The sequence below is a fragment of the Deinococcus misasensis DSM 22328 genome (genome assembly GCF_000745915.1).
In the GTDB taxonomy this organism is placed as follows: domain Bacteria; phylum Deinococcota; class Deinococci; order Deinococcales; family Deinococcaceae; genus Deinococcus_C; species Deinococcus_C misasensis.
In genome coordinates this window covers 1-56,317 of the sequence record NZ_JQKG01000013.1, presented here as the reverse complement: position 1 = coordinate 56,317, position 56,317 = coordinate 1, and the positions used below count along the sequence as shown (strand labels likewise).

Genomic DNA, 56,317 nt, shown 5'->3' with positions numbered 1-56,317 from the left:
CAGTTGTGCAAAGACGCAGTCCATGTGGCTGGCCTGAAAAAAGCCGAGCTGCAAGGCGATCCCCACCGGGTTCGCAAAGTGCTGCTGTATCAGGGCAACTTTCCCATCGAAGCCGACGTGCTCTTTGACATCAGTGGGGTGCAAGACCTCTGGGAGCAGGCCATCATGGCCCACACCAGCCAATTCACCGGACCCCAGATCTCCGAAACGGTTTCCCCAGAGGTGATTGACCGCAGGCGTGCCCGCAACATGTACTGGGGCACCTTTGCTGGCGTCAAGTACGCCGAAGCCTTCACCAGTGAAGTGCCTTTGTTGCTGGACCCTCTGGATTTTTAAGACCCCTTTTCCTGCCTGCAAAGGCAGGTTTTTTGTTTGGGTACAATTTGAATTCAGAATGAATCTTGCTGTTTTGTACAATGGATGGGATCTGAGCGTCCAAATGTTCTCAGGACCTCGGCCTCTCTGGAAAACCCGATTTGCAAAGAATGACGAGGAGACCCATGCTGCTTGAATCCCCAATACCACTCCCCTTGAACACTGTTCTGCATGTTTACATTCTGGAAACCCCTTCCAAAAATCAGGAGGTGGCCCAGAGCATCAACATTGATTTCCCGGATGGAACAGGTTTTTCCATTTCATTGAGGAACACCAGCAAATGGCAGAAAATCGCCCTTCCTGTCCAGTGCCAAAAACCAGATGACAAGGTGACCATCACATTCATTCCCAGTGGAAACCACTCCACCTTTGGATATGGCATTTTTTGCAAAGACCTCAAGCCCAGAACACATGCCGTTCGTGTGATGCAAAAACCCAAAAACACCATCTCTTTTGGGGAAACCTTTGTGCTTTCCAGAGAGATGAAAAATGCGATTGATCTTCTGAAATGACCCCATCTTCACCATCCAGAGGATCTGTGGTCCTCTGGATTACACTGAATCATGTTCCTCTGGTTGCGGTTCTCTCTGCTTGGCTTGTTGCTGCTGGGCAGCACCCCAGTTGCCATCCCGAGCCCTCAGGAAGATCCCATTGCTGCGGCAAATGCCCTTCCCTACCCTGAGCAATATCAGCAAACCATGACCCTGTATGCGGTGGTGGACCGTCCAGACGGCATGGTCCGCAAGCTGTACGTCAGTCAGAGTGCTTTGCAGGCCGTCAAAAGCCAGACCCCATACCCAACCTCTGGGGATGCCCTGTACGTGATTGAGAATTACCGTGCACAGAGCTTCAATCAGAAATACTTGCTGGATGCCCAGAAGCACCTGATTCCCAGAGCCATCCCGGAAACCATCCATGTGATGCAACGTCGGGCCAATGTGAAAGGGGCCATGGACAACTGGAATGTCCAGAGTTTCAGAGGTTCGGACGGGCAAGTGGACACCTCAGCCAACCTGTTTGAATGCTGGTCCTGCCATGTGTCTGCTGAAAAGCGGGAGTTTGTGTTTTCCAGACCTGTGCTGCAAAAGTTTCTGGTCACCTCACAGGTGCAGCGCTGGGATTGCCCCAAACCCAACCGCCAGTTGTGCAACCAGCATCTGGATTTCCCCTGACCTGCGCATCCATCTGGAAACCCGTCACCCCCTGAGGCCAGAGTTCCCTATAAAATGGTGGGGTGAAACACAAAATCATCCTCACCTCACTTTTGCTTGCCAGCGGTCTTTCTCTGGCTGCCCCACTGAACCGTTATGTGCCTGAAACTGCGTTGGCCGAATTCCAGCTCAATGGTCTCAGCAACATCAAACCCCAGATCACCACCCTGATCGATCTGGAAAGCACCCTGCTGGACGCTGGCCTGAAGTACGACGATGCCAAAATCGCCCAGAACCTGCTCTGGGGTGGGCTGGGCACCGAGTCCAGCCTGTCTGTGCACATGGTCAAAAACGACGTGGAGGTGCTGGCAGTCACCCGTGTGGGCAAATCCAGCAACAAACAGGTCCAGAGCCTGATGGCCGACCTCGCCAAAGGCAAGAAAAAGCCCACCAAATTGAAAGAAGGCCGTTTTGTGTTTTTTGCACAGGACGGGATGTATTACGGGTTTCAGGATGGTCTGGCTTATGTTGGTTCCCATCCGCAACTCCTGAGGGAGTTCCTGAAGCGCTTGCAGAACAGCAAACTGGCTGGTCTTTCCAGCCAGCAGAGCTTCCAGAGCACCATGCTGAACGATGGAGGCAACTTCAAAGCCTTCGTCAACCTGAAATCCCTGATGAATCTGGTGCTGAAGGAAATCCCCCAGTCGGACCAGAAAGAATTCCCACAGGCGATTCAGGCTTTGCGCAGTTTGCAGGGGCTGAGCCTGTCTGCGAGCTTCACCAAAACCGGTCTGGATGGCACTTCGGTCATGAGCTTCCAGAACCTGTCCCCAGAGCTGCAACGCCTGCTCAGTTACTCCAAAACCCAGTTCAATGCAGAAGTGCTCCTGAGACCCGACGTGCAGGGTTACGGGGTCAATGCCGTGGATCTGCAAGGCTGGATGGATTACTTTGTCGGTCTGGTCCCAGAGCTGAAAGACAACCTGCCTGAAGCATATGATCGCTTCAAAGGGGTCCTCGGGACGGAAATGGTCGGGATTTATCCGGCGGCCACCTCGGGCAAAGCCCTTTCCAGTCTGGCAGGCACCAACGCCCTGTTCGGTCTGGAAATCACTGACCCAGAGCAGGCCCAGACCTTGCTGGATGAACTGGTGCAGGAACTCGAAGCCATGGGACAGAAAGACCCCATGACCCCAGAGATCGATGAAGACCTGACGGAAGACGGCATGACTGAAATGGATCATGGCATGGACCACAGCATGGATGACCCCATGATGGATGAAGGCATGGAAGACCTCTTTGAGGATTTTGAGGGTGTGTCTCAACCCGAGGTTCCTCAGGTGACGGTGGAGAAGCTGGATGGAGACATCACCTGCCTGAACTTTGCCGATGCAGGCAGCACCGCCAGCATGGGTGAACTGGCCGCCCTGAGCAGTGTGCTGGGCGACGCCATGAAAGTGTGCTTCAAAATCCACCAGAAATTCCTGATGGTCGGTCTGGGTGCAGATCTGCTGAACAACCTGCCCAACACCCCATCAGAAACCCTCACCCCATCCAAGCAACAAACCCTGTTTGGCAATCGTGCGCTGACTGGATTCCAGTGGATCGGGGCAGATTACTTCAAAAATTACGCCAGCCAACTGCGTTTGAGCAACGTGATGCTGAACACCCTTGCACAGGACAGCACCGAAAAAGAAGCGGTGGGCTTCGCCTCGACTTTGCTCTCTGGACTGGCCAATCTGGCAGACCGCACGCAGGAAAACGTCACGGTGTCTTATTTCGAGAACAACCGGGTGATCACCAAGAGCAACACCACCATCGACTGGTAAACCCATTCAACCCCAAAACAAAAAACACCCCCGGTGCCTGAGGAGGAGGGAAAAGGGCACCGGGGGATGTCTCATTCAGTGTACGGGCAGCCCATAAGAGTCCGGTGATGCCTCCATGAAAAGTTCTGCCAGAAGCTGAGCCGTGACCGGGGCCAGCAAAACCCCATTGCGGTGGTGTCCTGTGGCGACCAGCACGCCTTTGAGACTGGGATGGTGACCCACAAAAGGCTCAGGCAGGTAAGGGCGAACCCCTACCCTCTGTTCCAGCACTTGCGGTTCAGGGATGTGGGGATGGTGGTTCCGCACATGGTTCAGCAAGGTGTTCTTTGCCCCCTGTGTGGGCGTGACATCCAGAGTTTCAATTTCGGTGGCCCCCACAAACGTCCAGTCTCCTCTGGGCACCAGATACCCTTTGCCTTTGTAGGTGGCATGTTCGATGTGTTTTCCGTCAATCAAGAGCACCTGCCCTTGTTTTGGCAAAACAGGAATCCCAAACTTTGCAGACCAAACTCCACAAGCCAGAATCACAGCATCTGCCCTGATTTCACCCAGAGAGGTGCGGACCACAAGCCCTTGCTGATCCTCAATGGCATGGACTTCTGCGTGGGTCACTGGGCAAAGCATGTGCAAGGCAGAGAGGACTTTCTCGGGTTCAAGGCTGCCTTCCTGTGGGAAATAAGCCATGCCATGTGGATGCAAAGGATGGTCCTCCAGCCAGACTCCAGACCTTTTTAAGTTGAGGGCTTCTTCTGGAGAACAGGCCGCATGGCCCAAACCAGACCGATACCCCACATCCACCCCCATCTCCTCAAACCGCTTCAACCAGTCCTGCCAGAGATGCAGGGACTGCAAGGCTTTTTCACGCCAGTTTTCGGGAATGGAGAGGGCTTCACTGGTGGGGGCCAGCATGCCTCCACTGGCTCGGGTGGCCTGACCTGCAAAACCAGCGTCCAGCAAAGTCACCTGTGCTCCAAGGTCTGAGAGCTTCACCGCAACCATGCTACCGATGATTCCCGCACCCACGACCACCACATGGGATTTCACTCCGGAACCTCGGGATCTGTCAGGCGCACCACCCCTTGAACTGGACTGCTGGGACTGGCATGTTCACGCACGGGCATGCGACCTGCAAGGTATGCCTGACGGCCTGCATTCACTCCGTCACGGAAGGCTTCTGCCATGCGAACGGGATCTCTGGCTTCTGCAATGGCGGTGTTGACCAGCACGCTGCTGGCTCCCATTTCCATGGCTTGAGAGGCTTCAGAAGGCACCCCAAGTCCTGCATCCACCACCACCGGAGCCGTGACGCTGTTCAGGATCACCTCGATGCTGGCCCGATTCTGAATGCCCTGCCCCGAGCCAATGGGCGAACCCAGAGGCATCACTGTGGCGCACCCCACCTCCTGCAACTTGTGGGCCAGCACTGGATCAGCAGGCATGTAAGGCAACACCACAAAACCTTCTTCACAGAGCCGTTTGGCAGCCTCAAACGTCCCAAGGGGATCGGGCATCAGGTAACGGGCATCGGGAATAACCTCCAGTTTGATCCAGTTGGTGCCGGTGAGCGCTCGGGCAAGGCGGGCCACCCGAACAGCCTCCTCTGCGGTTTTGCACCCCGCTGTGTTGGGCAGAAGCTGGTATCTGGACAGGTCAATGGCGTCCAGAATACCCACATGCCCTGCTGCTCCAATTTCCACCCTGCGGATGGACACGGTCACGATCTGGGTTCCAGACGCCTCCAGAGCGTCTTTCATCACTTCAAAGTCACGGTATTTTCCGGTTCCCAACATCAAGCGGGAAGTGAATTGTTGTCCTGCAATGTTCAGTAAGTCCATGGTTTGACCTCGTTTCTGTTTTTTGGGGTTGCTCCACAAGTGAAGGTGGCTGCAGAAGGCTGAAGGACGAAGGCAGAAGGCTGCCATCCAAAAGGCTCCGGCTGATGCTTTTGAATTCGGCTTGAGCGATGGCACAGGGTTCTTGCTTTCTGCCTTCTGCTTTCTGCTCAACGAATCAAGTGGTACAACAGCCCATCGCAGAGCTACCCCCCCTGCATCGCCCGCACAATCTCGATCACATCCTCTGGTTTCAGAAGCACATCCTCAATGTGTCCAGAGGGAAAAACCTGTTCGCCAACCATTACAGCCACCCGGTCTCTGGGGATGTTCAGTTGGTCCAGCAAAGCCAGCAAGGTCAACCCCTCTGTGTGGAGAAATGCTTTGCCGTTAACCTGCATGGACCAGCTCCAATGCTTTTTTGAATCCACGGGCAGCTTGCTCTGGATCTGGGGCATTCAGGATGGCCCGCACCACCGCGACCCTCTGGACTCCGGCCATCACCAGATCGGTGATGTTGTCGAGGTTGACGTTTCCAATGGCATAAAACGGGATGGGAAACTTCTTTTGCACAGCCCAGCGAGCATATTCCAGACCCACCGCAGCCCTTCCAGCCTTGGTGGGGGTTTCCCAGATGGGGCCCACCGCAAAATAATCGGCCTGCTCTGGCACAACTTGCAAAGCCTGATCGGGCCTATGGGTGGAACGTCCCAGCAACAGGTGAGGGGCCAGTTGTCTTGCAAAAGCAGGAGGCAAATCCTGCTGCCCGAGGTGCACCCCATCCGCCTGCACTGCAAGGGCCACATCCACCCGGTCGTTCACAAAAAACACCGCCTGATGCTTGCGGGTGAGGTCTCGCAGGGCCTCTCCCAGACGGATCTGGGTTTTCACTTCGGATTGCTTGGCACGCAGTTGCAAGACCCCCACTCCGCCTTTCAGGGCAGCCTCGCAGCGCTTGAGGTATTCCTGCTCGGGCATTTCGGGGGTGAAATTGGCGACGAGGTAGAGATGGGATGAGGGAGAGTTCAACATGGGAGGCCCCTTTTGAGCCGAGGGCCGAGAGCCGAGAGCCGAGAGCAAAAAACATGTTCAGCTTTGGCTTTTGCCTGCTGCCTTCTGCTTTCTTCTTGACCCCAAGATGCGCCTCCGAAGCGGTTCGGTCGGCGCGGGGTCGCTGCCTTCTGCACCCCCTTCAAACCCCCACCTCCCGGTCCAGATAGATGTTCATGCCCTGTTCCTGAAACTCCAGAGACTTGTCCTGCATGCCCCTGCGGATGTCTTCGGTGAGTTTCATGGAGCAGAAATGGGGGCCGCACATCGAGCAGAAGTGGGCGGTTTTGGCGGCCTCGGCAGGAAGGGTGGCATCGTGGAAGGCCCGGGCACGCTCGGGGTCCAGAGCGAGGTTGAACTGGTCTTCCCAGCGGAATTCAAAACGGGCTTTGGAGAGGGCGTTGTCGCGGATCTGGGCACCCGGAAACCCTTTGGCCAGATCGGCGGCATGGGCAGCGATCTTGTAGGTGATGACCCCTTCTCGGACATCGTTTTTGTCGGGAAGCCCGAGGTGTTCTTTGGGGGTCACGTAGCAAAGCATGGCGGTGCCGTACCAGCCAATCTGTGCTGCACCAATCGCCGAGGTGATGTGGTCATAGCCGGGCGCAATGTCCGTGGTCAGTGGCCCGAGGGTGTAAAAAGGAGCTTCAAAGCAGTGTTTGAGCTGTTCATCCATGTTCTCTTGAATGAGTTGCATCGGCACGTGACCGGGACCCTCGATCATGGTCTGAACGTCATGTTCCCATGCGATGCGGGTCAGTTCTCCAAGGGTGTGCAGTTCTGCAAACTGGGCTGCGTCGTTGGCGTCTTCCAGAGATCCGGGACGCAAACCATCCCCGAGGCTGAAACTGACATCGTAGGCCTGCATGATCTCGCAGATTTCACGGAAATGGGTGTACAGGAAACTCTCCTGATGGTGCGCCAGACACCATTTGGCCATGATGGATCCGCCTCTGGAAACAATGCCCGTGCGCCTTCTGGCGGTCAGGGGAATGTACCTGAGCAGCACTCCAGCATGGATGGTGAAGTAATCCACCCCTTGCTCGGCCTGCTCGATGAGGGTGTCGCGGTAGACCTCCCAGGTCAACTCCTCGGCCTTGCCTCCGACTTTTTCCAGCGCCTGATAAATCGGCACGGTGCCCACGGGAACAGGGCTGTTTCGGATGATCCACTCTCGGGTCTGGTGAATGTTTTTTCCCGTCGAGAGGTCCATGATGGTGTCGGCTCCCCATCTGGTGGCCCACACCATTTTCTCGATTTCCTCTTCAATGGAACTGGACACTGCACTGTTGCCGATGTTGGCGTTGATCTTCACCCGGAAATTCCGCCCGATCACCATCGGTTCAAGCTCGGGGTGGTTGATGTTGGCCGGAATGATCGCCCTCCCTTTTGCCACTTCCGAGCGCACAAATTCGGGGGTGATTTCTCTGGGGATGCTGGCCCCAAAAGGTTGTCCGGCATGTTGTTGCAAAAGTTCTTGCATCCCTTCAAGCCGTTCTTGCTCGCGGATGGCCACAAATTCCATTTCCGGCGTGACGATGCCCCGTCTGGCGTAATGCATCTGGGTGACGTTGCTTCCGCTTCTTGCTTTCCGAGGCAAGGGAATCTGAGGGAAGGTTTGCCTGTCCTCCAGCAAATTTCTGGTGAACTCCGAGGAAAAACCAGAGAGCTTTTCAGTGTCCTGACGCGCTTCTATCCAGCCCTGACGGACTCTGGAAATCCCCTGATGCACGTTGATTTCCTGCGCAGGATCGGTGTACGGACCACTGGTGTCATAAACCCACACCTCTGGATTGGGGGTGTTGCGGCTCACGCCATTCCAGAGTTCCAGCGTGGGGTGCTGGGAAATCGCTCGAAAAGGAACTTGAAGGTCAGGATGAAGTTTTCCCTGCACGAATTTTTTCTGGCTGGCAGGAAAGGGCTGGGTGGTGATCTGTTGCATGGGTCCTCCAAAAGCAATGGCAAGCCTTCCCGAGCGGTTTTGCCTCGGGCAGGGCTGGGTTTGACTGGGAAAAGATCAACGTCTGGTGACTTCAAAAACAGGCATCAAACCAGAATGATCCCCTCCCGATGGGACCATGCGAACACATTGGATTGTTTGGGGTAAAGGTGTGTGCTGGTCACGTTTCCTCCGCTGGTACAAACCAGATCAGGTTCCACGGGTTGGGCGTTTTTCCCTCTCAGCCTCTGTGACATTAGGCACCCCGAGTGACAATTACAGGTTTATCAGGAAGGGTGAGGGCCTGTCAATGGAGGAACACTTAGGGGAGGCCGAACGTGTAGGGGCAAGGCATGCCTTGCCCCACAGGAGAAAGTGGGTTCTCCCCCATCAGGGATTTCTCTGGAGGGAACCTGAGCCCCAAAACCCTTACCCTGAGGCATGACCCTTGAAATGGAACTTTTGAAACGGTTTGCCCAATTTGATTCCAGAACCCACCGGATGTTTCCAGAGGCTTTGCCTCCTCATTTTGAACTGGATGTGGCCCACATTGGACAGCGGTTGGTTGGAAGCATCGAAGAACAGTTTGAAGGGGGCCACCACCAGGTCCGGATTTTCTGGGATGACTTGCGACCCCAGCACCTGCTTCAACCTGAGTTTGAACGGGTTTTGTATCACACAGGGCATGCAAAACATGTTCCTCTGGATGATGTCGTGCAGAGTGGGTTTTTGCCTTCGGAGTCCTCTCTTCCAGCATTTCCTTTTCCTGATCCCACCCATTACCGCACAGACCACGCTCAGGTGCATCTGGTGTTTCTGGAAGGTCAGGTGGAAATGGTCTGGACCCACTCCCTCAGGCCAATGCAAGCTGTCACCACCCCCATGCAGGCATGGATTCCCAGACTTGAACCACCAGAGCACATGATGGTGCTTCCAGAAGGTTCCTCTGGGGATGGTGCAAGGATGTTTTTTCAGGCACGCCTGCTGGGAGACCTGCCTCTGGAAGATGTCTTGATCCATTACAGCAAGGCGATGCAAGATGCTGGATGGACGCCCAGACACCGAATGCTCCATCCTGACGAGGCTTTTGAAGGGTACGCCCTGCACACTGAGATGCATCAATTCGCAGGTTACATCCGAGTGTTGCAGGTGCAAGATGCCCTGCATGCTGTTCTGCACTTGGAACACCTGAACCGACCCCGAGGAGGCTGGAGCTTTTTCACCCTTCAGACAGAAGGATAAAATGAACAACCATGCATGTTGCCCTTTCCATTGCTGGCTCTGACCCCTCTGGAGGGGCAGGCATTCAAGCCGACCTGAAAACCTTTCATGCCCACAAAGTCTACGGATTGACCGTTCCCACCCTGATCACGGTGCAAAACACCCTTGGGGTGAAACGGGTGCATCTCCTGCCTGCAGAACTGGTGTTTCAGCAGATTCAGGCCCTGAGAGCTGACTTTCCCATCCATGCCGTCAAAATTGGGGCTCTGGGCAACCAGAGCATCATTCAGGCTGTGCATGCGGCTTTGAAAGGTCTGGAAATCCCCATCGTCCTTGATCCTGTGCTGGTGTCCAGCAGTGGAAAAGCTTTGCTCGCCCCAGAGGACACAGAAGCCCTGAAAACCTTGCTTTTTCCTATTGCCACCTTGATCACCCCCAATTTGCCAGAGCTTGAAGTGCTGTATCAGGGAAAAGTCCCTCTGAAGGGGAACTTTCTGGTCAAAGGAGGACATGGCACTTCTGATGTGCTCACCGATGTTTTGTGGATGGATGGTGTTCAGATGGGCACCTTTCAAGCTCCCAGACAACACACCCGGCACTTGCACGGCACAGGATGCACCCTTTCCAGCAGCATCGCTGCCCATCTTGCTCTGGGATTTGAATTGCCAGAGGGCACCCAAAAAGCCCATGATTACTTGCAAGGGGCCATTCGAAATGCACCTGATCTGGGGCATGGCTCTGGTGGATTGCAGCATTTCTGGGCTGAAAACGGGCACGAAAACGTTTAAGTTTTGAACAGGTGCAATTCAGTGGGAGCTCATGGAATTTGATGCTTTCAATTCCAAACAACCGAAATTTTTTGTTCTGGTTTCCACAATCTGGGTGTCACAGAGAAGAAAATCAATCCATGCATCAAAATGCCTCAGAATCGACTGTTGAGCGAATTCCACATGTTTTTCTTAACCTGACCTTTAGGCTTGCCTACGGGAAATCCCGAATGCCAAAAATGTGATGTTTCCCTGACCGCAGACAGGGTAAGCTGTTCTTGGGGCGCAAAGAGGACATGCATAACCCATCCCGATCTATTTCTGTTTGATCACCCCAAACATCCTCCGGGGAATCCCACATCCTGAACAAATTGAACCTCCACCATCAAGCGCGAGATTATCGCGCCCCTTTTTTTGGTATCCATGAACCCTCCACAACATGACTTTCGGAGCAAAGGGACCATCCTCCACTCAACGAAGGTTGCAATCCCTTGAATCTGAAAAACCTGAGTGAGATTTGCTGTATTGTCTCCATATGCTCGAAAGCAAATGCCTCTGGATGGGCTTTGCGCTGACTGCTGAAGGCGGATCGCTGACACATTTTTCCATTGATCGCCCAAGATCAGACTTTGCACCACCCCCCACATCACCTACAAATAATTATTCAAAAACCACAAAAATTATGTATAATCATTAACCTATGACGAAGTTCCCCCCGATCCTCACTGGCAGAGATTTCCTGAGCAATCTGGACGTGACGCCTGCAGAATACCGCACCCTCATGGACACCGCCCACTCCATGAAACGCGGCGAATTTAAAGGTCTCAAGCCTCTGGAAGGCCAGACCCTTGCCCTGATTTTCGAAAAAGCCTCCTTGCGCACCCGCACCACCTTCGATGTGGCCACCTACCAGTTGGGCGGTCATGCCATCACCCTCACCAACAACGAGATTGGTCTGGGCGTGCGTGAACGGGTCAGCGATGTTGCCAAGAACCTGGAACGCTGGGTGGATGGCATCATGGCCCGCGTGTACCTCCAGAGCACCCTCATGGAGCTTGCCGAGCATGCCAGTGTTCCAGTGATCAACGGTCTGTCCGACTTCCTGCATCCTGTGCAACTGCTCGCAGACTACCAGACCATCGAGGAGAACTTCGGCGCAGGAAACCTCTCTGGCCTGAAAGTGACCTACCTCGGAGACGGCAACAACCTCGCGAACAGCCACATCCACATGGGCATCTTGACCGGAGCACACGTCACCGTCTGCACCCCTGTGGGCTACGAGCCCAACGGTGGTGTGCTGCTCGAAGCCATCAAGGCTGGAGCCAACATCACCCTGACCCACAACATCGAAGAGGCTCTGGAAGGCACCGATGTGCTTTACACCGACGTCTGGATCTCGATGGGTCAGGAAGCCGAAGCCGACCGCAAACGCAAAGCTTTCGCAGGTTTCTGTGTGGACGCCCCCATGCTGGAAAAAATCAAGCCAGAGGGCATCTTCCTGCACTGCCTCCCTGCCCACTACGGCGAAGAAGTGGTCCCCGAAGCCACCGAACACCGCAAATCCCGCGTGTTTGATCAGGCCGAAAACCGCCTGCATGCCCAGAAAGCCCTGATTTACCATGTGATGGGTGGACAGAACGTTCGCTGGTAAAGAAGCAGAAGGCAGAAAGCTGAAGGCAGAAAGCTGAAGGCAGAAAGCTGAAGGCAGAAGGCACCAAGGTGTTTCTCATGACCAGAACGGTTCAACCTGATGTGCTTTTGGGAAATCTGAGGTTGCCCACAGATGTGCCGCTGCTCTACAGCAATGCCATCTTGGGCATTCCTCGTGATCCTCAACTGATCCTTCTTGGCCAGATCAACCATCAAGACATCCATGTTCTGGCCTCGCTGGATCTTTTTGACCTTCCTGTATTGCAAGGAGGTCAGGAAGGAAAGGTGACCCTCACACCTTTTCCATCGGCAAAATCTTATTGGCTGAGGGTCACGAAGCATCAGGTGGTGCGCTGGAAATGCATGAACAGGTTCATAGACATCCAGATTCAAGAAACTCTGGATTCCCGTTACATTGAAAGCATCTCTGGCACGCTGGACGATGCCCAGAGGGAGCAGTTGAAACGGCTCGTTTTGCTGCCCAAACCCTGAAAGCAGGAGAACACACATGGGTAAACCCCGAGTATTCATTGATGGCGAGGCCGGAACCACAGGCCTGCAAATCCGGGCGCGTCTGCAAGACCGCACCGATCTGGAACTCATCAGCATTGATCCGGCTTTGCGGAAAGACCAGAACGAGCGCAAACGCTTGCTGAACCTTGCCGATGTGGTGGTGTTGTGCCTTCCCGACGAGGCCTCCAAAGAAGCCGTGGAAATGCTGGACAACCACACCACCCGTGTGCTGGACGCCAGCACCGCTTTTCGCGTGGCTGAAGGCTGGACTTATGGTTTCCCTGAGATGACAGAGGGCCAGAAGGACCGCATTCGCAATGCCCGGTTTGTTTCCAATCCCGGTTGTTACTCCACAGGCATGATTGCCCTGATCCGTCCCCTCACCGATGCAGGGCTGCTCTCTGAGGAGGCCCTTCTGAGTGTGCAGGGTTTCAGTGGTTACTCTGGCGGAGGCCGTCAACTGGTGGATGCCATGGAAGGGAAAGGCACCCATCCGATGGCCGGACAGTTCAAAGCTTATGCTCTGGGCCTGTCCCACAAGCACCTTCCAGAGATGAAAACCTATGGGGGTTTGCAGCACGCGCCCCTGTTCACGCCAGCCGTTGGGGCATGGCGTCAGGGAATGCTGGTTCAGGTTCCCCTGCACCTGAGCATGTTCCCTGAGGGCACCACCCCAGAGCACATCCATGCTGCACTGGAGAAACATTATCAGGGTCAACGCTTCATTGAAGTGATGCCTTATGAGCATGGCAAACCAGAGAATGCCATTCTTGACCCGCAAGCCCTGAACGACACCAACAAACTGCAAATTTTTGTGTTTGCCAACCCTGAACTCGGTCAAATGTTGCTGGTCTCCAGATTGGACAACCTTGGGAAAGGCGCTTCTGGAGCGGCTGCACAGAATCTGGATGTCATGCTGGGCCTCGAAGGGGATCAGGATTACAGCGTTCCCTCTGGGCAGTTATGAATTTGGCAAGAGTGAATCCCTAGAATAAAAGAAGACCATGGGTTACCGAATCGACCACTTCTTTCATTTCAACGCTGCGGGACACCGTTCTCAGGCCGGTCTTGAAGTTCATCCAGACCATGCACTGCTGACCGTTCCAGAGGTCAGCACCTTCAGTGATTTGATCGAAGTGTACCGGGTGCTCGGGCAGGATGGGTACTTTGGGAACAGTCTGGGCTCTTTTCAGGACTGCCTGAACGACTGCAAGGGCTACTGGGGCATTCAGCCTCCAAAGCTGGAGATCCAGCACCTTGCCCTGCCCGGTCTGCCTCAACCCCATCTGGAAGCCTACATCGAAATGCTGCTGGAAGCCGTTGTGCGGTATTCCACCCATGCGGAGCACAACCAGAAGCTCGATCCCGAGCACATCCGCGAAGAGTTGCATCGGGTGTTTCCCAGCATGTCAGAAGCCCAGATTGCGTTTTACATCGCTCCCATTCCCACCACCACCCTGAGGGTGCTTTTTCCAGAGTCCTGCAAGGATGTGCTGCAAGCGGTTCTGGATGGGCACCAACACCAAATTGAACATGAGGTTCGCTTCTGGAACAGCAAAGGGTTTCACCTCCCCGAGCAGTTCACCCGCGAATCCTTTGCATAAGGAGTTTTGATGACCCTTCCCTTTCAGCCCAGAGGCTTTCAAGTGTGTGCCAAAAACATTGGCATCAAACAGGGTTTGCTGGATTTCACCGTGATCGCCTCTGAAGTGCCCGCCTCGGGCGCAGCGGTGTTCACCAAGAGTGCTTTTTGTGGAAGCCCGATCATTGTGGGCCGTGAGCACGTTCAGAACGGCATTTTGCAGGCTTTTGTGATCAACTCGGGCAACAGCAACGTGGCCACCGGAGAGCAAGGCATCCAGAATGCCCGTGAAATTGTGCGTCTGGTCGCCGAAGAACTCTCCATTCAGCCAGAGGACATCCTCCCCTCCTCCACTGGGGTCATTGGTCGCCAGTTGCCCATGGACATCATCCGCAAAGGCATTGTGGGTGTGGGCAAAGAACTCCAAGCAGGCCATCTGGAAGATGCTGCAGTTGCCATCATGACCACCGACACCCGTCCCAAAGTGCGGGCAGCGAAAATTGGCGATGCGGTTCTGGTGGGCATGGCCAAAGGAAGTGGCATGATCGAGCCGAACATGGCCACCATGCTGTCCTACTTTGCTACCGATGCCAAAATCGATCCAGAGACCCTGCAAAACCTGTTGCGCGAAGTGGTCAACCTGTCTTTCAACATGGTCAGTGTGGACACCGACACCTCCACGTCAGACACCGTGGCGATGATGGCCAACGGACTGGCCGGAGAAGTGGATCTGGAGGCTTTCAAACAGGTTTTTCTGAGCATGGCCATTGAACTGGCACAGGAAATCGCCAGAGATGGTGAAGGGGCCACCAAGTTGATCGAGGTGCGCGTCAAAGGGGCCAATTCTTTTCAGGACGCCAAAGCCCTTGCCAAAAGCATTGTGAACAGCCCTCTGGTGAAAACCGCCATTTTCGGCACGGATCCGAACTGGGGACGCATCGCCATGGCTCTGGGCAAGGTGGAGACCTTCAACACCCAGATTGATCCTTACTTGGTGCAGATTTCTTTTGGAGACCTGATGGTCTACGACAAAGGCAACTCCGACACCGGTCAACTCGATGCCCTGACCGCTTACCTGAAAGGCAAGGACATCCTGATTGATGTGCACCTGAATCTGGGCGATCAGGAAGCCACCGTCTGGGGCTGCGACCTGACCTACGAGTACGTCAAAATCAATGGTGAATACACCACCTGAAACATCAAGCTGTCAAAAATCAGAAGACCAGAGGACATCCCTCTGGTCTTTTTTGTCTTTGTTGTTTGGGATGGGCTTCTTCAATGAACGCCCTCTCAGTGCACATTCTCAATGCACGGTGTCTTCGGCATGGTCGCGTTCAGAACTGGGCAAAGCCAGCACAGGTTTGACCCTGCTCTGGTCCATCAGCTTCTTGCTCAAAAGCACCAGACCCAGTCCGACGACAGCAGAAATCAGCAATTTCATCGGAGTCTCCTTTCCAGGGGGTTTATTTTTGCTGCGTCAACGGCGACGCATGAACAGCAAAGCAAGCAGGGCCAGCACAGCACCCAGAATGATCAGGTTGCGGGTGCGGTTCTCTTCCATGTCTTTCCAGACCGCAGTGTCCTGGGCTTTGCTGGCAAACTCTTTCACATCGGTGGCCAGAGCATCTGCTTTGACTTTGGCATCTTCAACCACCCGGATCACGGGTTCTTTGATGTGGTCAAAATCGGCTTCGTGGAATTCTTTTTTGGCTTTGTCGCTGAGTTCTTCGACTTTTTCACGGACGGTCTGGGCGGCGTGGGCCACTTTTTCCGTGATGCCATCCTTGTTGTCTTTGTTGTGTGCAGTCATGGAATGCCTCCTGTTTTCAGTTCACTTCAAATCAAAGAACAGTGCTGTATCGGATCCCGTATTTGAGTGATGGGGCAATACGCACAAAGATGGATTTGAATGCAAAGCTGCAATGCAAATGGGATGTGAAGTCACGGCAAAAAGCACCCCTCATTTCTGGGGGTGCTTTGCAAGTTCAGGCCATTCTGCGGCGACGGGCCACCAGCAGGGCGCCGATGCCCAGAGCGCCCAGAATCATCAGGTTGCGCTTGGATGCCATCTTGCCCATGGGCTCCATCATTTTCTTCATGCGGTCATCGGCTTTGGTTTCGTGGATTTTGGCTTTCAAATCATCCACACGGCCTTTGACCATTTCACTGGTCTTCTCGATGAAATTGGGGGCGGTTTCGGATTTGACATCGTGGATTCCTGAACGGACTTTGTCCGCAGTTTGTTGGATGCGTTCACGGGTCATTTCAACTGCATTTGCAAAACGGTCTTTCAATGTTTGGTCCTGGCTCATATCAGCCTCCTTGAACATATTCAATCATAGGGGGGGTTATGAAGTCTGATAGGCCACTTAAATGCGCTTTAGACAAACTTCAGGGCAAGTACAGCATGACAGCCCCCAATTGGTCTGTGCGCCACACTCTGGCGTGCACATCTTGCAGCCTGCCCAGCACATCAGGGTGTGGATGACCATAATGGTTTTTGCCTGAACTGATGATTGCATGCTCAGGTTGAAGTTGCCTCACAAAGGCCTGAGAGGTGGAGTGCCTGCTGCCATGGTGGGCCACTTTCAGGACCGTCACCGGACCCGGAGCAAGCACATCTTCAACACTGGAAGGCAAATCTCCCAGAAAAAGTGCACTGAACTTGCCTTTTTGCAGTTTCAGGGCCACGCTGTTGGCGTTGTCTTCTGGGCTGACATGACCCGGTTGAGGGTAAAGCACCTGCAGGACACTCTGGCCCACCTGCAGGGTGTTCCCTCTGTGCACCTGACGGATGGGAATGTGTTTCTCATGGGCGACTTGCAGCACCTCTTGCATGACTGGATCCGTGGTTTTGAGGTGCCCCACCCAGAGTTCTCCCACCGGAATCTGCTGGATGACACTGGTCAGTCCTTCGATGTGATCGGTGTCGGCATGGGTGGCCACCACCACATCCAGCCGGAACACCCCGAGTTTTTGCAGGGCGGGCACCACAGTCTTTGCGCCCACATCGAAATCGCTGCCCGGACTGCCTCCACCGTCAATGAGCACGTTGAAATGCCCGAGTTGCAGCAAGGTGCTGTCTCCCTGCCCAACATCCAGATAAACAATGCGCTGCTCTGGAAAAAGCAAAGGGGACAAACCTGTGATCCCCATTCCTGCAAGGGTGAGGGCCAGCAGGTGGGCAGGTTTCAGGCGGTTGAGCAACCACAGGCCCACCCCCACCAACCAGACCAGGTACACCAGCAGGCCAGCCACCCCAATGTTTCCCCAAGGCAACGGTGGCACCTGTGCAAACAGGGAAATCAACCAGAGGAACACCGTCAGGACAATCCCGATCACCCCATTGACCAGAACCCCCAGAGGTCCCAGCAAACCGGCCAGCATGCCTGCTGGAACCAGAATCACCATGAATGGTCCGAGCATCAGATTGCTCAAAGGACTGATCCACGGCAACACATTGAACTGGCTGGCCACCACAGGCAACGTGGTGAGTTCTGCACAGAACGTTGCTGCCAGCGGGTAAACCAACCAGCGTGGGACCTGCTCTGGAATTTTGCTGGCCAGATCGGGGGTGAACAGGAGGCCCAGCACCGCCAGATAAGACAGCTGAAAACCCACATCGAACAGCCATTTGGGATAAAACGTCAGGCTGACCAGAGCGGTCAGGGCAAGGGTACCCAGCATGTCCAGCTTTCCCCTTCCCAGAGCCAGTGCAAGCAAAACCACCATGCCTTGCAGCACTGCACGCAAGATGCTGGGTTCGGTGCCCACCAGAGCCAGATAAGCCATGAGAAAGACCATCAAGAAGACATGCCTCGCCCGGCCAAACCTTCTGAGGAGGACCTCCAGCACAGCCACCAGAATGGCCACATGCTGACCGCTCAGGGCCAGAAAGTGGGCCACCCCTGCCCGAGTGAAAGCCTCCTGGAGCGTCAGGTCTCCGATGCCCTGTCAGGTCCTGCTTGTCTCCGAGTTCCAGAGCCACCATCAAAGCAGCATGTTGCTCAGAAAGTCCTGTGGTCAGTCCCCTCTGAAAGTGCGTTTTGAAGCCCTGATCCGGTCTGGACTGGACCACTTTGCCCCCATACAGTACCCCTTGCACACCGCGCAATTCCAACCATGCTGCGTAATCAAAAGCATCAAAATTGCGCCTTCCCTCTGGACGGTCCAGTGTGCCACGCACCACCAGTTGTCCCGCAGGCACCTCTGGAGCAGGGGCCAGAGCCAGCCTGACTTTGGGCTCTGGCACATTCAAAAACCTGCCATCCCAGTGGCCTTCGATTTCCCACTTCTGGCCGTAATAGGGGACCAGTGGATGGACCACCTTTTGCAACTGCACAGAGTGACCCCATCCCCAACCCAGAGAACATGCTGCCAGCAACCAGAGGGACCATGACCGGACCCAAAGGAGCAAAACCAGCAACAGCACACCCCAGAAAAGGCCATAACCCAACAAGATGCCAGCCACCATGGCAGCCAGCAAGTACACCGGAGGGGTGAGAACACGCATCAAAACACCACAAGCGGTGCCAGCACAGACAGCATTTTTTCCCCGATGCCCTTGACCTGATCCAGATCTTTCAGGCTCTGGTAAGGCCGATGTTCCATGATGCGCTGGGCCAGTTTGGGGCCCACTTTGGGCAGTTCCACCAGTTGTTCAAGTGTTGCCGTGTTGATGTTGATGGGTCCAGAGACCACCGGACGGATGTGTGACGTTCCCACAGGGGCAACAGAAACGGGAGGCACACCCACACTCTGGTTGATGGTGGGCATGTCACGCACGGTTTCAAAACGGAGTCTGGGGGTTCTCAGGTGGTCCAGCACCAACCACAAACCCAACACCACGAAAGCCAGAGAAAGCAAATAAACAGGTTTCATACCTGTTCAAGTTAAGGGCATCAAGTGCAAAAAGAGGTGACCAGAGCAGCAAAAACAGGATTTCCCTGAGGCGTGATGGTCAGTGTCCTGATGTGCTTTACAGGGATTTCGCGGCCTTCACCTGAGGGTACTGCCCACTTTTGGGGATGTCTTGCAGTTGGGGCATGGTCTTGTTGCGACCTGCCCCTTTGGCCTGATACAGCGCCTGATCGGCCCGCTGAATCAGGGTCTGGATGGAATCCAGAGAAGCCAATTCAGAAACCCCCACACTGATGGTGACACTGCCGACCTTCTTGAATTTGATGGTGCGCATCACCACATGGATGAATTCCGCCACCTGCCATGCCCGGTGCATGTCCATGTCGGGCAGGATCACCATGAACTCTTCTCCACCCCATCGGCCAGCAATCGCATTTTTGGGAAGGTGCAGGTGCAACACTTCTGCGAAGCCTTTCAGGATGATGTCTCCAGTGGCATGTCCAAACAGGTCGTTGATTTGTTTGAAGTGGTCGAGGTCCAGCAGCAAGACCGACACGGTTTTGTCGTATCGAACAGCAAAAGTCACCACTTCGTTGAGCTGGTCCTCCAGATAACGGCGGTTGTACAGTCCGGTCAGGGCATCGCTGTTGGCCTCACGGTAAGCCAGAACGTACTTGTCCTTGATGAGGATCACGTACCTCGACATCATGATGGTGACCACCGAAGCCACATAAAAGTGAATCAGCCATGCCAGTTGGGTCGGGTCGATTTTGGCCAGATCCCCGAGGTGCACCACCAGACTGCACAGACTGACCACCAGAAGCCCGAGAGCCAGACGGTGTGCAAGGTGGCTCGGATAAAGGACATAAATCACCATGTACTGAACTGGAAACCACAGGCTGAACGCCAGAAACAGCGGTTGTGCAGTGCTCTGTTCAAAAAACCCGTTCAGGCAAAGCAACAAATAGAGTGCTGTGGTGCCCAGGTAAAAATGCTTGACCACTGGATAGGTGCGCGGGGCCTGCCAGACCACCAAGGAGAGCACCAGCCATGCCGTCAACAGAAAAGGCAAGGTGACGTGGTACAGCCACGAATACTGCGAAATGGAAACCCAGTACGCAGCGGTGCTTCCCAGAGCAGCAATGCCCAAGGTCGCCCGCATCAATTGCAGTTCCAGTTGCTCGAATTGTTTGTCTAAATCCACATGGAGGTGGCGCATAAGGGTGTGACCTTTTCATTTTACATGTTTTTTGAACAGGTGTTTCAGAAATTTTGTTGCACTTTTCAGACATCTGGATGTCAAGCGGTCCAGCATGAAGCAACAATTGCCTTTCACACGTGATTTGTCTTTGAAACTATCTCCAAGAGCTGCGCCAGCAACCGAAAATTCAACCCTCGGGAAAAACCCTTGTTTCCTGAACAAGCCTGAGGCTCTGGCCTTGTGCCTTTCAAAAGGCCAGAGCCTCGCCGTACCCGACAGCTTGGAAGTATACTGACACAATGCAGATTTATGGAAGAAACCCGGTTTTCGAAGCCCTCCGCAACGGTGAGGTGCTCGAAGTGCTGGTGGCAAAAGGCATTGAGCCACGCATTGTGCGTGAGTTGGAAGAACACAACATCCCCCTGAAGTTCATTCCACGCATCGAAATGGACCAGATGGTGGGCTCCACCCAGCATCAGGGCCTCATCGCTGAAATTGCTGACCTGCACTTCAGTGATGTGGAAGACATCTTCGACCTTGCCGAAGAGCGCGGAGAGCAAGTCCTGATGGTGTTGCTGGACGGCATCACCGACCCGAGGAATTTTGGAGCCATCATCCGCAGTGCCGAAGTGCTCGGGGCGCACGGCGTGGTCGTGGAAGAACGTCGCAGCGCACCCCTTTCTGCGGTGGTCGCCAAAACGGCTGCCGGTGCCACTGCATATTTGCCCATTGCACAGGTCAAAAACATGGCCCGTTTCATCGACCAGCTCAAAGACCATGGGGTGTGGGTGTATGGAGCAGCCGGAGAAGCCCGCATGGGCGTGGCACAGGTGGATTATGACCGTCCTCTGGCCCTGGTGATTGGTTCGGAAGGGGATGGAATGCGCCGTCTGGTCCGTGAAAAATGTGACGAGCTGGTCTCCATTCCAATTGTGGGCAAAATCCAGAGCCTGAATGCCAGTGTGGCTGCCAGCATCCTGATCTATCAGGCCATGCAATCCAGAGCCAAATGAACCTTCACAAAGTCCCGGATTCTGCAGAGTCCGGGACTTTCTCATGGCAAGGAGCCTCCAATGACCAATGGAATGGGCACACCCCCACAGACCACGCCTGAAGATCTGGGCATCGGATCGGTGCAAGCAGAACGCAGTGGCCGTTTCTTGACTGCAGATGGAAGGTTCAACACGCGCCGTCTGGGTCTCAGGGGATGGGGCAGCCTGAGTCCTTTTCACCTGATGCTTTCCCTGAACTGGTGGATGTTTTTCGCTCTGGTGCTGGCCCTCTTTGTCCTGACCAATCTGGTTTTTGCCGTGCTTTATGTGTTGTGTGGAGCAGATGCCCTGCAAATGACCACCGAACATCCCATTGACAACACCTTCTGGAAAGCCTTCTTTTTCAGCATCGAAACCCTGTCCACCATTGGGTATGGGCACATTGCCCCCACCACCATGGCTGCCCATCTGGTCTCCAGTGTGGAAGCATTCACAGGCTTGCTGGGCGTTGCCCTGATCACAGGTGTGCTGTTTGCAAGGTTTTCCCGGCCCAACACACACATTTTGTGGAGCAAGAACGTCATCTTTGCTCCCTATCAGGGGGGTGAAGCCCTGATGGTCCGCCTCACCAACGGCGCATACAACGAACTCATTGAGCTGGACGTGCAAATCGTGCTGGTGTTCTACGAGTGGGTGCAAGGACAAAAAGTCCGTCGGTTTTACCCTTTGAAACTGGAGCGCCATGAAGTGGAGTTCTTTTCTCTGGCCTGGACCCTTGTGCATCCCCTGACCCCAAGCAGTCCCCTCTGGGGCCTCACCCCACAACACATGCATGAGCGGGAAATCGAGCTGATGGTGATTCTGCATGCCACAGACGATGTGCTGTCACAAAGGGTACACGCACGGGTGTCTTACACCGCAGAGGATTTTTTGTGGAATGTGAAATTTGCCAGCATGTATGTGTCCAACAGCCATGGTGCGGTCACCATCGATGTGCGCAAACTCAGCGATGTGGAACCCGTGCTCAAATGAGCTGGCTGGGCATCCCTTACGTGCAAATCAATATGCGCCATACCTGAGGAATTCACGCATCTTGAACGCACAGGTGTCATCTGAGGTCACCCTTGAACTGCCAGTGATGGTTCGCAGTTTGCCGTTCTCAGAGAGGTACACCTGCGTCACGTGATAACCACGCCCTTCACTGATCATGGTGTATGTGGCCATCACGGCCCACTGGTTCAGACGCGAGTTGGACTCGGTGTTGACTTCTTTCATTTTCTGTTGTTCCAGAGCAGCTTTCAGTTTCTTGCCAAATGCGTCGGCTTCCACTCTGGAGGCCAGAGGCACAAAAGGTTTGGTGTGCTGGGTTTCCCGCAGCACACAGGCCGATCCTGCACTGGTCCAAAGGGTTGGGGTGATGGAGGTCCATCCTTCCAGCGGAATGTTGATGGCCGAAGCCGTTGAAAGCAAAATTCCGGTCAAGCCAGTCCAGAGCAAAGGTCGCATCTTTTTCAAGCTACCACAAGCGCATTAGGCTTGCTTGAGGGCCATCTGGATGTGACCCAGATGGTGGCGCACATGCCATTCGTGCTTGCTGATCAGTTTCCAGATGGGTTGTCTGCCCTCATCGGGATGGATGAATTCCCGTTCCATCTCGGGAATGGCAAGGTGCTTCAGGAGGTGAAGCCAGCGTTCATTGACCGCTGTGAACTGGTTGACGGCAACTTCCACAGGCAGGTTGTAGTCCTGCAATTCAGCCCAGAGATCTTGCGGAAACGGCATGATGGTGGGTGTTTGCAAGGTCATGCCAAAACGAAAACGGTTGAAGCCCTGCTCGTGACCGTCTGCGATGTGAAAAGCCAGTTGCCGCACTGTGAAACTGCCTTCCCGATACTGTTTGTGCAGTTCCAGTTCGGTGAGGGGGCACACCAGATCGTGAAGTTGCTTGGGGAAATCACGCAAAATCTGCAAATACTGTTCCAGACGTTCATGGGAGAGGGTCTCGGGGATGGATAACTTGCCAACCGGGTATTGAATGTCCATGGGTCATGGTACCAAGCGGAAAAGGTTTTGGGCAGGTGGATGGGTTACGGTTGCAGTTGCAAATCGGTCACCACAGGCAAATGGTCCGAGCCTTTGCTCTCCTCCACCCATGTTTTGAGCGTCTGAACGTCAGGCGAGAACCAGAGGTGATCAATCCTGTACAACTTCAAAGAAGCATTCCAAGTGAACCCAAACCCCAGTCCTGAATGGGCGAAGGCGTTGTCCAAACGGTCTTCCAACTGGCGGTACAACGGACCCAGAGGGGGCATGTTGAAATCTCCGCAAGCCAGAAAAGCCTGTTTTTGCTGCTGTGCCTGCCCTTGAGACTTCAGCACCACATCCACCCCATCCTGACGGATGCCACTGACCCTGTGGGTGCGTTCCTCAAGGGTGCGCCCCATCCTCTGGTCCCAGGCGGTGGGTCCCAGACGGTGCCTGTCCAGATGCACCGTCACCACAGAGAGGGCCTGCTCGGGCAACTGCAGCGTGGCTTCAAGCGCCGTGTGAAATGAGTTGGGAAATTCCAGCCAGCGTTTTTGAACCACTGGAAAGCGGCTCAAAATGACCAGTTCTCCCACTTGGGCCATCTGCCAGCGTTGATCCTGCTTCTGCAAGACCGTCCAGATCTGAGGCCCTGTGATGCGTGCCTCCTGCAAACAGAGAACCTCTGGTTGAATGTGCTGGATGGTGCTCAAAAGCGGTTCCAATCCTGCCAGTCCTCCATGCACATTCCACGTCATGACCCTGACCTTGTTGGATGTTTCTGGACGCGGTGGGTGCAATTGCAGTCCCATCAGCAAAAAAAGCCAGAGCAGCAAGGGCAGCCCTTGCCAGAGCAAAGCCTTCCAGCGTTTTTTGAAGAGGCCCACCAGAATGACCAGAGCCGTTGGAAGAACAAAAACATGGGGTGGCACAGAGGCCAGCAAAGTGAACACCCAATGGGTTTCTGCTCGGGTTTCCAGCAAGAACCAGAGCAGAATCAGAAAGGAAGATTGAAAAAAGACACCCCTCAAGCCATGCATTGTTGAGCAACATACACATGATGTGTATGAAGAGGGTGAGTAAATTTCAGATGACGCTCAGTACAGTCTTGTGACGGGACTCTGATCATGAAAACCGACAAAAATTCTCAAATTCAATTGATCCAATCTCTTCTGATGGATGAAAAGGTGCTGGGCAAAAATGGAGACCGTATACGCAACAAGTCCGATGGTTCGAGCAGCATCCTTGGGTGTCGTGGCAAAGTCAGAATAATACTTTCCAATTTCTGACCAGCGGCCCAAAGAAAGACCTCCTTGATGGTCACAGAAACCGTCCTGATCCTCTGTAGGGTCTTGATGGTAATAGGAAAAATGTGAACTCCAATCGTTGTCAAGATCATATTCAAAACAAAGGGCTTTGAATCCTCGCACCTCACAGGAGACCAGAGCAACATCAATCCAGACCTTCATGTCTTCGGAAAAGGTCATGAAATCCTCTGGATTGATCCGTTCAAACGACTCCAAGGCTCCTATTCTTTCTGCACTTGCCCGAGCCAGATTGATGATTTGACAAGGATCATTGGGCGTGAAAATTCGCTCCATTTGCAACACAAAATCATAGATTTCCTTCAAGCCATCCCATTTCATATTATGATTCTAGCATAATTGAGTCATGCTTTTAGATACAGATTAAAATGCTTTCTGCACTGTACCTCAAAAAGAAAAACCCCTTCCGAAGAAGGGGCAAAGCATCCAGAGGATGTTTAGAAGTCCATGCCACCCATGTCAGGTGCGCCAGCGGGAGCAGGAGCGCCTTTGGGCTCGGGCTTGTCGGCGATGATGGCTTCGGTGGTCAGCACCAGGCTGCCGATGGAGGCAGCGTTTTGCAGGGCGGTGCGGGTCACTTTGGCGGGGTCCACGATGCCAGCGGCAATCATGTCTTCCACGAACTCACCGGTGGCAGCGTTGAAGCCGTAACGGGGTTCAGCGTTGTTCAGCACGGTGTTCACAATCACGCTGCCTTCGTAGCCAGCGTTGAAAGCGATTTGACGGGCGGGCTCTTCCAGAGCGCGCAGCAGGATGCGTGCACCGGTGGCTTCGTCCCCTTGCAGGGTGTCAGCGAGGTTGCGCACAGCAGGAATCACGCGGAGCAAGGTGGTGCCCCCACCGGACACGATGCCTTCTTCCACAGCACTGCGTGCGGTGGACAGGGCGTCTTCGTAGCGGTGCTTCTTCTCTTTGAGTTCGGTTTCGGTGGCAGCACCCACGCGAATCACGGCCACACCGCCAGCCAGTTTGGCCAGACGCTCTTGCAGTTTTTCACGGGCGTAGTCGCTGTCGGTGCTCTCAAGTTCGGCTTTGATGGCGTTCACTCGGGCATCGATTTCGGCTTGCTTGCCGTAACCGTCAATGATGGTGGTGTTGTCTTTGCTGATGCGGATGCGCTTGGAGCGGCCCAGCATGTCGAGGGTGGTGTTTTCCAGCTTGTAGCCCAGCTCTTCGGAGATCACCACACCACCGGTGACGGCAGCGATGTCTTTGAGCATTTCTTTGCGGCGGTCACCAAAGCCGGGGGCTTTGACGGCAGCAATGTTCAGGGTGCCACGCAGTTTGTTGAGCACCAGGGTGGCCAGCGCTTCACCTTCGAGGTCTTCAGCGATGATCACGAGGGGGCGGCCGGTCTGGGCAACGCGCTCCAGAACAGGCAGCAGGTCTTTCAGGGCAGCGATTTTCTTCTCGTTGATCAGGATGAAGGCTTCTTCCAGCACAGCTTCCATGCTGTCAGGGCTGGTGACGAAGTAGGGGGAGATGTAGCCCTTGTCGAACTGCATGCCTTCCACAACGTCCACTTCGGTGGCCAGACCACGGGATTCTTCCACGGTGATCACGCCTTCTTTGCCCACGCGGTCCATGGCGTCGGCGATTTCCTTGCCGATTTCGGCGTCGTTGGCGGAAATACCAGCCACTTCCTGGATGGCTTTGCTGTCTTCGACAGGCACAGCCAGACGCTGGATTTCTTCAACGGCAGCAGCAACAGCTTTTTCAATGCCGCGTTTCAGAGCAAGGGGGTTGGCTCCGGCCACAACGTTGCGCAGACCTTCTTTGATGATGGCCTGACCCAGCACAGTGGCGGTGGTGGTACCGTCACCGGTGATGTCGTTGGTTTTGGAGGCCACTTCTTTGAGCAGCTGAGCGCCGATGTTCTCGAGTTTGTCCTCGAGTTCAACTTCTTTGGCCACGGTCACACCGTCTTTGGTGATGGTGGGGCTGCCAAATTTTTTCTCGATGACCACGTTGCGACCACGGGGGCCAAGGGTCACTTTCACAGCGTTGGCTACAGCGTTCACGCCGCGTTCCAGGGAACGACGGGCCTGTTCGTCAAAAATCAGTTGTTTGGGCATGGGAAACTCCTTTGCTGAAGGGAAGGTTCAGGGTCAAAAACCCGGATTCAAGAAGGTTGACTGATGTTCTACGATCACTCGACGACAGCGAGGATGTCGCGCTCGTTGAGGATGGTGTATTCGGTGCCTTCGAGTTCGATGGTGGTTCCACCGTACTTGGCGAACACCACGATGTCGCCTTCTTTGACATCCACAGGAACGCGGGTGCCGTTGTCGAGCACTTTGCCTGCGCCCACAGCCACAACTTTGCCACGAACAGGTTTTTCTTTGGCGCTGTCAGGCAGGACGATTCCACCGCGGGTGGTGGGGGCTTCTTGCACCAGTTCGATCACGACACGATCTCCGATGGGTTTCAGCATGGATGAACCTCCAGAAAAAATTTAGGTGAGTACGCTGGTCGACTTTTTGCCGTTTGAGACCATCCCGAGGATTTCTCAGGTGGGATTCAGGCTTGAGTGTCAACCAACTCCAGTAGCTATTATAACCTCACTCATTCATGTGTCAATAGCTTGAACACAAGATGTGAGTGTATTCAGCTCAAGTTTGGTGATTAAGAGCGGGAAGGCAGCTGTCCGTTCAGGGTTTCCACCGCATCGCGGATCGCTTTTTCAAGTTGCTTGCCATAAGGCACCACATTGGACAGGATCAACAGGCTCATGGAGCGCGGTTTCAGGCTCATCTGGTAATTCAGTTCGGTCTGACCGCCCTGATACTCAAATTTGAAGGTCGCCCGACCATGCAAATCCCCTTCAACAAGGAGTTGCATTTCGCGACCCGGACGCACATCCACCACGGTCAGCATCAGGCGGATGTTGCCCCGGACCAGCATCACCTCTGCCCCAACATTGCCGCCTTTGATCAGGGTGAATTCCCATTTGGCAGGCCACCACCCTTTGTAATTCTCAAAATCCATGAAAGCCTCGTAGACCTTCTGGGGATTGCCGTTCACTTTGATGCGTTCTGCAGCTTCGACGTTGGCCATTTCATCCACATGGTAGCCGATTTTTCAGCAAGATGGCTTTTCCATCAAGCGATTTTTCAGCAAGCATTGTGGTGTGCTCATGGCAATTGGTACACCGTGGAGGCATTGCGAACGGTGATGTCTTCAAATTCCTGTTCCGAGAGACCCAGAAATTCTGCCAGAAACTGCAAGGTGTACCGGGTGTACCCCGGACGGTTGGGTTTGCCCCGATTGGGCATGGGAGCCAGAAAAGGGGCATCGGTTTCCACCAGAATGCGGTCCAGAGGCACCTGTTTCGCAGCCTCCCTGAGGTCATGGGCATTCTTATAGGTCACATTGCCAGCAAAAGACACATGAAAACCCAATTCCAGACCCGCTTCAATCAGGCCCATGTGGCCGTTGCAACAGTGCAAGATGCCTTTGTGCCAACCAGCGTTTTTCAGGACCTCGGCACAATCCAGACTGGCTTGCTCGCGATTCTGTTTGTCTCTGGTGTGGATGACCACCGGACGGTCCGTGCGTCTGGCCCAGTCCAACTGCCATTCAAAAGTTGCCATTTGCACCTCTCTGGGAGCAGCATCCCAGTAATAATCCAGCCCGGTCTCCCCCACCCCAACCACACGGGGATGCTTGCCCAGAGCTTCCAGATCTGCACGCACCTCTGGGGAATCCTGCAAAGCATCGGTGGGATGGAGACCCACCACCGTGTAAATTCGGCTGTCCTGTTCGCTGAGCTGGATCACATTGCGGGCATGAACCGGATCGGCACCAATGGCCACCACTCTGGAAAGGCCCAGTTCGTCCAGAGCCTGCAAGGGATCATCGAGGTAATCGAGGTGACAGTGGGTGTCAATCATCAGGGTATTTTACCTGAGCAAAAGAACACCTGCCTTGCAGCAGATCTCACAAGCAGGGTAAGCACAAAGTCTGACTTTTGGCATGTCACTTGAAAAAGCGTTCAGCGATCAGCCATCAGCGTTCAGCAAAAAGCTCACCAAAAGGCTTTTGCAAACAGCAAAACAAAAAGCCACTCAGACTTTCCGTTCAACAGGCAGCCAGAAAACTGTCCTTTATTGCTGACTGCTGATCGCTGACGGCTGATGGCTCTTGGTGTTGGTATTGCCCTACTAGTGACTTTGCGCTTACCCTGATCTCACAAGCCCTTCTGCCTTCTGCTTTTCATCCGGTATTTCCCTGATGGAATGAGCCCCTTTTGAAAACCCTGCGCTCCAACATTAAGGAACCATTGTGCTGAGCATTACGGTGATAAACCCTTAGGCGCACTTCACGCTTTTCATGTCACGATCAAGGACACTACGTATCGGAGGTTAAAACATCTTGCTACGCTATGCTTCCTGGGCACTCCTGATGCTGCTGGTTCTGGGTCTGGTTCTGGCTTTGCTGCCATCTCCGGCAGTCCAAGCAGCGCAAGGGGTCACCCTGACGGGAGTCAGCATGAAACTGTACCCCCAGCAGGACCCAAACGCCGTGTGGGAGTTCCAGAGTGACCGCATCCAGTACGATCCCATCGAGGGAAAATCCACCCTCTCGGGCGTGCAGACCGGGAAGCGCATGGTGAAAGGCGAGCTGGACATGACCATCACTGCACCTGGGATTGAAATTGATCGGACAGATGACTTGCACATGAAACAGGCTGTCCTGTATATCCCTAAACAGTGCACCACACTCACAATCCAGAAAAACGTTCGCATTGAGCAGCAAAGTGGCATCAAAGGCGAAGGGCTGGTCTGGCGTTCCGCAAACACCAACATGGTCGGAAAAGCCATCGACGCTCCTTTTGACCTCGGACCTGACACTTTGGTGAACAAACCCGAGTTCGTCAGTGACCTTGATGCCCCCGAGCAGTGCGTGAACGGTGAGATTGTTGAAAAACCGGAGGATTGAACATGAAAAAGGCATGGTTGGCAGTAGCCCTTCTGGGCGTGAGCGCTCTGGCCGCAGACGGCAAAGAGCAGAGACTTCTGAAATTCGCTTCTGACACCTTCAAAGGTGATGTGAGAAATGGGCCTTACACCTTCACGGGCAGCGCCAGCGAACCCATCAAAGCCCAGGTCAGCAACCTGCAAATCACCAGTCTGAACGCTGTGTTCTCTGCCCCAGCAGGGAAAGCCATGACCGAAGCAGCAGGTCTGCGCACCGCAGAATTCACCAACAGCGTGAAAGTGCTGCGTGGACGCCTCTCTGCTGAAGGCCCCAGCCTGACCTACTCCGAAGAGACCGGTCAGGGCGTCCTGAAAGGCCCAGCCACCAGCGTTTTCGCTCCTGAAAAAGAAGGCGACGATGCTGTAAACGTTAAAGCGAACCAGATGTCCTTCGATGTGGACACCAACATCTCCACCTCCACAGGCAAAGTCAGTCTGGTCACCGGACGCCAGACCGGAAACAGCGACAAACTGGTCTTTGACGAGAAAAAAGAGTTGGGCATCCTGACCGGCAACGTGCAACTCACCAAGAACCCCAAAGACGCCAAAGACAACAAACTGGTGATCACCGGCACCGAAGCCCGAGTGCTGACCAACGACAAACAAAAACTGCTGCTGGTCAAAGGCAACGTGAAACTCGTGGACGGTGACATCACCACCACCGGAACCACCGTTTATTACGACGACAAAGCCAACCGCGCAATTGTGCTGGGTGCTCCCGCCAAGAGCTACAATGCCAAAACCAAAGCCACCATCTCTGGGGGCACCCTTGAACAGAACACCGACAAGAACACCGTGCGTCTGTTCAAAGGCAAAGTCGAATTCTCCGAAGCCCAGTTCAAGTAAGGCATCTCGCTTTCTTGAAGTTTGAAAATGCCGAGCATGGAAGGTGAATGTCAATGAAACCCATCCAGCGCATCACCTCCCTGCTTCTGTTTGCCGTCGGTGCCATGGTCCTCGCTCAGGAAGAGGACACAGCACCGACGTTTTCTCTGGAGCGCAACGACAAACTGATTGTGATGAGCAAACGAGGCCCCGACGACTCGGGCCTTGCCCTGTTCTGCAATCCCGATGAGACCACCCGAGGCATCTTCTTTGACCCTTCTGAAGCGTCGGTGCTCACCACCATTGACGACAACCAGATCAAAGCCCCTCTGGCCGTCATGGACAAAAAAGAAGGCGGAGACGGACACCTCGAAATGTCCGGTGGTGCAGCCTCCCTCGAAGAAGAAGACGACTTTGGGTGCCCCAAGCTCACGCCCAAAGCGGAAGCTGGAGCCATCAAAGTCACCAAAGGCAAAACCCTCCTCTCGGGCAGCAAACTGGTCTACGACGAGAAAGACGGACAGGCCAAAGTCGAAGGCCCCATCACATTCGAGCGGGAACAGAAAGACGGCAAACTGACCGGAAGCAGCCAGACTCTGGTGGTGGATGTGGACAAGAACACCACCGTCATGAAGGGCAGCGTGAAGCTGAACAGCGGAGACCGGGTCAGTTCTGCGGAAGAGGTGGAGTACAGCGAGAAGGACAATGTGGCGATCTTGCGTGGGACGGCACAGAATCCTGCGAAATCCACCAAAGGCAAAGAGGAATTGACCGCCGAGGTGATCCGCTACAACCTTGAAACCAACGATGTGGTGGCGACCACAGCCAACAACTCCATCAAAGGCAAATTCGAGGACGAAGACAAGTAAGACTGCCTGTGCTTTCATCAAATTTGAGCGATGGATGGCGTCACATCAAAGAAACCCTCTGGTTGATCCAGAGGGTTTCTTGATACAGGTGGCCCATTCAGCAGCGAACACTCCAGAAACCTTTGTTTTCGATGGTGGGTCGTTTCACATTCCAGGATTTGCCAGGAATGTTGAACCTGCCAATGAACACCCCTCCATACGTTCCAATCAAGCCTTCCTCGTAGAAGTCTGCAGAATAATCTCCTCTTGTGTTGTCATAATTCATCACCACCCGGTACTCTGCACAGGTGTAGGGGTTCAAATTGATGCTTGCACCAACCTGGGTGTTCCAGGTATAAGAACCTTGCAAAGTCACTCCTGCACTGGCCACAGGTGCTGTGTACTCGGCATTGACCGTGACTGTGATTGTCCCTCCAGTGGAACGGGTCACAGAGAAGTTGCAAGGCACAGCCGTGCGACAACTGAATTTTTCGCGGTAAACCACTTCTGATGAAGCATTGACCCCCAATTTGCGTGCAGAAATGCTGTTGTTGCGGAAATCATCGCATTGGCCATTTCCATTCATGTCATAACAAGCTTGTGGTTTGATGGATTCGGTGGGGGTGACGTTCACAGAGTCTGTTCCAGTCAGCTTGATGGTGTGGGTCTGCACTTGCAAAGGTGTACCTTCTGTCACAGATGCATCCTGGCTTTCAAGGACAGGAGTTTGAGCACAGGAAGCCAACAAAAGAAGCAGGGCAAAAACTGGGGTTTTGTTCATGTTTTTTCCTTTCAAAGGGCCAGAGCAATTCCAACATCTGGCCCTGACTGCAATGTAAGGTTTGTCTACTTTCTGATTGTGATTGATTGGAAAGTTCAGATTGTCGAACACACCTTCCATCAAAACATCAACTCAGGTGCAATTTCAGAAAAGGTTTTTCCAGATCTTCACTCCTGCTCAAAAAGTGCATCGCTGCATGATGGCTGTCAAAGCAAATCCCCCCAGAGCATTCTGAGGGGATTTGTTGTGTTTGGCACGCTTTTGATTTGGTGGGCAGTGAGGGATTTGAACCCCCGACCCTCCGCTTGTAAGGCGGACGCTCTACCGCTGAGCTAACTACCCTTGCCGTAAGCTCAAACATCTTATTAAAGGTTCCAGAGTTCGTCAAGACCTGCACCTCTTTCCTGCTCCCAGAAACTTAATGATAAATGTCTATCAATACCTTTCTTGCCAGAGCCAATCGGAGTACACTGAACTCTTGATGCAGGAGATGGCCATAGAAACACAGGGACTGCGGGTCCGTTTTGGGGACTTCGTGGCTCTGGACAACCTCAGCCTTCAGGTGCCCACAGGGGCTTTTCTGGCGGTGGTGGGACCCAACGGCGCAGGCAAAAGCACCTTCATGAAAACCCTATTGGGTCTGGTGACCCCAGAGGCCGGCGAGGTGAAAGTGCTGGGCAAAAAACCCGGCAGTTCGCCCACACAAATCGGCTATGTGCCGCAAATCAAAACCTTTGACCGCTCTTTTCCAGCGGTGGCCATTGAACTGGTGCTCTCTGGGGTGCGCAGGGCGTGGCCGGGACCCCTGCGGGCGTCTGAACGCAAACTGGCCACCCAAGCTTTGGAGCGTGTCGGTGCAGACCGTCTGGCTGAGCGTCCTCTGGGCAGGCTTTCTGGAGGAGAACTCCAGAGGGTCTATCTGGCCCGCGCTCTGGTGCGTAAACCTTCTTTAATTCTGCTGGACGAACCCGCCACTGGAATTGATGCTCTGGGCGAAAAGGACATGTACCACATGCTGGAAGCCTACCGCAAGGAAAGCGGAGCCACCATCGCCATGATCACCCACGACTTTGATGTGGCCCGTTACCACGCCTCTTATGTGATTGTGCTGAACCGCACCCTGTACGGTTGTGGTCATCCCTCCACAGCCCTGTGCGAAGATTGCCTGTCCAGAGCATACGGTCACGGCAGCCACCACCACAAAAGGACCCTCTGATGGAAATCGTGCAGGATTTTCTGACCCTCCCCTTTTTGCAACGGGCCCTGATGGCCGGAATCATCATCGGTTTGATGTGCGGCTACTACGGGGTCTTCATTGTCCAGAGGGGCCTCAGTTTTCTGGGCGACGGTCTGGCCCATGCTGCTTTTGGGGGGGTGTCTCTGGGCTTGTTGCTTGGCTGGACACCGCTCTGGGTGGCTTTGCCTTTCACGGTGCTGGTCAGTCTGGGCATCACCTACCTCCGTGAAAAAACCGAACTGCAAGGTGACACAGCAATCGGAATCTTCTTCGCTGTGTCGGTGGCTCTGGGTGTGCTATTTTTGGGGCTGAAGAAGGAGTACACCGCAGATGCCTTCAGTTACCTGTTTGGCAGCATCCTGAGTGTGGGCACTGCGGATCTGGTGGTGATCGGGGTTCTCTTGCTCCTGACGGTGCTTCTGGTGCCCACCACCTGGAAGCAACTGGCCTACAGCACCTTCGATCCAGAGCTTGCTGCTTCGGATGGGGTCAACGTCAAGGGCCTGAACTATTTCCTTTCGGTGGTTCTGGCTGTGACCGTGGTGGTCAGCGTGAAAGTGATTGGCATCGTGATGGTGGCCTCTTTTCTGGTGATTCCAGCAGCAACCGCAAGGCTTCGCAGCCGGACTTTGTACCAGATGACATTGCTCTCTGCCCTGCTGGCCGCTCTCGCCAGTATCATTGGACTTGTGGTGTCTTACCTGATCGACGTGCCTTCCGGCTCAACGATCATCCTCTCTCAGGCGCTGTTTTTCCTTGTGGCAGCGGTGCTTCCCAAAAAAACCCGTACTTGACGCACGGATTTTACGGGTTTAAGGTGGTGTTTAGGATATGTGGATCTCAACCAAAGCACAGTACGGGCTGCGTGCCCTGATTGAAATCGGCAAAAACCCCAATCAGGCGGTTCCCCTCAAAGATGTGGCAGACAAGCAGGACATCAGCCAGCACTATCTGGAACAGATTGCCTCCAACCTGCGCCGTGCCGGGTTCATCCGCAGTGTTCGGGGTGCACACGGTGGGTACAGGCTCTCCAGAGCCCCCAAAGACATCCGTGCATGGGATGTGGTGGTCACCATGGAAGGCAGTCTGGCCCCGGTCAGTTGCCTCGAAGACTCCGACTCCTGCACCAAAACCGGCAGTTGCGCCACCGAAGGCCTCTGGAAGCGCGTGGAAGATGCCATCAAGGATGTGCTTTACAACACCACCCTCGAAGACCTGATCAAGGAAAACGTACAACTGGAACACAGCAAACTGGTCCAGCTTGAGCCCTTTTACTCCCACCCTTGAATCTCAACAATCCTTGAACACCAGAGTTGCTCTGGTGTTTTTTTGTTGTGCTGATCGGTGAAGATTTCCAAACGGCGAGGCATGCCTCGCCCCTACAATCCACAACAAAGATCCCTGCCATTGGGCGCAGCACGCTTCTTGTGCAGAACAGTTCACCGCGTATTGGTGAACTTGCACGCTGCGCCCCTACGGTGGTAACAATGTTCTGCCTTCTGCCCTTCAGTATGTTTTTGGTAAGGCATGATCTTTTATGCTGTCTTACACAGGAGTACACTGCATTTATTCCCCCTTGCAGAGGAGCATATGGTTCTTCACCTGCTGTTGGTCAGTGCACTTGGAATGGTCGCCCTCCGTTTCGCAGCCCAGCTTTACGTGCGCAGTTCAGGCACGGCACAAACCCACCATCTGGCAGGCCTGTATGCCCTTTATGCCTTCATGAATGTGCTGGTGTTCATGGCACAGCATGCAGGAAACACCCCTCTGGCAGCAGCGGCCCTGACGTTGCTGTTCATTGCCATTCCCCAATTCATCGGGCGGATCTCTTACACCCTTCTGCAAACCTTCAATTCGGTGTACCACAAGCATCCAGAGCAGATGCACACGGTCACCTACGGCATCACCACCGTCACCACCCTGATTGCCTCCATGAACATCCTCGGGGTGATGTTCACCGGGCAGATGGTGACCAGTTCAGAGACCATCTTCCTGAACGTCTTTTATGGGCTTTCCATGCTGGGTTGGGTCTGTGTGTTCCTGATGGTGCAGAACATTTCCATCAGCTTTCCAGAGCACCGCAAGTACGCGGTTTTTCTGCTGATCAGCCTGACCTTTGGCCCGATCCTGCTGGCTCCCCTGATGGCCGGGGTTTTCCATGTCAACGATGCTCTGGTGCTGTTCCTGACCTTCACCCCTGTGCTGCTCACCCTGCATTTGCTGGTGGAAAAAGCAGGTTTGCTGAATCCGCCGTATTTCATGCCAGAGCGTGCCATCCGCTTTGTTCCCTATCCTGTGATGGTCACGGATGCCGATGATCTGGTCACCTGGATGAACGAGGAAGCCAAAAAGCTGGAAGCCGCAGACATCGGACGTCCTGCCCTGAGTGCTTTTTATTCCAGTGAGGATTTTGTCACCGACCAGAACCAGTGGGAACCCGAGCGTGAATACCGCTATGTGCGAACACGTTACAAGGAATACCTGCTGCGCAAACAGCCCATTTACGGCAATGACCACGAACTCCTCGGGTACCTGTACACCGCTCAGGAAGTCACCGTCGAGGACAAGCTGGCCCAGCACTACCACGCCAGCAAGAATTACCATGTCTCGCCAATCAAACGCAATTTTTCAGAGCAGCAGGATTCTTAAAGCGCCTGCCCGAGTTGCCGGATGCCCCTCTGGATCTGCTCGGGGTTCAGGTGGGCATAGTTCAAAATCAGGCCACTCTGCACACTGTGCATGGCGTACCTGCTGAGAAAATCCACAGCCACTCTGGAACGCAAAGTGGCTTCCCTGAAATGGTTCTCTGACCACTGGTCTGGCAGAAGGGCGCAGATGTGCAACCCTGCCCCTGTGGTGGGCACTTTCAAAGCTGGAAGGTGTTGTTCCAGAGCCTCCAGCAGGGTTTCGTACCTTTCCAGAATCATTCCTCTGGTTTTTTTGAGGTGACGTGCAAAGCCTCCAGAGTGCAAAAAATCCGCCAGAGCCAGACTGTCCAGCGTGGGCGGTTGACGGTCGGTCAGATAGCGGGTTGCAGAAAGCACCTCAATGATGGGAACAGGGGCCACCAGAAAGCCGCTGCGCAACGCAGGAGACAGGCTCTTGGAGAATGTACCGACGTAAATCACCTGTGCAGGATTCAAACCGTGCATGGCAGACAGAGGTCGGGTGTCAAATCGAAACTCCGAGTTGTAATCGTCTTCAATGATCCACGCTCCAACACTTCTGGCCCAATCCAGAATTTTCAGGCGTCGGGATGCAGGCAAAATGGCTCCTGTGGGAAATTGATGGGCCGGGGTCACATAAAGCAGGTCGGCCTTTTCAGGGAGGTGCTCGGGGTTGAGGCCCTCCTCATCAACAGGCAGGTAAATCACCTCTGCACCAGAGGCTTCAAACACCCGTCTGGCCCCCAGATAACCCGGATCTTCCATCACCACAGTCTTGCCCGGTTCCAGAAAGACCCTTGCCAGAGCGTCCAGACTGCCCTGTGATCCACTGGACAGCATGACCATGCCTGCGGTGGCCTTCACCCCCCTCTCGCGTGCCAGATAGCTTGAGATGGCCTCACGGGTTTCCAGAGGCCCCAGCTCATCTCCATACTGTCCGAGGCCACCCTGCAGGGCTTTGGCGCGCTCTCGCAGGGCTCTGGCCCACGCTTCTGCAGGAAAAAACTCATTGGGAACATTCCCCAGCCGAAAATCCACATCCACCTGACTGTAGGCTGGCCGGGTGGGGGTTTTCAGGGCTCGGGTCGCCCATTCCGTCAGTTTCAAAGCTGGAGGAGGCACCTGCAAGGTCACCTCTGGATTGACACTGTGGGCCACATAGGTGCCACTGGCCGGACGTGTCTCAATGAACCCCTCGATTTCCAGCAGTTCAAAAGCCTCCAGAACCGTGTTGCGGGCCACCCCCCAGGTGCGGGCAAATTCACGGCTGCTGGGCAATTTGCTGCCCTCTGGCAAAGCACCTGCCAGAATGGCTTCACGCAAAGCCTGATAGACCTGACGGTACAGGGGATCGCTCGGGTTGGGGCTCAGGGGTGGGAGCATGGTTTCAGTGTAGAGGGGACAAGGCACAAAGCAGAAGAAAGAAGGCTGAGCAGATTACAGTCAGAAGCAAAAACCGCCCCCAATGGGGCGGCTCTGGTTGAAGAAAAGTTCATCTGGATTTGGTCTGGAAGCGGCGTTCCAACTCGTTGGTGAAGAAGGTCATGATGGTGGTCAGGAACAGGTAAATCGCAGCCGAGGTGAGGTACGAAGGAATCACCAGGAACGTCTGGCTCTTGAAGCGATCAATGGCATTGGCCAGTTCAAAAGTGCCCACCACAGTTGCCAGAGAAGTGTCTTTCAGCAAAGACACCACGTTGTTCACCAGAGGCGGAATCGAAACCCTGACCGCTTGCGGCAAAATCACCAACCACATGGCCTGAATGCCACTGAGGCCCAAAGAACGGGCAGCTTCCGTCTGTCCTCTGGGGATGGACTGGATGGAAGCACGAATCACTTCTGCATTGTATGCGCCCTGGTTCAGGGCCAGAGCCACCATGGGAGCATAGAAATCGAAGTCAGGCACATCGACCACACTGGGGAACAAAATGGGTGTGGCATTGAAAGCGAACAGAATCTGCACAATCAGTGGGGTTCCGCGAAAGACCCACACATAAAAAGACGCCAGCCATCGGAACAGCGCAAAACCACTGAGTTTGGCAATGCCAGTGATGGTGCCCAGCATGATTCCCAGCACGCCCGAGGTGACAGTCAGAAGCAGGGTGGTCTTCGTGGCATCCACAAAGATTTGTGCATTGGTGGCGAACTGCTCTGCGTATTCCAGCCCCAACAACCTTGGAACGGTTTTGACTGCATAGCCAATGAAGATCAGAGCAATGGGAAAAGCGATCACCAGACCGACCATCCACAGTGCGTTGTTTAAAGTGGTGTTTTGCTGTTTCATATGCACATCAAAAAGGCAGGAGGCCTGTCAAAAACCTCCTGCCTGATGGATTTCACTTGCAGCGAACGTCCGCGTTGAAGTATTTCTTGCTGATCTTGGCGTAGGTCCCATCCTTGATGATGTCTGCCAACGCACCGTTCAGGGCTTCTGTCACACTGTCATTGCCTTTGTTGACCACCATGGCGATTTTCTCCTGGAAGAGGAGGTCTCCGAGTTGCCATTTCACTTTGGGGTTGGCTTTTTGGGCATCCAACACCACAAATTTGTCGCTCACCCAAGCATCCACTGTACCGGCCACCAGAGCGGCCACTGCATCGGTGTCTTTGGGGAAGGTTTTGACTTTCACCCCTTTGACTTTTTGCACATTGGACAGGTAGCTGGTGCCCACCTGCACAGCAACCCGCTTGCCATTCAATTGTGCAGCGGTTTTGATGTTGGGGGATTTGGAAACGATCTGTCCACCCGTGCAGTAGTGGGGATCGGTGAAATCCACCACTTTGGCCCGTTCTTCATTGATGCCGTGAGAAGCAATGGCAAAGTCATAGCGGTTCTGGGTGACCCCAATGATCAGGGAGTCAAAAGGTTGGGTGATCCACTGGACTTTCAGACCGAGTTTTTTGGCAATGGCATCGCCAACTTCCACTTCAAATCCCGTCAGTTTTTTGCCTTCGAAGTAATTGAACGGCTTGAATGCGCCTTCGGTGGCGATTTTGATGGTCCCAGAGGCTTTGATCTCGTCGAAGGTGCGCGCACCAGCAGTGGCGGTGAGGAGAATGGCACCTAACAGTAAAGCGGTCTTCTTCATGGGTACTCCTTTGAGTGAACGGGTTTGGGACATTCTAGCACAGCTCTCTGTTTTCTTTTCCTGTCCTGAACGCGTGTTTTGATCAAGCTCAAGAACTGCCAGACGGGGTTCCAAATGCTGTTTCAGCTTAACACAACTGGTTAAAATTTGTATAGAAAGTTGCCATTTGGAAAGTATTGGAGCCGAGAGCATCCTGCAATACCTCACAGAGATGGTCAGGGGGACGGGTGTAGGGGCGGGGCGTGCCTCGCCCCAAAAGCTTTCGCTTTTCAAGCCCTCGGCAAACAAAAAGCAGACCACCGCAAAACGGTGGTCTGCTTTTTGCTTCTAGATTTAGCGGGTCAGGGCCAGTTCGGTCTGCATGTCAAAGGCATACAGGCGGCTGCGGTCCACGAGCAGTTCAACTTGATCACCGGGGCGCACAGGAGCGTGTCCGTCCACTTTGGCGATCAGGGTTTGGCCCCCGAGGTCCACGATCACGTCGGTCTGGGCGCCAAGGGGCTCCACAACTTCGACGGTGGCGCGGATCACGTTGGTGGCGTCTTCAGGAATGGAGGTGTAACCCTTCATGCCAATGTGCTCGGGGCGGATGCCCATCCACACTTGTTTGCCTTCGTAACCACGCAGGGACTGGGCAAGACCGCCGGCAGGCAGGATGGCAAAGCCCTGACCGGTGAAACGTCCGCCTTGCACGGTGGCCGTAGCAAAGTTCATGGAAGGGCTGCCGATGAATCCGGCCACGAATTTGTTTTTGGGGTTGTCGTACAGGTTCAGGGGGGTGTCCACTTGCTGGATCACGCCGTCACGCATCACGACGATGCGGGTACCCATGGTCATGGCCTCAACCTGATCGTGGGTCACGTAAATCACAGTGGCGCCCAGACGACGGTGGAGCTTGGAGATCTGGGAGCGCATTTCCACACGGAGCTTGGCGTCCAGGTTGGAAAGGGGCTCGTCCATGAGGAACACTTTGGGTTCACGCACGATGGCGCGTCCCAGAGCCACACGCTGACGCTGACCTCCGGAGAGTTCCTTGGGTTTGCGGTCCAGCAGGTGCTCGATTTGCAGAATCTTGGCAGCTTCACGCACACGCTTGTCGATTTCGGCTTTGGGGGTTTTGCGCAGACGCAGACCGAAAGCCATATTTTCGTACACGTTCATGTGGGGGTAAAGTGCGTAGTTCTGGAACACCATGGCGATGTCGCGGTCCTTGGGGGGAACGTCGTTCATCACACGGTCGCCAATGCGCAGGGTGCCGTCAGAGATGTCCTCCAGACCGGCGATCATCCGCAGGGTGGTGGATTTTCCGCAGCCCGAGGGACCGACGAACACCATGAACTCGCGGTCATGGATGTGCAGGTTGAAATCGGTGACTGCAGTGACTTTGCCGTAGCGCTTGTAGACCTTCTCTAAGATAACGTCTGCCATGTTGTTTTCCTCCCCCATGCTCTCACCCGTGAATGTCCTCGGGCGACTTGGGTGCGTAGAGATTGCTTGCTTCTTACGCCAGTGATTTTTGCCTACAACTCAGATCATAGCATTGTCATTTGACCGTGCATAGTCCCTGTTTAAACGACAAAAGCTTGTCTGGGTCCAATGTTTTGCAGACGACAGCATTACAGTTTCATTACGAAAGTGCACCACGAAAAGGCCACTTTGTTGTGCAAGAGAACAAAACTTCCCCCAGAGGGGGAAGTCGTTTGATGTTGGATTTTGCAACCTGCTGAGGGGTTGCCTCAGGCTTCAGAGCCCTGATTGACCTGCAAACGGAACATGAACTTGGTGACTTCACCTTTGAGGGTGTCGATCATTTCGTTGAACATCTTGGTGCCCTCAAATTTGTACTCCTGGAAGGGATCGCGCTGACCATAACCACGCAGGAAGATGCCCTGACGCAACACTTCCATGGCATGCAGGTGCTCTTTCCAGTACTGGTCCACGTTTTGCAGCAGCACATAGCGGCCAACACCCATGTAAAGGGCGTTGCCCAGTTCTTCTTTGCGTTTGTCGTGGGAGTCGGCGGCAAATTCCAACATTTTGTGGTGACATTCGTCTACGGTGTTGCCTTTGAGGGCCTCAAAATCAAAGTCTGCAAAGGCAGGGATGTGCTCTTCGAGTTCGGTTTTGAGCCTGCCCATGTCCCAATCTTCAGGGCTGATGTTCTCTGGGGCGTGGGTGTACATGGCACTTTCCACGTAATCGCCGATCATGCCTTCGATGCTCTCTTCGATCTGGGTGTCTTCCCCGAGCAGCACTTCACGGCGCTGGGCGTAAATCACTTCACGCTGCTTGCCAAGGACGTTGTCGAATTCCAGCAGTTGTTTGCGGATGGCAAAGTTGCGTTCTTCCACACGGCCCTGTGCACGCTCGATGGCTCCAGTCACCATGCCTGCAGCGATGGGCTGGGTGTCGTCCATGCCGATGCGGTCCAGCATGGCCAGCACGCGGTCATTGGCGAAAAGGCGCATCAGGTCGTCTTCAAAGGACACGAAAAATTTGCTGGAACCAGGGTCCCCCTGACGGCCTGCACGTCCGCGCAACTGGTTGTCGATGCGGCGGGATTCGTGGCGCTCGGTGCCGATGATGTGCAAGCCCCCGAGTTCTTTGACTTTCTGGCGGTCTGCCTCGATCTGGTCTCGGGCCTTTTCAATGCGCTCGATGATTTTGGGGTGCACTCCAGCTTTTTGACCCATTTCACGCGCATTGGGGTCTTTGCGGATGATGGCCTTGATGAAGGTCTCGATTTCAGGCTGGTAACGGGACAGGCTGATCTGCTCAACAAGGTCACCAGCGATGAACTCTGCGTTGCCCCCGAGCATGATGTCCGTACCACGACCGGCCATGTTGGTGGCGATGGTCACAGCCCCCAGACGGCCTGCCTGAGCGATGATGTTGGCTTCACTCTCGTGGTATTTGGCGTTCAGCACCTGGTGTTTGATGCCTCTGGCCAGACCTTCAAGGGTTTTGAGGCGCTTGACGAACAGGTCAAAAACCTCCAGAGCATTTTTGGGAATCTCAGGGCGCAGGGTTTCGAGTTCTTCTCTCCTGAGGCCTTTGAACATCTCTTTGAGTTTGGCGGTGAGGCCTTCGTTTTTCTCCACTTTGGCCAGCAGCATGTTGGCCAGTTGATTGACAAATTCGCCGTACTGCTGTGGTTCAGAGAGCAACTTGGACAGGTGCTCACTGGTCTCGATGCTGGCGGTACCGACCAGCAAAGGTTGACCACTCTGGTGGCGCTCGACGATTTCATCGACAACGGCTGCATATTTGCCCGCTTTGGTGCGGTACACCAGATCGTCGTGGTCTTTGCGGATCACAGGCAAGTTGGTGGGGATCACCAGAACGTCAGAGCCGTAAATGTCGAGGAACTCTTTTTCTTCGGTTTTGGCCGTTCCGGTCATGCCCGAGAACTTGGTGTACAGACGGAAGAAGTTCTGGTAGGTGATGGTGGCCAGTGTCTGGTTTTCGTTCTGGATCGGCACGCCCTCTTTGGCTTCGATGGCCTGGTGGAGGCCTTCTCCGTAACGGCGTCCGGGCATCTGGCGTCCGGTGAATTCATCCACGATGACCACTTCGAGTTCGCCTTTTTCGTTGGGGCCAACGATGTAGTCTTTTTCGCGGAAGTACAGGTCTTTGGCACGCAGGGCCTGCACGATCATGTGGGCTTTCTGCATGTGATCGGGGCTGTACAGGTTGTCGATGGAGAGCATCTGTTCAATGCGGTTGATGCCCGCCTCGGTGAGGTGCACACCCTTGGATTTTTCTTCGACGGTGTAATCTCCGGTGGGTTCGGTGCGCACACCGGGCTCGATGGGCTCTCCTCGGGTCAGGCGTTTGACCAGTTTGGAGATCACGTAGTACTGGTCGGTGGCTTTTTCGGTGGCACCCGAAATGATCAGAGGGGTCCGGGCCTCGTCGATGAGGATGGAATCCACTTCGTCGACGATAGCAAAGTTCACAGGGTGGTCTGCACGGAGCACCAGTTGATCGGGTCCCTGCGCCATGTTGTCACGCAGGTAATCGAAGCCCAGCTCGCTGTTGGTGACGTAGGTGATGTCGCAAGCGTAAGCAGCACGCCGCTGAGGAGGTTGCATGTCGTGCTGGATCAGGCCGACAGTCAGGCCTAAAGTGCGGTACACCAGGCCCATCTCCTCGGCACCCACTTTGGCAAGGTAATCGTTGGTGGTGACGAGGTGGGCTCCGCGTCCTTCCAGAGCATTGAGGGCCAGTGCAAGGGTGGCCACCAGCGTCTTGCCCTCACCGGTTTTCATCTCGGCGATGCGGCCCTGGTGGAGGGAGGCACCCCCGATGAGCTGCACATCGTAGTGGCGTTTGCCAATGGAGCGTTTGGCCGCTTCACGGATCAGGGCAAAGCCGGGCACCAGCACCTGATCGAGGTTCTTTTCACCGCTCTGGACCTGTGCACGCAGTTTCATGAACTCTGCAGCCAGATCGGTGACTTTTTCCATTTCTGCTTCCATGGCATTGACCGGGTCAACGACGGTTTTGCGCAGGCGCGCAACGTCGCGTTTGTTGTTGTCGAAAGCCTTCTTCAAAAGTGCAAACATGATCGCCTCACTATACTCGTTTCGGTGCAAGCGCGGTTTTGGCGCTTTCCGAGAGACCGGAATGGTTTTGTGTCTGTGCTGGGCAGGGCCTCAAGGGTGACACCTGATGTTACCTGAACAGATTCTGAACATGGGTGGGTCGTTGATACCACCGTTGATACCACAACGGCTTCCATGGGTGAATCCAGCATGTCACCCATCTTAGCACGCAATAGATCTGCGCGTACCCGTATCAACTTTACTTCTCTGGCAGGATTCTCACCCGCACTGGCACACAAAGGATTGCTCAGTCCCACCTCACGTCTGTTCTTGCAGAATACTTTAAAAATCAGTGAGCTGCCTGAACCAGCGGCAAATACGCTTCTGCTTCCGATTCCCAATCGCTATGCTGTTCACCTTTCAGGGCTTTTTTGACTGCTGCAAGGGCAATCATCGCTCCATTATCGGTGTTGAGGTGCATGGGAGGAAAGTGACTTCGCAAACCACTCTGGCCAAAAGCTTCACGCAGTGCCCGATTTGCAGCAACTCCACCAGAAACCACCACATGCCGGATGCCCAGAGCTTTGGCTGCCCTTTTGGTGGTCTGAACCAGAGACTCCACCACCCGGAATTGAAAACTGGCCGCCAGATTCTCGGGATTCACACCCGCTTTGACGGCCAGCAGACAGGCGGTTTTGATGCCAGAGAAAGAAAAATCAAAAGCCTTCTGACCCAGCAGAGGACGGGGCAATTCGACCCCTCTGGGGTCTCCCCTTTCAGCGGCTTTGCTGATGGCAGGTCCTCCGGGGTAACCCAGACCCAGCATGCGGGCCACTTTGTCAAAAGCCTCTCCGGCAGCATCATCGCGGGTGGCTCCCACCAGTTCATACTGGCCGGGAGCATTGACCTTGAACAGGTGGGTGTGCCCTCCAGAGACCACCAGAGCCAGATGGGGAAACGGCAAATCAGGATGTTCGGACACTGCGGCCTGAATGTGGCCTTCCAGATGGTGCATGGCATAAAATGGCACACCCAGACCCTGCGCCAATCCTTTGCCATAGGTCAAACCGACCAGCAAGGCACCCACCAAGCCGGGTCCTCGGGTGGCAGCAACCGCAGTGATGTCTGACAGCGAGATTCCAGCCTGAACCAGGGCATCTTCCAGAATCGCATCAATGCGCTCCACGTGCTCACGGGAAGCCACCTCGGGCATGACCCCACCATACTGGCGGTGCACCTTCTGGGACCAGAGGGCATTGGCCAGCACCTCTGGAACCCCGTTCTGAACACGCACGATGCCCACTCCTGTGTCATCGCAACTCGTGTCGATGCCCAGAATGTACAAGACTTCTTTTTGCGAAGAAAGCGACAGCGAGGCGGGATCCATCCTCCCCTCAAGAGGGGAGGAAAGCGACAGCGAGGCGGGGTTCTTACGCCCGGACATTGGAAATCACCCCGGTGTACACCAGAATCAAAATCACAATGCCCGCAATGATGCGGTAAATGGCAAATCCTTTGAAGTTGTTTTTGGAGATGAACTTCAAAAGCCAGCCAATTGCCAGCAAACTGGTCACAAAAGACACCACCAGACCAATCACGATGTTGGTCATGCCATGGTCTCCAAGGTTGTCCATGTCCTTGAGCAAGGAATAAATGGATGCCCCTCCCAGAACAGGCATGGACAGGTAGAAACTGAAACCGGTGGCTGCGGAACGGCTCATGCCTGCAAGCATCCCACCCATGATGGTGCTGGCACTTCTGGACACCCCAGGAATCAAAGAGCAGATCTGGGCCAGCCCCACAATCAGGGCCTGTTTGAGACTGATGTCGGTGGTCTCACGAGTGATTTCACGTCTGGGATAGGACTCGATGATCCAGAGCACAATGCCCCCTACAATCAGCGAGATGGCCACTGTGGTGGAGTTGAACAGGTACTTTTGAATCTGGTCTTGAAACAGAAAGGCAATGGAAACGGCAGGAATCACCGCAATGATGATCCCGAGCCAGAAACGCTGCACTTCTCTGGAGGAGGTGATTCCCTGCGCTTGCTTGAGGATGTCACGGAAGTAAAAACACAACACAGCCAGCACACCACCCAGCTGAATCACAATCTCGAAGGTGTTGCTGCCTGTAAATTTCAGCAGGTCTGAAGTGACAATCAGGTGCCCTGTGGAGGAGATCGGTAAAAATTCGGTGATGCCTTCCACCACGCCCATGATTGCTGCCTTGATCCAATCAAACATAACGAACACTTTATAGCACGGAGATGAAATTCTTAAGTGACAGACATCGACATCCAGAGGGGCAGATGTCACCCCTGCTGTACCACCCCATGCTCACCAGCAACACCACATCAAAACAGACACCTTTTGCAAGGTGCCTGTTCCACTCTGGTTGAGGAGGGTTTGAAGGTCAGAACTTGAAGGTCACGCCGACTTTGCCACCGAAACCGCTGCCAGTGTACATCTGGTTCAGCTTGCCATAGTTGGCTTCGGTGAAGAACCAGACGTTGTTGCCCAGATCGGCCCGCACGCCCAGACCGCCACCAAAAGCAGCAGTGTTGGCCACATTCACACCCACATCACCGTAAACGTCCAGACCCGCATTTACGTGGTACGTACCTCCGGTTTTCAGGCCCCACACGTTGGTACCGCCACCTGTGAAGAAGCGGTCGTAAGACCCTTCAATGAAGTAGTCAAAAGCCTGATCGGCGGTGGTGAAGGCAATGCCTGAAACCAGACCTGCACTGCCCACGGTGGTTCCGCCCACGGTGGTGAGGCTGCCTCTGGGGCCAATGTAAACACGGGTGCCGTACACAGCGTCGGTGTAAACGTTGAACAACAGGTCACCGTTCATGTTGAAGGCGGTGGCATTGCCCACACTGTAAACATTGCCGTTGATGCGGGTGTTGAGGGTCACGCCCCCGAAATCGGCAACATCTTTGGCCCGCAGTCCGAATTCACCCGAGACACGGTTCTGGTCGCCCACACGGTCGAGTCCAGCACCCACAGAGAACCAATTTTCGTTGGCAGCCATCGCACTGCCCACACTTGCCAGGATCAAAAGAGAAAGGAGTTTGCGCATGTTCAATTACCTCGAGAGTCAATGTACACCCCTCGGGTTTTTTCCGCTTAAATACAGCATTTATCGATTTTGCCCATGTTGCTCACATTGTTTTTGCCTGTGCAGGCTCAAAGCCGTGCAATGGGGTGTTTTCTTACTGTGAAAATATAAAGGATTCTTCATCAATTCAAGTTTTCTTGCACCCACACACGCTTTTCAGGTGAAATATCACATCCAGAAAAGCAAAAACTTGAGAAACAACATGTTTTTTCTGAGCATCCCATCAAGAAAAAAGTGACCTTGCGTGAACAAGGCCACCCAATCCAACAGAAACCCTTACAGTGCACCTTGTGACTTGAGGTGCTCCAGAGACTTCTGCAAACTGTCCCATGCAGAGCCTTCACAGTTGTCCTGCTCGACCAGCATCCACTCTACGCCTGCCTCTGGAGCAAAGGCCAGGATGTCTGCCAGAGGGACTTCACCTGCTCCGAGTTCCACGGTTTGCCAACCGCCTTCAGGTTTAGGCTTCACATCTTTGAGGTGCAAAAGCGGGATGTTTCCTGCATGCTTTTGCATGTATGCCACAGGAGAAACCCCTCCTGCATGCAGCCATGCCACATCCAGCTCTGGTTTCACATGTTGGGCTTTCAACAGGAAATCCAGCACTTTCTGACCCTCGTGCTCTTCCAGCAGTTCGTGGTCATGGTTGTGGTATTGCAGCACGAGACCATGGGGGTGAAGTTGCTGGGCGGTCTCGGTCAAGACCGTCTGAATGTATTGCCAGGACTGTTCTTCCGTGGCTTTGGACCATGCACAGGTCAGGTAATTGGTTCCCAAAGTTTTGCATTCCTCGATCAACTCTGGCAGGCGGTTTTTCAGGTCATCCAAACCGGTGTGACGGCCCACCACCTGCAGTCCCACCTCATCGAGGACAGCTTTGATGTGTGTAGCGCCCGGAATCTGTCCAAACAGTTCGACCCCCTGAAAACCCATTTCTGCGACTTTGCGCAGGGCACCTTCGTAGTCTTTTTGCAGTTCATCGCGGATGGTCCAGCATTGCAGTCCATATTTCATGTCAGGTCTCCTCTTTTGATGGTTCAAACATGCAGCTCAATCCAACATGCCCTTGCTTTGATCGATGGTCAGGGATTCAGGACGCTCTGGAGCAGAGGTCAAAGCAATGGCACAACGTTTCTCACTGCTGTTCAAGATGGCATGCATGGTTTCCAGCACATGGTAGGCAAGTTCACCACTGGCACGGTGAGAACGCTGGGCTGCATGGGCTTCCAGCATGTCACTGAGACCCACACCACGGGAATTCTGGGTCAAACCATGCTCAGGTTGGATTTCGGTCCACTGGCCGTCTTTCCAGAGTCGGGTCACCCCACCAAAGCTGTTGGGATCCGGCAACACCAGAGTGCCTTCAGATCCGTACAGCACCAGCGTGTCGTACTTGTCCCAGTGGGTGTCAAAGCTGGTGGTCAGGGTGCCAATCACTCCAGAGTGCAATTGCAAACTGGCCGTGACGTGGGTGGGGGTGTTCACCTGAATGCTCTGGCCTTGCTTTGCACCGTTTCCAATGGTGCGTTCAGGGAAACTGGCCCGCGAAAATCCACTCACACTGGCCACAGGTCCAAGCAGGGCAGCAATGGCGGTCAGGTAATACGGCCCCATGTCAAAGAGGGGGCCTGCTCCGGGTTGATAAAAAAATTCGGGATCGGGATGCCAACGCTCTGGTCCTCTGGAAAGCATGGCAGCATGGAATCCAATCACTTCACCAATGGCGCCTTCATCGAGCAGTTTGCGGGCATTTTGCAAGCCTCCACCCAGAAAGGTGTCTGGTGCACAACCGACCCTGAGACCGCGTTCTGTGGCTTCATGCAAAAGCTGTTGTGCCTCTTCCAACCGGATGCTGAGGGGCTTTTCATTGTAGACATGCTTGCCAGCCCGCACCGCTTGCAGTGCAATGTCTGCGTGGGCAGCCGGAATGGTCAGGTTCACCACCGCCACAATGTCAGGGTGGTTCAAGAGTTCTTCCACAGAAAGCACTTCTGGAACGCCATATTTTTCTGCCTGTGCTCTGGCACGGTCCAGATTGAGGTCTGCAATGGCCTGCACCCGGGTGTTGTGAAAACGTGCAGCGTTTTCGAGGTAAATGCTGGAGATGTTGCCTGCGCCAATGATGCCGATGGCCTGTTTCATGGGGACCTCTGGGAAGAACTGGAGTTGGTGTTTCCACCAGTCTAAAGGCTGTTGAAAGCGCCGTCAAAGGATCAGACCTTCTCTAGCACATCCATCTTGAAAAGCCTTTTTCTAGACGCAACTTTCTTGTCAAAGCCCTGTCAAACACTTGAAATCCTTTTGCAAAAACCTGTGGGTGTTCCAAAAGAACATCAGGCTGAAAAGGTGTTCCAGAAAGACAAAAGACAGCATTCTTCACCCGAGCCACCGTGAAGCTGATGTTTCAAATTCGCCATGAAAATTTTGAAAAAACTGGACCCCTCTAGACCTCTGGTTGTTTCTGCAAGGCAGGTCGAACGAACACAAGGCTTCAAAGAAAGGCCATGCTTGTCCACGGAAGGGTTTGACCACACCACGCTCGAACTTCAGGATTTCAATCACTATGTATTCTTTAACACTATTTTTTTTAAAGCAGATTGTTTAAGATTGAACCATAAGCAGGTGCACCACCCCTGCGCCCCACCACTTCAGCACCACAAGGAGCCAGAGCATGCAATGGAACATTGATCCCAGCCACAGCCAGATCGGATTCGCCGTCAAACACATGATGATCTCCACCGTTCGCGGCAGCTTCAAAACCTATCAGGGCACCATCGAAACCGATGACCAGCACCGCCCCACCAACGTCAGCGTCACCATCGAAGCAGCCAGCGTGGACACCGGCGATGCCCAGCGTGACGGTCACCTGCGCAGTGCAGATTTTTTCAATGCAGAGAGCAGCAAAGAGCTGACCTTCCAGAGCACCAGCATTGAACAAACCGGGGACCAGAACTACACCATCCATGGCAACCTGACCATCAATGGCATCACCAAACCTGTTGCCCTGAAAGCCGAAACCACCTCCACAGGCAAAGACCCCTGGGGCAACACCCGCATTGCCGCTGAGGCCACCACCACCATCAACCGTGAAGAGTGGAACATCACCTGGAACGCTGCTCTGGAATTCGGTGGCGTCCTGGTCGGCAAAGATGTGAAACTGACCCTTGATGTGCAGGCCATTCTGGTTTCCTGAACATCCAAAACAAGAGAACACCCCAAACGGGGTGTTCTTTTTGCATTTCCAGTTGCATGGCCAGAGGTCACTTCAGCGGTGCAGACCAGGGCTGAACATTCAAAACCAGATCATCTCTGGACAGGGACAGTTGGGCACAGTTCTCTCCCTCTTTGACACAACCGTACAGTTCGCCTGCATCTGGTTGGCCATTGTTGTTGGCATCCAGAGTGGCTTCCAGTGTGTATGTGCCATCACGCAACCCGGTCAGGCTGAACGTGGCTTGCTCCCCTTTCTGAAACACCTTCACGGTGCGTTTGGGAGAATCGTCCAAACACTGGCCGTTGTCCAGCAGACAGGCGGTCAAAGTCAATCCTGCTGTGCTCTTTCCAGCAGGAACATTGACGGTCCCTGCAAGGGTGTTGGCAGGTCCCCAGGGCAACTCACCTTTGAAACGGACCACCACCAGATAAGGGGATTGGAAACTGGTTTTCAGGGTGATGGTGGCATCTTTGTTTTGACCGCGTCCCACATAGTAAGCCATGGAGCGGGCAGTGTCTTTCAGGGATTTCAAAGGACGGTAGCCCAGAGGACTGAAGCTGCCAGGACGGTTGGGATCCGCCTTCAGACCCTCTCGCAGATTCAAACCCTTGTAGTCAAATGTGCTGGTGATCCCTGAGTTGCTGAACATCAACACCTGTGCAAAGTCCAGCATCTGTTCATCAAAGGGTTTGCCTGTGACTTTCTCCAGATTGGCCTTTCCGTTGGTGTTGTTGACGGACCACTTGCGCCAGAAATTGTTGTGACCCACCAATTCTGCTTGACGCCACATGAACAGGAAGTTGTAACCGTAGAAATTGGACGACTCATCTCCAGCCTGACCATCTGACAGGTAAACCCTCACATTTTGAGGGGAAAGCAAACCTCTGGCAGACATGTTTCTGGCATACGATCCCATCTGCGTTCCATAACCCGACAGTTCCTCAGCCGACACTGCACTGGCTTCTTCGATCCAGCTTTCTTCATCTGGAAGATCCTGCACAAACCGCTGCCCCCCAGAGATCAAGTGCTTCAATTCATGCACCAGTGTGGAAGGAAGGTCGTAATTGAGCATGCTTTCTCTGGTGATGTCCGGCAAGAAAGAAGATGGGGTGGCCGAGTAAAAAATGTCTCCTTCATTTGAGTGCACCCCGTAAGCTTCGAAGATGTCTGCATCAGGATACCAATCCACACCGTACACATATCCAAAAGCACTTTTCCCAACTTCTCTGGAGAACACAATTTTGATCTTGCCGTTTCCATCAATGTCGGCAGGGGTTCCAAAATACTGGGTGTCCACTTTGTACAATTTCTCTTCAAAAACACGGGCAAATTCAGCCAATTCTGCGTCGGTCAGGTCTTTTGCGTCCTGCTGGTCCACAAACCAGTAGGCATGGGCGGAAACATGTCGCAAAGTGGTTTTCACTTGCACCTGATCGTTTTCAGCAAACACCCAGTAGTTGCAGGTCTGTCCCACTTGGGTCACAGGACAACCATTCAAACCCTGCTTCTGTGCCGAAAGGGGCTGGATGCCCTTTTGCTGAATCTTCTTCAACAGGTTTTGTTGTTGCTCCATGAATTGGTGATGCTGCCTGTCCATTTCGGTTCGAAGCTGCTGGCTCTGGCTTTCTGCAACCAGAGCCTGGGTGGGCACTGGAGAAGCCACATTGTTCACCTGAAGTTGATAGGTGAACCCATCGGTGGCGTCAGGTTGCAGGGCATTCACTGGAATGACGGCCACACCCTCATTGCTGGCGAGGTTTTTGAGGGTCACGGTCACCTGTCCCTGCTTGAAATCTGCAGGGCGAAAAATCTGACTCTGGTAATTTTCCTGGGGTCGAGGTTGAGGTTGTTGAAACAGCCCACAACCGGTCAGGGTGGTTGTGGCTGCAAGGGCCAGCATCAAGGTCGTTTTGTTCATGTTCATCCTCCTGCGTGTTCAAAGATATCCTTTTCTGGTTGCTTTTTCCCAGAACCAGAGCCTGAAATCCAGACCACATGCAGTCAGGATTGTAACTTTTATTTCTAAAATTGTATACAGCTGAATGCGATGAAAAAAAGCACCTCTAAAAGGTGCTTTTTTTCTTGAACAAACTGGTTTTATTGAACCAGTTCTTGATCGGTGAAGATGCCATCGAACAGGATGCTGGACAGGTAACGCTCTCCAGAGTCAGGGAGCACCACCACAATCATCTTGTCCTGGAACTCGGGTTGCTCAGAGACACGCACAGCAGCAGCCACAGCAGCACCACAGGAAATGCCGCACATGATGCCTTCTTGTTGCATCAGGCGACGGGCCATGTCGATGGCTTCCTGATCGGTCACGGTTTCCACACGGTCCACCAGACTGAGATCAAGGTTTTTGGGGATGAAGCCTGCACCAATCCCCTGAATTTTGTGGGGGCTGGGTTTGGGTTCTTCTCCGTTCAGGGTCTGGGTGATGATGGGGCTGTTGACTGGCTCAACGGCAACCGTGGTGATGGCTTTGCCCTGGGTTTTCTTGATGTAACGGCTGACCCCGGTGATGGTTCCTCCGGTGCCCACGCCACCCACAAAAACATCGATTTTGCCTTCGGTGTCGTCCCAGATTTCAGGACCGGTGGTTTTTTCGTGGATGGCAGGGTTGGCGGGGTTCTCGAACTGCTGCAGCAGCAGGTATTTCTCGGGATTGCTGTCCACGATTTCCTGTGCTTTGGCAATGGCCCCTTTCATGCCCTTGGGAGGCTCGGTGAGCACCAGTTCGGCACCCAGAGCTTTGAGGACCTTGCGGCGCTCAAGGCTCATGCTGGCAGGCATGGTCAGGATGATGGGGTAACCTCTGGCAGCGGCCACAAAGGCAAGACCGATGCCGGTGTTGCCACTGGTGGGCTCCACAAGGGTCATGCCGGGCTTCAGGATCTCACGTTCCTCGGCATCCCAGATCATGTTGGCACCAATGCGGCACTTCACACTTCCAGCAGGGTTGCGGGCTTCCAGCTTGGCATAAATGTTTCCATTGCCAATGCGTTTGAGGCGCACCAGAGGGGTGTGCCCGATGGTCAGCGAATTGTCGTCGTAAATGTTCACTTGTTCCTCCTTGAGAAGCCCGGTGGGCAGAAATCAAACAAAGCTTGAAGGCTCAGATGTGGATGTCAAATTCATGGTCCATCTGCAGGGCAGGGGTGAATTTCACATTGCGGGCCACCACTTTGGCAGGCACCCCGGCCACGGTGGTGTGCGCATGCACGGGTTTGACCACCACACTGCCCGCAGCGATTTTGGCGTCTCTGCCAATTTCGATGTTGCCCAGAATGGTGGCACCTGCACCGATGAGTACACCCGAGCGGATCTTGGGGTGGCGGTCACAGCACTCTTTGCCCGTTCCGCCAAGGGTGACGTTGTGGAGCATGGAAACGTTGTCCTCCACCACAGCGGTTTCGCCAATCACGATGCCTGTGCCGTGGTCCATCAAAATGCCCTTCCCGAGTTGGGCTGCAGGATGGATGTCAATGGCGAACTGCAAAGAAACCTGACTTTGCACAAAAAGCGCAACAGCTTGCCTTCCTGCATTCCAAAAGGTGTGGGCAATGCGGTGGGCTTGCAGGGCATGAAACCCTTTGAAGAACAGAAAAGGGGTCAGCAGGTCTTTCACGGCAGGGTCCCTCTGGCGGATGGCCAGCAGGTCTGCCAGCACCCCTTCCAGCACCTGTGCATCAGAGAGCACCGCCTGAAACTCGGGCTTCAGGACATCAAAAGGGACATCCAGAGTGCCAAGCTTGCGGGCCAGAAGCACACTGAGCCCTTCCTGAAGGGTTTCAGGTGTTTGGATCACCTGATGCAGCAACGTCCTGAGCACGGGTTCCTTTTCAGAAAGCTGCTGTGCGGCATGTTGAAGTTCCGTCCACACTGAAGTGGCCTGAACGGGGTTTTGAAGAAGGGTTGCCACGCTCATAGTATACAAATGCTATCAATTGTGTGTGCGACCAATTGACTAGCTGATCGCAATTGAGGGGCCTTTCTGTGGTTTTCAAGCATCAAGCGTTCAGCTTCCTTTCTGGAGAGCAGATGAGCGAAGGGGTCAGCAAGCAACAGCTTCATTGTGCCCGGAAAATGCCATCGAAATCTGTCCCTTTTCCGGAATTCCCAGCAGTCAACCGGCAAACCAAAATGAAAACCGGACCTGAACGGTCCGGTAAAAAAGTGAAGATTTGGGGCAAAGTTGAAGGGCAGATGCAGCATGCTGACACAAAGTGTCAAAAAGACAATTGATTGAGCAGTTCTGTGAATTTGGAAATGGTAGCCAGGGTCAGGAAAGAAACACTGAAGATGGTGAACATGCTCATGGTACGGCGAACATTCAGAGCATAGGTGGGGTTGTTGACATAGGTCTGGTGGTGCTTTTGCCAGCGGGCAAATTTCAGCTTGCCATCCTGGCTGATGCATTTTCCATTGAAGGCCAGCCCAGACCAGGTCACAAAACCCTCCGAGGTCACTTCACGGATGGTGTCTTTGCGAAAGAGAGGCTGGGGATGGGAAAGACTGGGGTAGACGATGACTTCATCGCCCACTTTGTAGGTGTTGTTGTTGTTGGAACGCGCTTTCAACATTGCACTTTACAGAATACACCGCATTCTTCAGTTTCACTACAGTTTTTCCCAACTGTTAAGGTTGTAATCAAGATGTTTCCAATTTATAAAACCCTGTGTGTTTTCATAAATTTCTTCATTTAACAGATACCGTTTCTGTTTTTGCTTCATGCAGATCATGATGGTTTTTATCATTGAACTCATCTGTCTCTTCATGAAATTTCCCCTCCATCCTCAGTGAAAAATGAAACATTTCCATAAAACCTGCACCACTCAACCTGCGGACAGAGGTTGGCTTCGCTGGCAGTGGGTGAAGAATCCAGACAAGACTGCTAGACTGAAAAAGCACCACACATCCCTATCGCTTCGGAAGAACCGTCTCATGATTTCATTGATCCCAGGAGGGTGAGCATGACGAACACCGCAGCAAAGACCTCGGGCACCTCCCGTCGGGGGGTGCAGGCCGCCCGTGCCCAGACCGCGTTTCTGTTCCTGATTCCGGCACTGGTGGCCATCGCACTGGTGGCAGGATATCCTCTTTACAAAACCTTCTTTTTCAGTTTCACCGAGTCCAACATCTCTGATCCCTCCAGCGCCAAATGGATTGGTCTGGGCAACTACTGGTTCACCACCGAAGATGGTGTGGCCCTCGGGTTGCTGCAAGATCCCAAATGGTGGGCTGCCGTCTGGAACACCCTGAAATTCACCGTGGTTTCGGTGGGGCTCGAAACGGTGCTGGGCCTGATCATCGCTCTGGTGATCAATGCCAAATTCAAGGGGCGCACTTTCATGCGGACCGCCATGCTGGTGCCCTGGGCCATCCCCACTGTGGTTTCTGCACAGATGTGGGCGTTCATGTACAACGATTCTTTCGGTTTGCTCGGCACCCAATTTGGAGCTGTTCTGGCAGACACCAATTCTGCTGTCTGGGCGATCGTGGCCGTGGATGTCTGGAAAACCACCCCTTTCATGGCCCTGATGTTGATGGCTGGTCTTTCGATCATTCCAAATGACCTTTACGAGGCGGCAGATGTGGACGGCGCCAGCAAGTGGACCCAGTTCTGGAAAATCACTTTGCCTCTCTTGAAACCTGCATTGATGGTGGCTCTGGTGTTCCGCACCCTCGATGCCCTGCGTGTCTTCGACGTGATGTACGTCATGATGGGACCCAACAAAGCCGCCGAAGCTTCCATGACCGCCTATGCACGCCTCAACCTGATCGACAACCAGCTTCTCGGGTATGGCAGCGCAGCTTCGGTGTTCATTTTCCTGTTGATCATGGTGTTCACCGTGATTTATGTGACCACCCTGCGTGTGCGTTTCGATTGAGCTTAAGCCCATCTCTGCTGTCCCCGAGGTGACCCATGACCATCCGATCCGTGCAGAGCAAACAACACATCCGAAAAACCCCGGTGCTGCAAACGGTGTTGTTCTACCTGCTGCTGGCCATCATCGCCGTCTACCTGCTGTTCCCCTTCGTGTGGGCCGTCATCACCAGCCTCAAAAAGGCCAGTGACATCTTCCTCCCACCCGCACAATTCATCGCCGCCGAATGGACTTTGGACAACTACATCGGTGTCTTCCAGTACCCTGCCTTCTCCAGAGGCCTCCTGATGAGCGTCATCGTCGCCGTCGGCAGCGTGCTGATCTCCCTGCTCATCGGTGCTTTCGCCGCTTACGCCCTCGGCAAGTTCAAGTTCAAAGGCAAGTCCGTGATCCTCTACATCATCCTTGCCGTTTCCATGTTCCCCCAGATCGCCGTCCTCTCGGGCCTGTTCACCCTGATCCGCGAGTTCAACATGTACAACACCCCCACCGGACTGATCTTCAGTTACCTGATTTTCACCATCCCCTTCTCGGTGTGGGTGCTCACCAGTTTCGTCCGCGAAATCCCCAACGAACTCGAAGAGGCCGCCATGGTTGACGGGGCTTCCCCCCTGCAAACCCTCTTCAAAGTGCTGTTGCCCGTGATGGGTCCCGCTCTGGTCACCACCGGACTGCTGGCCTTCATCAACGCCTGGAACGAGTACCTGTTCGCCCTGACCTTCACCTCCGACAACCGCACGGTGCCCGTGGTGATCGCGAACTACTCTGGGGCTTCACAGTTCGAGTTGCCGTGGGCGAACATCATGGC

Annotated in this window: 59 protein-coding genes, 1 tRNA gene and 1 riboswitch (1 of these 61 cut by a window edge); of the genes, 25 read left to right on the top strand and 35 right to left on the bottom strand. The window is 54.1% G+C overall.

Features of this window, described 5'->3' with window-relative positions:
* From bshB1 to Q371_RS10205, 4 genes are all read left to right on the top strand, one after another.
* Positions 1 to 336: the 3' portion of a bacillithiol biosynthesis deacetylase BshB1 gene (gene bshB1 / locus Q371_RS10220; RefSeq protein WP_034339836.1), read on the top strand. The gene continues 369 nt to the left of window position 1, outside the view; only the last 336 of its 705 coding nucleotides appear in the window; its start codon lies off the left edge, out of view; it ends in the stop codon at positions 334 to 336.
* 194 nt (positions 337 to 530) lie between these two features.
* Entirely contained in the window at positions 531 to 887 is a 357-nt protein-coding gene (locus Q371_RS10215; RefSeq protein WP_157442635.1) for a hypothetical protein, read from the top strand.
* Between the two features lie 51 nt (positions 888 to 938).
* Positions 939 to 1,547 carry a cytochrome P460 family protein gene (locus Q371_RS10210; protein WP_034339831.1) on the top strand — a complete coding sequence of 203 codons (609 nt, stop codon included), beginning with the start codon at positions 939 to 941 and terminating at the stop codon, positions 1,545 to 1,547.
* A gap of 62 nt (positions 1,548 to 1,609) precedes the next feature.
* Entirely contained in the window at positions 1,610 to 3,355 is a 1,746-nt protein-coding gene (locus tag Q371_RS10205; protein WP_034339828.1) for a hypothetical protein, read from the top strand.
* 75 nt (positions 3,356 to 3,430) lie between these two features.
* Here Q371_RS10205 and Q371_RS10200 read toward each other — a convergent pair whose 3' ends face one another.
* The 5 genes from Q371_RS10200 to thiC form a co-directional block, all read right to left on the bottom strand.
* A complete protein-coding gene (locus Q371_RS10200) occupies positions 3,431 to 4,378 on the bottom strand; it encodes an NAD(P)/FAD-dependent oxidoreductase (protein ID WP_281174302.1) in 948 nt (315 codons plus the stop codon).
* A gap of 17 nt (positions 4,379 to 4,395) precedes the next feature.
* Positions 4,396 to 5,190, bottom strand: coding sequence for a thiazole synthase (locus Q371_RS10195; protein WP_034339986.1), 795 nt, complete (start codon positions 5,188 to 5,190; stop codon positions 4,396 to 4,398).
* A gap of 203 nt (positions 5,191 to 5,393) precedes the next feature.
* Entirely contained in the window at positions 5,394 to 5,588 is a 195-nt protein-coding gene (gene thiS / locus Q371_RS10190) for a sulfur carrier protein ThiS (RefSeq protein WP_034339823.1), read from the bottom strand.
* Complete coding sequence (gene thiE, locus Q371_RS10185) at positions 5,578 to 6,219, bottom strand: thiamine phosphate synthase (RefSeq protein ID WP_034339820.1); 642 nt, start codon at positions 6,217 to 6,219, stop codon at positions 5,578 to 5,580. The genes thiS and thiE overlap by 11 nt, the downstream gene beginning before the upstream one ends.
* A 160-nt stretch (positions 6,220 to 6,379) precedes the next feature.
* Positions 6,380 to 8,179 carry a phosphomethylpyrimidine synthase ThiC gene (gene thiC, locus Q371_RS10180; RefSeq protein ID WP_051964020.1) on the bottom strand — a complete coding sequence of 600 codons (1,800 nt, stop codon included), beginning with the start codon at positions 8,177 to 8,179 and terminating at the stop codon, positions 6,380 to 6,382.
* Between the two features lie 166 nt (positions 8,180 to 8,345).
* Positions 8,346 to 8,454: riboswitch (TPP riboswitch) on the bottom strand.
* Positions 8,455 to 8,617: 163 nt separating this feature from the next.
* Here thiC and Q371_RS10175 point away from each other — a divergent pair.
* The 7 genes from Q371_RS10175 (at position 8,618) to argJ (ending at position 15,104) form a co-directional block, all read left to right on the top strand.
* A complete protein-coding gene (locus tag Q371_RS10175) occupies positions 8,618 to 9,418 on the top strand; it encodes a hypothetical protein (protein ID WP_034339814.1) in 801 nt (266 codons plus the stop codon).
* Positions 9,419 to 9,429: 11 nt separating this feature from the next.
* Positions 9,430 to 10,185, top strand: coding sequence for a bifunctional hydroxymethylpyrimidine kinase/phosphomethylpyrimidine kinase (thiD, locus tag Q371_RS10170; protein WP_034339812.1), 756 nt, complete (start codon positions 9,430 to 9,432; stop codon positions 10,183 to 10,185).
* Positions 10,186 to 10,864: 679 nt separating this feature from the next.
* Entirely contained in the window at positions 10,865 to 11,815 is a 951-nt protein-coding gene (gene argF / locus Q371_RS10160) for an ornithine carbamoyltransferase (protein ID WP_051964017.1), read from the top strand.
* 77 nt (positions 11,816 to 11,892) lie between these two features.
* Positions 11,893 to 12,306 (top strand): hypothetical protein, encoded by a 414-nt coding sequence (locus Q371_RS10155; protein ID WP_157442633.1) that lies wholly within the window; start codon positions 11,893 to 11,895, stop codon positions 12,304 to 12,306.
* A gap of 16 nt (positions 12,307 to 12,322) precedes the next feature.
* Positions 12,323 to 13,294 (top strand): N-acetyl-gamma-glutamyl-phosphate reductase, encoded by a 972-nt coding sequence (gene argC, locus Q371_RS10150; protein WP_034339805.1) that lies wholly within the window; start codon positions 12,323 to 12,325, stop codon positions 13,292 to 13,294.
* A 37-nt stretch (positions 13,295 to 13,331) separates the two neighbouring features.
* Complete coding sequence (locus tag Q371_RS10145; protein WP_034339801.1) at positions 13,332 to 13,931, top strand: hypothetical protein; 600 nt, start codon at positions 13,332 to 13,334, stop codon at positions 13,929 to 13,931.
* A gap of 9 nt (positions 13,932 to 13,940) precedes the next feature.
* Positions 13,941 to 15,104: a bifunctional glutamate N-acetyltransferase/amino-acid acetyltransferase ArgJ gene (gene argJ, locus Q371_RS10140; protein ID WP_034339798.1), complete on the top strand. Its 1,164-nt coding sequence runs from the start codon at positions 13,941 to 13,943 to the stop codon at positions 15,102 to 15,104.
* Between the two features lie 108 nt (positions 15,105 to 15,212).
* Here the strand turns inward: argJ and Q371_RS26935 are convergent, their stop codons facing one another.
* The 4 genes from Q371_RS26935 to Q371_RS10125 form a co-directional block, all read right to left on the bottom strand.
* Complete coding sequence (locus Q371_RS26935) at positions 15,213 to 15,350, bottom strand: hypothetical protein (protein ID WP_157442632.1); 138 nt, start codon at positions 15,348 to 15,350, stop codon at positions 15,213 to 15,215.
* A gap of 36 nt (positions 15,351 to 15,386) precedes the next feature.
* Positions 15,387 to 15,719, bottom strand: coding sequence for a hypothetical protein (locus Q371_RS10135; protein ID WP_034339796.1), 333 nt, complete (start codon positions 15,717 to 15,719; stop codon positions 15,387 to 15,389).
* Positions 15,720 to 15,894: 175 nt separating this feature from the next.
* Positions 15,895 to 16,221 carry a hypothetical protein gene (locus Q371_RS10130; RefSeq protein WP_034339794.1) on the bottom strand — a complete coding sequence of 109 codons (327 nt, stop codon included), beginning with the start codon at positions 16,219 to 16,221 and terminating at the stop codon, positions 15,895 to 15,897.
* Between the two features lie 79 nt (positions 16,222 to 16,300).
* A complete protein-coding gene (locus tag Q371_RS10125) occupies positions 16,301 to 17,848 on the bottom strand; it encodes a DNA internalization-related competence protein ComEC/Rec2 (RefSeq protein ID WP_281174301.1) in 1,548 nt (515 codons plus the stop codon).
* Between the two features lie 61 nt (positions 17,849 to 17,909).
* Between Q371_RS10125 and Q371_RS27885 the strand changes: the two genes are divergently transcribed.
* Positions 17,910 to 18,308: a hypothetical protein gene (locus Q371_RS27885; RefSeq protein ID WP_245618318.1), complete on the top strand. Its 399-nt coding sequence runs from the start codon at positions 17,910 to 17,912 to the stop codon at positions 18,306 to 18,308.
* Between the two features lie 113 nt (positions 18,309 to 18,421).
* Here Q371_RS27885 and Q371_RS10120 read toward each other — a convergent pair whose 3' ends face one another.
* Positions 18,422 to 18,790 carry a ComEA family DNA-binding protein gene (locus tag Q371_RS10120; protein ID WP_034339792.1) on the bottom strand — a complete coding sequence of 123 codons (369 nt, stop codon included), beginning with the start codon at positions 18,788 to 18,790 and terminating at the stop codon, positions 18,422 to 18,424.
* Positions 18,791 to 18,887: 97 nt separating this feature from the next.
* Positions 18,888 to 19,988 (bottom strand): GGDEF domain-containing protein, encoded by a 1,101-nt coding sequence (locus Q371_RS10115; protein WP_034339790.1) that lies wholly within the window; start codon positions 19,986 to 19,988, stop codon positions 18,888 to 18,890.
* Between the two features lie 281 nt (positions 19,989 to 20,269).
* Between Q371_RS10115 and rlmB the strand changes: the two genes are divergently transcribed.
* Together rlmB and Q371_RS10105 are read left to right on the top strand one after the other, a co-directional pair.
* Positions 20,270 to 20,983: a 23S rRNA (guanosine(2251)-2'-O)-methyltransferase RlmB gene (rlmB, locus tag Q371_RS10110; RefSeq protein ID WP_034339787.1), complete on the top strand. Its 714-nt coding sequence runs from the start codon at positions 20,270 to 20,272 to the stop codon at positions 20,981 to 20,983.
* A gap of 60 nt (positions 20,984 to 21,043) precedes the next feature.
* Positions 21,044 to 21,994, top strand: a complete 951-nt coding sequence (locus Q371_RS10105; protein ID WP_051964011.1) for an ion channel — start codon at positions 21,044 to 21,046, stop codon at positions 21,992 to 21,994.
* A gap of 27 nt (positions 21,995 to 22,021) precedes the next feature.
* Here the strand turns inward: Q371_RS10105 and Q371_RS10100 are convergent, their stop codons facing one another.
* The 8 genes from Q371_RS10100 to Q371_RS10065 all read right to left on the bottom strand — a co-directional run bounded on the left by Q371_RS10100 (position 22,022) and on the right by Q371_RS10065 (position 28,205).
* Positions 22,022 to 22,468: a hypothetical protein gene (locus Q371_RS10100; RefSeq protein WP_051964008.1), complete on the bottom strand. Its 447-nt coding sequence runs from the start codon at positions 22,466 to 22,468 to the stop codon at positions 22,022 to 22,024.
* Positions 22,469 to 22,492: 24 nt separating this feature from the next.
* Positions 22,493 to 23,005, bottom strand: coding sequence for a DinB family protein (locus Q371_RS10095; RefSeq protein ID WP_034339784.1), 513 nt, complete (start codon positions 23,003 to 23,005; stop codon positions 22,493 to 22,495).
* 44 nt (positions 23,006 to 23,049) lie between these two features.
* Entirely contained in the window at positions 23,050 to 24,018 is a 969-nt protein-coding gene (locus tag Q371_RS10090) for an endonuclease/exonuclease/phosphatase family protein (protein ID WP_169743825.1), read from the bottom strand.
* Between the two features lie 66 nt (positions 24,019 to 24,084).
* Positions 24,085 to 24,633, bottom strand: a complete 549-nt coding sequence (locus Q371_RS10085; RefSeq protein WP_034339781.1) for a hypothetical protein — start codon at positions 24,631 to 24,633, stop codon at positions 24,085 to 24,087.
* Positions 24,634 to 24,749: 116 nt separating this feature from the next.
* Entirely contained in the window at positions 24,750 to 26,387 is a 1,638-nt protein-coding gene (gene groL / locus Q371_RS10080; RefSeq protein ID WP_034339778.1) for a chaperonin GroEL, read from the bottom strand.
* Between the two features lie 74 nt (positions 26,388 to 26,461).
* Positions 26,462 to 26,746, bottom strand: a complete 285-nt coding sequence (gene groES / locus Q371_RS10075; RefSeq protein WP_034339776.1) for a co-chaperone GroES — start codon at positions 26,744 to 26,746, stop codon at positions 26,462 to 26,464.
* 191 nt (positions 26,747 to 26,937) lie between these two features.
* Positions 26,938 to 27,369 carry an SRPBCC family protein gene (locus Q371_RS10070; protein WP_034339774.1) on the bottom strand — a complete coding sequence of 144 codons (432 nt, stop codon included), beginning with the start codon at positions 27,367 to 27,369 and terminating at the stop codon, positions 26,938 to 26,940.
* A gap of 77 nt (positions 27,370 to 27,446) precedes the next feature.
* Entirely contained in the window at positions 27,447 to 28,205 is a 759-nt protein-coding gene (locus Q371_RS10065) for a TatD family hydrolase (RefSeq protein ID WP_034339770.1), read from the bottom strand.
* A 481-nt stretch (positions 28,206 to 28,686) separates the two neighbouring features.
* Here Q371_RS10065 and Q371_RS25585 point away from each other — a divergent pair, with 481 nt between their 5' ends.
* Genes Q371_RS25585 through Q371_RS10050 form a run of 3 tightly spaced genes read left to right on the top strand, consistent with a single transcriptional unit; the run spans position 28,687 to position 30,985 of the window.
* Complete coding sequence (locus Q371_RS25585) at positions 28,687 to 29,253, top strand: hypothetical protein (protein ID WP_157442631.1); 567 nt, start codon at positions 28,687 to 28,689, stop codon at positions 29,251 to 29,253.
* Positions 29,254 to 29,255: 2 nt separating this feature from the next.
* A complete protein-coding gene (locus Q371_RS10055) occupies positions 29,256 to 30,137 on the top strand; it encodes an LptA/OstA family protein (RefSeq protein ID WP_051964002.1) in 882 nt (293 codons plus the stop codon).
* Between the two features lie 53 nt (positions 30,138 to 30,190).
* Entirely contained in the window at positions 30,191 to 30,985 is a 795-nt protein-coding gene (locus tag Q371_RS10050) for an LptA/OstA family protein (protein ID WP_051964000.1), read from the top strand.
* 97 nt (positions 30,986 to 31,082) lie between these two features.
* Here Q371_RS10050 and Q371_RS10045 read toward each other — a convergent pair whose 3' ends face one another.
* Together Q371_RS10045 and Q371_RS10040 are read right to left on the bottom strand one after the other, a co-directional pair.
* Complete coding sequence (locus tag Q371_RS10045) at positions 31,083 to 31,661, bottom strand: hypothetical protein (protein WP_157442630.1); 579 nt, start codon at positions 31,659 to 31,661, stop codon at positions 31,083 to 31,085.
* 351 nt (positions 31,662 to 32,012) lie between these two features.
* A tRNA-Val gene (locus Q371_RS10040) sits at positions 32,013 to 32,087 on the bottom strand.
* Between the two features lie 139 nt (positions 32,088 to 32,226).
* Between Q371_RS10040 and Q371_RS10035 the strand changes: the two genes are divergently transcribed.
* The 4 genes from Q371_RS10035 (at position 32,227) to Q371_RS10020 (ending at position 35,631) form a co-directional block, all read left to right on the top strand.
* Positions 32,227 to 32,961 carry a metal ABC transporter ATP-binding protein gene (locus Q371_RS10035; RefSeq protein WP_034339763.1) on the top strand — a complete coding sequence of 245 codons (735 nt, stop codon included), beginning with the start codon at positions 32,227 to 32,229 and terminating at the stop codon, positions 32,959 to 32,961.
* Positions 32,961 to 33,776, top strand: a complete 816-nt coding sequence (locus Q371_RS10030) for a metal ABC transporter permease (protein WP_157442629.1) — start codon at positions 32,961 to 32,963, stop codon at positions 33,774 to 33,776. Before Q371_RS10035 ends, Q371_RS10030 begins: the two co-directional genes overlap by 1 nt.
* Before the next feature lie 37 nt (positions 33,777 to 33,813).
* Positions 33,814 to 34,269, top strand: a complete 456-nt coding sequence (locus Q371_RS10025; protein ID WP_034339760.1) for an RrF2 family transcriptional regulator — start codon at positions 33,814 to 33,816, stop codon at positions 34,267 to 34,269.
* A gap of 303 nt (positions 34,270 to 34,572) precedes the next feature.
* Entirely contained in the window at positions 34,573 to 35,631 is a 1,059-nt protein-coding gene (locus Q371_RS10020; RefSeq protein ID WP_034339755.1) for a transcriptional regulator, read from the top strand.
* Here the strand turns inward: Q371_RS10020 and pdxR are convergent.
* The 10 genes from pdxR to Q371_RS09970 all read right to left on the bottom strand — a co-directional run bounded on the left by pdxR (position 35,628) and on the right by Q371_RS09970 (position 48,549).
* A complete protein-coding gene (gene pdxR, locus Q371_RS10015; RefSeq protein WP_034339740.1) occupies positions 35,628 to 37,031 on the bottom strand; it encodes a MocR-like pyridoxine biosynthesis transcription factor PdxR in 1,404 nt (467 codons plus the stop codon). The two genes, Q371_RS10020 and pdxR, sit on opposite strands and share 4 nt — an antisense overlap.
* A 109-nt stretch (positions 37,032 to 37,140) precedes the next feature.
* Positions 37,141 to 37,932 (bottom strand): amino acid ABC transporter permease, encoded by a 792-nt coding sequence (locus tag Q371_RS10010; protein WP_034339737.1) that lies wholly within the window; start codon positions 37,930 to 37,932, stop codon positions 37,141 to 37,143.
* A gap of 52 nt (positions 37,933 to 37,984) precedes the next feature.
* Positions 37,985 to 38,737 carry an ABC transporter substrate-binding protein gene (locus tag Q371_RS10005; protein WP_034339734.1) on the bottom strand — a complete coding sequence of 251 codons (753 nt, stop codon included), beginning with the start codon at positions 38,735 to 38,737 and terminating at the stop codon, positions 37,985 to 37,987.
* 333 nt (positions 38,738 to 39,070) lie between these two features.
* On the bottom strand, positions 39,071 to 40,165 hold the full coding sequence (locus Q371_RS10000) for an ABC transporter ATP-binding protein (protein WP_034339962.1): 1,095 nt from the start codon (positions 40,163 to 40,165) through the stop codon (positions 39,071 to 39,073).
* A 308-nt stretch (positions 40,166 to 40,473) separates the two neighbouring features.
* The gene (gene secA, locus Q371_RS27880) at positions 40,474 to 43,305 is read right to left on the bottom strand and encodes a preprotein translocase subunit SecA (protein WP_034339730.1); all 2,832 of its coding nucleotides are present in this window, start codon (positions 43,303 to 43,305) and stop codon (positions 40,474 to 40,476) included.
* A 328-nt stretch (positions 43,306 to 43,633) separates the two neighbouring features.
* Positions 43,634 to 44,671, bottom strand: a complete 1,038-nt coding sequence (tsaD, locus tag Q371_RS09990) for a tRNA (adenosine(37)-N6)-threonylcarbamoyltransferase complex transferase subunit TsaD (RefSeq protein WP_051963997.1) — start codon at positions 44,669 to 44,671, stop codon at positions 43,634 to 43,636.
* Between the two features lie 43 nt (positions 44,672 to 44,714).
* Positions 44,715 to 45,527: an undecaprenyl-diphosphate phosphatase gene (locus Q371_RS09985; RefSeq protein ID WP_034339728.1), complete on the bottom strand. Its 813-nt coding sequence runs from the start codon at positions 45,525 to 45,527 to the stop codon at positions 44,715 to 44,717.
* Positions 45,528 to 45,696: 169 nt separating this feature from the next.
* Positions 45,697 to 46,368 (bottom strand): hypothetical protein, encoded by a 672-nt coding sequence (locus tag Q371_RS09980; protein WP_034339726.1) that lies wholly within the window; start codon positions 46,366 to 46,368, stop codon positions 45,697 to 45,699.
* 315 nt (positions 46,369 to 46,683) lie between these two features.
* Positions 46,684 to 47,421, bottom strand: coding sequence for a sugar phosphate isomerase/epimerase family protein (locus Q371_RS09975; RefSeq protein WP_034339723.1), 738 nt, complete (start codon positions 47,419 to 47,421; stop codon positions 46,684 to 46,686).
* 36 nt (positions 47,422 to 47,457) lie between these two features.
* A complete protein-coding gene (locus Q371_RS09970; protein WP_034339721.1) occupies positions 47,458 to 48,549 on the bottom strand; it encodes a Gfo/Idh/MocA family protein in 1,092 nt (363 codons plus the stop codon).
* Positions 48,550 to 49,078: 529 nt separating this feature from the next.
* Between Q371_RS09970 and Q371_RS09965 the strand changes: the two genes are divergently transcribed.
* Positions 49,079 to 49,600, top strand: a complete 522-nt coding sequence (locus Q371_RS09965; RefSeq protein WP_034339718.1) for a YceI family protein — start codon at positions 49,079 to 49,081, stop codon at positions 49,598 to 49,600.
* Between the two features lie 67 nt (positions 49,601 to 49,667).
* Here Q371_RS09965 and Q371_RS09960 read toward each other — a convergent pair whose 3' ends face one another.
* From Q371_RS09960 to cysE, 3 genes are all read right to left on the bottom strand, one after another.
* A complete protein-coding gene (locus tag Q371_RS09960; protein ID WP_157442628.1) occupies positions 49,668 to 51,539 on the bottom strand; it encodes a hypothetical protein in 1,872 nt (623 codons plus the stop codon).
* A gap of 179 nt (positions 51,540 to 51,718) precedes the next feature.
* On the bottom strand, positions 51,719 to 52,684 hold the full coding sequence (gene cysK / locus Q371_RS09955; protein ID WP_034339712.1) for a cysteine synthase A: 966 nt from the start codon (positions 52,682 to 52,684) through the stop codon (positions 51,719 to 51,721).
* 52 nt (positions 52,685 to 52,736) lie between these two features.
* Positions 52,737 to 53,543 (bottom strand): serine O-acetyltransferase, encoded by an 807-nt coding sequence (gene cysE, locus Q371_RS09950; RefSeq protein WP_211253829.1) that lies wholly within the window; start codon positions 53,541 to 53,543, stop codon positions 52,737 to 52,739.
* A 119-nt stretch (positions 53,544 to 53,662) separates the two neighbouring features.
* Between cysE and Q371_RS27535 the strand changes: the two genes are divergently transcribed.
* Entirely contained in the window at positions 53,663 to 53,866 is a 204-nt protein-coding gene (locus Q371_RS27535; protein ID WP_034339704.1) for a hypothetical protein, read from the top strand.
* Here the strand turns inward: Q371_RS27535 and Q371_RS09940 are convergent.
* Positions 53,851 to 54,204 (bottom strand): hypothetical protein, encoded by a 354-nt coding sequence (locus Q371_RS09940; RefSeq protein ID WP_034339701.1) that lies wholly within the window; start codon positions 54,202 to 54,204, stop codon positions 53,851 to 53,853. The two genes, Q371_RS27535 and Q371_RS09940, sit on opposite strands and share 16 nt — an antisense overlap.
* A gap of 390 nt (positions 54,205 to 54,594) precedes the next feature.
* Here Q371_RS09940 and Q371_RS09935 point away from each other — a divergent pair, with 390 nt between their 5' ends.
* On the top strand, positions 54,595 to 55,512 hold the full coding sequence (locus tag Q371_RS09935; protein WP_034339698.1) for a carbohydrate ABC transporter permease: 918 nt from the start codon (positions 54,595 to 54,597) through the stop codon (positions 55,510 to 55,512).
* A 35-nt stretch (positions 55,513 to 55,547) separates the two neighbouring features.
* Positions 55,548 to 56,317 (top strand): carbohydrate ABC transporter permease (locus Q371_RS09930; RefSeq protein ID WP_034339695.1); only part of this gene is annotated, 770 nt, incomplete at its 3' end.

Bases quoted from the DNA above. Each gene is read 5' to 3' on its own strand.
- Q371_RS10210 (WP_034339831.1), top strand. From the start codon at position 939: ATGTTCCTCTGGTTGCGGTTCTCTCTGCTTGGCTTGTTGCTGCTGGGC.
- Q371_RS10195 (WP_034339986.1), bottom strand. From the start codon at position 5,190: ATGGACTTACTGAACATTGCAGGACAACAATTCACTTCCCGCTTGATG.
- thiS (WP_034339823.1), bottom strand. From the start codon at position 5,588: ATGCAGGTTAACGGCAAAGCATTTCTCCACACAGAGGGGTTGACCTTG.
- thiE (WP_034339820.1), bottom strand. From the start codon at position 6,219: ATGTTGAACTCTCCCTCATCCCATCTCTACCTCGTCGCCAATTTCACC.
- thiC (WP_051964020.1), bottom strand. From the start codon at position 8,179: ATGCAACAGATCACCACCCAGCCCTTTCCTGCCAGCCAGAAAAAATTC.
- Q371_RS10175 (WP_034339814.1), top strand. From the start codon at position 8,618: ATGACCCTTGAAATGGAACTTTTGAAACGGTTTGCCCAATTTGATTCC.
- thiD (WP_034339812.1), top strand. From the start codon at position 9,430: ATGCATGTTGCCCTTTCCATTGCTGGCTCTGACCCCTCTGGAGGGGCA.
- argF (WP_051964017.1), top strand. From the start codon at position 10,865: ATGACGAAGTTCCCCCCGATCCTCACTGGCAGAGATTTCCTGAGCAAT.
- Q371_RS10155 (WP_157442633.1), top strand. From the start codon at position 11,893: ATGACCAGAACGGTTCAACCTGATGTGCTTTTGGGAAATCTGAGGTTG.
- argC (WP_034339805.1), top strand. From the start codon at position 12,323: ATGGGTAAACCCCGAGTATTCATTGATGGCGAGGCCGGAACCACAGGC.
- Q371_RS10145 (WP_034339801.1), top strand. From the start codon at position 13,332: ATGGGTTACCGAATCGACCACTTCTTTCATTTCAACGCTGCGGGACAC.
- argJ (WP_034339798.1), top strand. From the start codon at position 13,941: ATGACCCTTCCCTTTCAGCCCAGAGGCTTTCAAGTGTGTGCCAAAAAC.
- Q371_RS26935 (WP_157442632.1), bottom strand. From the start codon at position 15,350: ATGAAATTGCTGATTTCTGCTGTCGTCGGACTGGGTCTGGTGCTTTTG.
- Q371_RS10135 (WP_034339796.1), bottom strand. From the start codon at position 15,719: ATGACTGCACACAACAAAGACAACAAGGATGGCATCACGGAAAAAGTG.
- Q371_RS10130 (WP_034339794.1), bottom strand. From the start codon at position 16,221: ATGAGCCAGGACCAAACATTGAAAGACCGTTTTGCAAATGCAGTTGAA.
- Q371_RS27885 (WP_245618318.1), top strand. From the start codon at position 17,910: ATGTTGCTCAGAAAGTCCTGTGGTCAGTCCCCTCTGAAAGTGCGTTTT.
- Q371_RS10120 (WP_034339792.1), bottom strand. From the start codon at position 18,790: ATGAAACCTGTTTATTTGCTTTCTCTGGCTTTCGTGGTGTTGGGTTTG.
- Q371_RS10115 (WP_034339790.1), bottom strand. From the start codon at position 19,988: ATGCGCCACCTCCATGTGGATTTAGACAAACAATTCGAGCAACTGGAA.
- rlmB (WP_034339787.1), top strand. From the start codon at position 20,270: ATGCAGATTTATGGAAGAAACCCGGTTTTCGAAGCCCTCCGCAACGGT.
- Q371_RS10105 (WP_051964011.1), top strand. From the start codon at position 21,044: ATGACCAATGGAATGGGCACACCCCCACAGACCACGCCTGAAGATCTG.
- Q371_RS10100 (WP_051964008.1), bottom strand. From the start codon at position 22,468: ATGCGACCTTTGCTCTGGACTGGCTTGACCGGAATTTTGCTTTCAACG.
- Q371_RS10095 (WP_034339784.1), bottom strand. From the start codon at position 23,005: ATGGACATTCAATACCCGGTTGGCAAGTTATCCATCCCCGAGACCCTC.
- Q371_RS10085 (WP_034339781.1), bottom strand. From the start codon at position 24,633: ATGAAATGGGATGGCTTGAAGGAAATCTATGATTTTGTGTTGCAAATG.
- groL (WP_034339778.1), bottom strand. From the start codon at position 26,387: ATGCCCAAACAACTGATTTTTGACGAACAGGCCCGTCGTTCCCTGGAA.
- groES (WP_034339776.1), bottom strand. From the start codon at position 26,746: ATGCTGAAACCCATCGGAGATCGTGTCGTGATCGAACTGGTGCAAGAA.
- Q371_RS10070 (WP_034339774.1), bottom strand. From the start codon at position 27,369: ATGGCCAACGTCGAAGCTGCAGAACGCATCAAAGTGAACGGCAATCCC.
- Q371_RS10065 (WP_034339770.1), bottom strand. From the start codon at position 28,205: ATGATTGACACCCACTGTCACCTCGATTACCTCGATGATCCCTTGCAG.
- Q371_RS10055 (WP_051964002.1), top strand. From the start codon at position 29,256: ATGAAAAAGGCATGGTTGGCAGTAGCCCTTCTGGGCGTGAGCGCTCTG.
- Q371_RS10050 (WP_051964000.1), top strand. From the start codon at position 30,191: ATGAAACCCATCCAGCGCATCACCTCCCTGCTTCTGTTTGCCGTCGGT.
- Q371_RS10035 (WP_034339763.1), top strand. From the start codon at position 32,227: ATGCAGGAGATGGCCATAGAAACACAGGGACTGCGGGTCCGTTTTGGG.
- Q371_RS10030 (WP_157442629.1), top strand. From the start codon at position 32,961: ATGGAAATCGTGCAGGATTTTCTGACCCTCCCCTTTTTGCAACGGGCC.
- Q371_RS10025 (WP_034339760.1), top strand. From the start codon at position 33,814: ATGTGGATCTCAACCAAAGCACAGTACGGGCTGCGTGCCCTGATTGAA.
- Q371_RS10020 (WP_034339755.1), top strand. From the start codon at position 34,573: ATGGTTCTTCACCTGCTGTTGGTCAGTGCACTTGGAATGGTCGCCCTC.
- pdxR (WP_034339740.1), bottom strand. From the start codon at position 37,031: ATGCTCCCACCCCTGAGCCCCAACCCGAGCGATCCCCTGTACCGTCAG.
- Q371_RS10010 (WP_034339737.1), bottom strand. From the start codon at position 37,932: ATGAAACAGCAAAACACCACTTTAAACAACGCACTGTGGATGGTCGGT.
- Q371_RS10005 (WP_034339734.1), bottom strand. From the start codon at position 38,737: ATGAAGAAGACCGCTTTACTGTTAGGTGCCATTCTCCTCACCGCCACT.
- Q371_RS10000 (WP_034339962.1), bottom strand. From the start codon at position 40,165: ATGGCAGACGTTATCTTAGAGAAGGTCTACAAGCGCTACGGCAAAGTC.
- secA (WP_034339730.1), bottom strand. From the start codon at position 43,305: ATGTTTGCACTTTTGAAGAAGGCTTTCGACAACAACAAACGCGACGTT.
- tsaD (WP_051963997.1), bottom strand. From the start codon at position 44,671: ATGGATCCCGCCTCGCTGTCGCTTTCTTCGCAAAAAGAAGTCTTGTAC.
- Q371_RS09985 (WP_034339728.1), bottom strand. From the start codon at position 45,527: ATGTTTGATTGGATCAAGGCAGCAATCATGGGCGTGGTGGAAGGCATC.
- Q371_RS09980 (WP_034339726.1), bottom strand. From the start codon at position 46,368: ATGCGCAAACTCCTTTCTCTTTTGATCCTGGCAAGTGTGGGCAGTGCG.
- Q371_RS09975 (WP_034339723.1), bottom strand. From the start codon at position 47,421: ATGAAATATGGACTGCAATGCTGGACCATCCGCGATGAACTGCAAAAA.
- Q371_RS09970 (WP_034339721.1), bottom strand. From the start codon at position 48,549: ATGAAACAGGCCATCGGCATCATTGGCGCAGGCAACATCTCCAGCATT.
- Q371_RS09965 (WP_034339718.1), top strand. From the start codon at position 49,079: ATGCAATGGAACATTGATCCCAGCCACAGCCAGATCGGATTCGCCGTC.
- Q371_RS09960 (WP_157442628.1), bottom strand. From the start codon at position 51,539: ATGAACAAAACGACCTTGATGCTGGCCCTTGCAGCCACAACCACCCTG.
- Q371_RS27535 (WP_034339704.1), top strand. From the start codon at position 53,663: ATGAGCGAAGGGGTCAGCAAGCAACAGCTTCATTGTGCCCGGAAAATG.
- Q371_RS09940 (WP_034339701.1), bottom strand. From the start codon at position 54,204: ATGTTGAAAGCGCGTTCCAACAACAACAACACCTACAAAGTGGGCGAT.
- Q371_RS09935 (WP_034339698.1), top strand. From the start codon at position 54,595: ATGACGAACACCGCAGCAAAGACCTCGGGCACCTCCCGTCGGGGGGTG.